This is a genomic window from Streptomyces sp. NPDC101776 (assembly GCF_044766845.1).
In the GTDB taxonomy this organism is placed as follows: domain Bacteria; phylum Actinomycetota; class Actinomycetes; order Streptomycetales; family Streptomycetaceae; genus Streptomyces.
Genome location: NZ_JBIWMV010000025.1, coordinates 1 through 57,671 on the forward strand (window position 1 = coordinate 1; position 57,671 = coordinate 57,671).

50 protein-coding genes (1 of these 50 running past the window's edge) are annotated in these 57,671 nt (G+C 71.5%); 21 read left to right on the plus strand and 29 right to left on the minus strand.

The annotated features are described in order from the left end of the window. Positions 1–243 precede the first annotated feature (243 nt). The 3 genes from ACIRRY_RS44615 to ACIRRY_RS44625 all read left to right on the plus strand — a co-directional run bounded on the left by ACIRRY_RS44615 (position 244) and on the right by ACIRRY_RS44625 (position 3,079). On the plus strand, positions 244–828 hold the full coding sequence (locus ACIRRY_RS44615) for a PDZ domain-containing protein (protein ID WP_403984848.1): 585 nt from the start codon (positions 244–246) through the stop codon (positions 826–828). A 135-nt stretch (positions 829–963) separates the two neighbouring features. Then, the gene (locus tag ACIRRY_RS44620) at positions 964–2,091 is read left to right on the plus strand and encodes a M24 family metallopeptidase (protein WP_403984850.1); all 1,128 of its coding nucleotides are present in this window, start codon (positions 964–966) and stop codon (positions 2,089–2,091) included. Positions 2,092–2,137: 46 nt separating this feature from the next. After that, positions 2,138–3,079: an aminoglycoside phosphotransferase family protein gene (locus ACIRRY_RS44625; RefSeq protein WP_403984852.1), complete on the plus strand. Its 942-nt coding sequence runs from the start codon at positions 2,138–2,140 to the stop codon at positions 3,077–3,079. 78 nt (positions 3,080–3,157) lie between these two features. Here the strand turns inward: ACIRRY_RS44625 and treZ are convergent, their stop codons facing one another. Further along, positions 3,158–4,906 (minus strand): malto-oligosyltrehalose trehalohydrolase, encoded by a 1,749-nt coding sequence (treZ, locus tag ACIRRY_RS44630; protein WP_403984854.1) that lies wholly within the window; start codon positions 4,904–4,906, stop codon positions 3,158–3,160. Positions 4,907–5,079: 173 nt separating this feature from the next. Here treZ and ACIRRY_RS44635 point away from each other — a divergent pair, with 173 nt between their 5' ends. The 3 genes from ACIRRY_RS44635 (at position 5,080) to ACIRRY_RS44645 (ending at position 7,692) form a co-directional block, all read left to right on the plus strand. Continuing rightward, the gene (locus ACIRRY_RS44635; RefSeq protein WP_403984856.1) at positions 5,080–5,631 is read left to right on the plus strand and encodes an FHA domain-containing protein; all 552 of its coding nucleotides are present in this window, start codon (positions 5,080–5,082) and stop codon (positions 5,629–5,631) included. 223 nt (positions 5,632–5,854) lie between these two features. Next, positions 5,855–7,255: a M14 family zinc carboxypeptidase gene (locus ACIRRY_RS44640; protein WP_403984858.1), complete on the plus strand. Its 1,401-nt coding sequence runs from the start codon at positions 5,855–5,857 to the stop codon at positions 7,253–7,255. Further along, positions 7,252–7,692 carry an SSI family serine proteinase inhibitor gene (locus tag ACIRRY_RS44645; RefSeq protein ID WP_403984860.1) on the plus strand — a complete coding sequence of 147 codons (441 nt, stop codon included), beginning with the start codon at positions 7,252–7,254 and terminating at the stop codon, positions 7,690–7,692. The genes ACIRRY_RS44640 and ACIRRY_RS44645 overlap by 4 nt, the downstream gene beginning before the upstream one ends. A gap of 21 nt (positions 7,693–7,713) precedes the next feature. Here the strand turns inward: ACIRRY_RS44645 and ACIRRY_RS44650 are convergent, their stop codons facing one another. Next, positions 7,714–9,009 (minus strand): M14 family zinc carboxypeptidase, encoded by a 1,296-nt coding sequence (locus ACIRRY_RS44650; protein WP_403984862.1) that lies wholly within the window; start codon positions 9,007–9,009, stop codon positions 7,714–7,716. A 513-nt stretch (positions 9,010–9,522) separates the two neighbouring features. Here ACIRRY_RS44650 and ACIRRY_RS44655 point away from each other — a divergent pair. Next, a complete protein-coding gene (locus ACIRRY_RS44655) occupies positions 9,523–10,629 on the plus strand; it encodes a cytochrome P450 (RefSeq protein WP_403984864.1) in 1,107 nt (368 codons plus the stop codon). Here ACIRRY_RS44655 and treY read toward each other — a convergent pair whose 3' ends face one another. Both treY and glgX read right to left on the minus strand, forming a co-directional pair. Next, positions 10,630–12,984: a malto-oligosyltrehalose synthase gene (gene treY, locus ACIRRY_RS44660; protein WP_403984866.1), complete on the minus strand. Its 2,355-nt coding sequence runs from the start codon at positions 12,982–12,984 to the stop codon at positions 10,630–10,632. Positions 12,985–13,067: 83 nt separating this feature from the next. Next, entirely contained in the window at positions 13,068–15,185 is a 2,118-nt protein-coding gene (glgX, locus tag ACIRRY_RS44665) for a glycogen debranching protein GlgX (RefSeq protein ID WP_403984868.1), read from the minus strand. Between the two features lie 196 nt (positions 15,186–15,381). Between glgX and ACIRRY_RS44670 the strand changes: the two genes are divergently transcribed. From ACIRRY_RS44670 to ACIRRY_RS44685, 4 genes are all read left to right on the plus strand, one after another. Next, positions 15,382–16,191, plus strand: coding sequence for a Tat pathway signal sequence domain protein (locus ACIRRY_RS44670; RefSeq protein ID WP_200681953.1), 810 nt, complete (start codon positions 15,382–15,384; stop codon positions 16,189–16,191). 76 nt (positions 16,192–16,267) lie between these two features. Beyond that, complete coding sequence (locus ACIRRY_RS44675; RefSeq protein ID WP_403984871.1) at positions 16,268–17,584, plus strand: copper amine oxidase; 1,317 nt, start codon at positions 16,268–16,270, stop codon at positions 17,582–17,584. Positions 17,585–17,688: 104 nt separating this feature from the next. Further along, positions 17,689–18,930, plus strand: a complete 1,242-nt coding sequence (locus tag ACIRRY_RS44680) for an SAV2148 family HEPN domain-containing protein (protein ID WP_403984873.1) — start codon at positions 17,689–17,691, stop codon at positions 18,928–18,930. Positions 18,931–19,054: 124 nt separating this feature from the next. Continuing rightward, on the plus strand, positions 19,055–19,777 hold the full coding sequence (locus tag ACIRRY_RS44685; protein ID WP_403984875.1) for a 3'-5' exonuclease: 723 nt from the start codon (positions 19,055–19,057) through the stop codon (positions 19,775–19,777). A gap of 121 nt (positions 19,778–19,898) precedes the next feature. Here the strand turns inward: ACIRRY_RS44685 and ACIRRY_RS44690 are convergent, their stop codons facing one another. After that, positions 19,899–20,762, minus strand: coding sequence for a phosphotransferase enzyme family protein (locus tag ACIRRY_RS44690; protein ID WP_403984877.1), 864 nt, complete (start codon positions 20,760–20,762; stop codon positions 19,899–19,901). Positions 20,763–20,933: 171 nt separating this feature from the next. On the opposite strand from ACIRRY_RS44690, the gene ACIRRY_RS44695 reads away from it, so the two are divergent. The 4 genes from ACIRRY_RS44695 (at position 20,934) to erm (ending at position 25,191) form a co-directional block, all read left to right on the plus strand. Then, a complete protein-coding gene (locus ACIRRY_RS44695; RefSeq protein ID WP_403984879.1) occupies positions 20,934–21,851 on the plus strand; it encodes a carbohydrate ABC transporter permease in 918 nt (305 codons plus the stop codon). A gap of 44 nt (positions 21,852–21,895) precedes the next feature. Further along, a complete protein-coding gene (locus ACIRRY_RS44700; protein WP_403984881.1) occupies positions 21,896–22,729 on the plus strand; it encodes a carbohydrate ABC transporter permease in 834 nt (277 codons plus the stop codon). Beyond that, positions 22,729–24,012 (plus strand): ABC transporter substrate-binding protein, encoded by a 1,284-nt coding sequence (locus tag ACIRRY_RS44705; protein WP_403984883.1) that lies wholly within the window; start codon positions 22,729–22,731, stop codon positions 24,010–24,012. Before ACIRRY_RS44700 ends, ACIRRY_RS44705 begins: the two co-directional genes overlap by 1 nt. 399 nt (positions 24,013–24,411) lie before the next feature. Then, a complete protein-coding gene (erm, locus tag ACIRRY_RS44710; RefSeq protein WP_403984885.1) occupies positions 24,412–25,191 on the plus strand; it encodes an ErmE/ErmH/ErmO/ErmR family 23S rRNA (adenine(2058)-N(6))-methyltransferase in 780 nt (259 codons plus the stop codon). A 60-nt stretch (positions 25,192–25,251) separates the two neighbouring features. Here the strand turns inward: erm and ACIRRY_RS44715 are convergent, their stop codons facing one another. Beyond that, positions 25,252–27,495, minus strand: coding sequence for an MMPL family transporter (locus ACIRRY_RS44715; RefSeq protein WP_403984887.1), 2,244 nt, complete (start codon positions 27,493–27,495; stop codon positions 25,252–25,254). Between the two features lie 413 nt (positions 27,496–27,908). Between ACIRRY_RS44715 and ACIRRY_RS44720 the strand changes: the two genes are divergently transcribed. The 6 genes from ACIRRY_RS44720 (at position 27,909) to ACIRRY_RS44745 (ending at position 32,744) form a co-directional block, all read left to right on the plus strand. After that, positions 27,909–28,454, plus strand: a complete 546-nt coding sequence (locus ACIRRY_RS44720) for a DUF1697 domain-containing protein (protein WP_403984889.1) — start codon at positions 27,909–27,911, stop codon at positions 28,452–28,454. A gap of 45 nt (positions 28,455–28,499) precedes the next feature. Next, entirely contained in the window at positions 28,500–29,522 is a 1,023-nt protein-coding gene (locus tag ACIRRY_RS44725) for a ketopantoate reductase family protein (RefSeq protein ID WP_403984891.1), read from the plus strand. A 25-nt stretch (positions 29,523–29,547) separates the two neighbouring features. Beyond that, positions 29,548–30,150 (plus strand): TIGR03086 family metal-binding protein, encoded by a 603-nt coding sequence (locus tag ACIRRY_RS44730; RefSeq protein ID WP_403984893.1) that lies wholly within the window; start codon positions 29,548–29,550, stop codon positions 30,148–30,150. A 55-nt stretch (positions 30,151–30,205) separates the two neighbouring features. Beyond that, positions 30,206–30,823, plus strand: a complete 618-nt coding sequence (locus tag ACIRRY_RS44735) for a DsbA family protein (protein ID WP_403984895.1) — start codon at positions 30,206–30,208, stop codon at positions 30,821–30,823. Positions 30,824–30,960: 137 nt separating this feature from the next. Next, entirely contained in the window at positions 30,961–32,400 is a 1,440-nt protein-coding gene (locus ACIRRY_RS44740) for a hypothetical protein (RefSeq protein WP_403984897.1), read from the plus strand. 20 nt (positions 32,401–32,420) lie between these two features. Next, complete coding sequence (locus ACIRRY_RS44745) at positions 32,421–32,744, plus strand: hypothetical protein (RefSeq protein ID WP_403984899.1); 324 nt, start codon at positions 32,421–32,423, stop codon at positions 32,742–32,744. Between the two features lie 41 nt (positions 32,745–32,785). On the opposite strand, the gene ACIRRY_RS44750 is transcribed toward ACIRRY_RS44745, so the two are convergent. The 23 genes from ACIRRY_RS44750 to ACIRRY_RS44860 all read right to left on the minus strand — a co-directional run. Continuing rightward, positions 32,786–34,123, minus strand: coding sequence for a protein kinase (locus tag ACIRRY_RS44750; protein ID WP_403984901.1), 1,338 nt, complete (start codon positions 34,121–34,123; stop codon positions 32,786–32,788). Continuing rightward, positions 34,124–35,047: a PP2C family serine/threonine-protein phosphatase gene (locus ACIRRY_RS44755; protein WP_403984903.1), complete on the minus strand. Its 924-nt coding sequence runs from the start codon at positions 35,045–35,047 to the stop codon at positions 34,124–34,126. After that, complete coding sequence (locus ACIRRY_RS44760) at positions 35,041–35,709, minus strand: tellurium resistance protein (RefSeq protein ID WP_403985071.1); 669 nt, start codon at positions 35,707–35,709, stop codon at positions 35,041–35,043. Before ACIRRY_RS44760 ends, ACIRRY_RS44755 begins: the two co-directional genes overlap by 7 nt. Positions 35,710–35,789: 80 nt before the next feature. After that, positions 35,790–35,915, minus strand: a complete 126-nt coding sequence (locus tag ACIRRY_RS44765; RefSeq protein WP_403984905.1) for a hypothetical protein — start codon at positions 35,913–35,915, stop codon at positions 35,790–35,792. Then, the gene (locus ACIRRY_RS44770) at positions 35,912–37,528 is read right to left on the minus strand and encodes a hypothetical protein (RefSeq protein ID WP_403984907.1); all 1,617 of its coding nucleotides are present in this window, start codon (positions 37,526–37,528) and stop codon (positions 35,912–35,914) included. The genes ACIRRY_RS44765 and ACIRRY_RS44770 overlap by 4 nt, the downstream gene beginning before the upstream one ends. After that, a complete protein-coding gene (locus tag ACIRRY_RS44775; protein ID WP_403984909.1) occupies positions 37,525–40,557 on the minus strand; it encodes a GTPase-associated protein 1-related protein in 3,033 nt (1,010 codons plus the stop codon). Before ACIRRY_RS44775 ends, ACIRRY_RS44770 begins: the two co-directional genes overlap by 4 nt. Further along, positions 40,554–41,807: a hypothetical protein gene (locus ACIRRY_RS44780; protein ID WP_403984911.1), complete on the minus strand. Its 1,254-nt coding sequence runs from the start codon at positions 41,805–41,807 to the stop codon at positions 40,554–40,556. Before ACIRRY_RS44780 ends, ACIRRY_RS44775 begins: the two co-directional genes overlap by 4 nt. A 3-nt stretch (positions 41,808–41,810) precedes the next feature. Continuing rightward, positions 41,811–43,976: a hypothetical protein gene (locus ACIRRY_RS44785; protein WP_403984913.1), complete on the minus strand. Its 2,166-nt coding sequence runs from the start codon at positions 43,974–43,976 to the stop codon at positions 41,811–41,813. Positions 43,977–44,080: 104 nt separating this feature from the next. Next, complete coding sequence (locus ACIRRY_RS44790) at positions 44,081–44,821, minus strand: sirohydrochlorin chelatase (protein ID WP_403984915.1); 741 nt, start codon at positions 44,819–44,821, stop codon at positions 44,081–44,083. 10 nt (positions 44,822–44,831) lie between these two features. Then, positions 44,832–45,743: an ABC transporter permease gene (locus ACIRRY_RS44795; protein WP_403984917.1), complete on the minus strand. Its 912-nt coding sequence runs from the start codon at positions 45,741–45,743 to the stop codon at positions 44,832–44,834. After that, positions 45,730–46,536, minus strand: coding sequence for an ABC transporter ATP-binding protein (locus ACIRRY_RS44800; RefSeq protein WP_403984919.1), 807 nt, complete (start codon positions 46,534–46,536; stop codon positions 45,730–45,732). The genes ACIRRY_RS44795 and ACIRRY_RS44800 overlap by 14 nt, the downstream gene beginning before the upstream one ends. A gap of 13 nt (positions 46,537–46,549) precedes the next feature. Beyond that, a complete protein-coding gene (locus ACIRRY_RS44805) occupies positions 46,550–47,662 on the minus strand; it encodes an aliphatic sulfonate ABC transporter substrate-binding protein (protein ID WP_403984921.1) in 1,113 nt (370 codons plus the stop codon). Between the two features lie 235 nt (positions 47,663–47,897). Beyond that, positions 47,898–49,226, minus strand: coding sequence for a sulfate adenylyltransferase subunit 1 (locus ACIRRY_RS44810; RefSeq protein WP_403984923.1), 1,329 nt, complete (start codon positions 49,224–49,226; stop codon positions 47,898–47,900). 2 nt (positions 49,227–49,228) lie between these two features. Next, positions 49,229–50,167, minus strand: a complete 939-nt coding sequence (gene cysD, locus ACIRRY_RS44815; protein ID WP_403984925.1) for a sulfate adenylyltransferase subunit CysD — start codon at positions 50,165–50,167, stop codon at positions 49,229–49,231. Continuing rightward, on the minus strand, positions 50,164–50,700 hold the full coding sequence (gene cysC, locus ACIRRY_RS44820; RefSeq protein ID WP_403647902.1) for an adenylyl-sulfate kinase: 537 nt from the start codon (positions 50,698–50,700) through the stop codon (positions 50,164–50,166). Before cysC ends, cysD begins: the two co-directional genes overlap by 4 nt. A 47-nt stretch (positions 50,701–50,747) precedes the next feature. Next, a complete protein-coding gene (locus ACIRRY_RS44825; protein WP_403984927.1) occupies positions 50,748–51,458 on the minus strand; it encodes a phosphoadenylyl-sulfate reductase in 711 nt (236 codons plus the stop codon). Then, complete coding sequence (locus tag ACIRRY_RS44830; protein WP_033281522.1) at positions 51,455–51,634, minus strand: hypothetical protein; 180 nt, start codon at positions 51,632–51,634, stop codon at positions 51,455–51,457. Before ACIRRY_RS44830 ends, ACIRRY_RS44825 begins: the two co-directional genes overlap by 4 nt. Further along, on the minus strand, positions 51,631–53,328 hold the full coding sequence (locus ACIRRY_RS44835) for a nitrite/sulfite reductase (protein ID WP_403984929.1): 1,698 nt from the start codon (positions 53,326–53,328) through the stop codon (positions 51,631–51,633). The genes ACIRRY_RS44830 and ACIRRY_RS44835 overlap by 4 nt, the downstream gene beginning before the upstream one ends. 129 nt (positions 53,329–53,457) lie before the next feature. Beyond that, positions 53,458–53,541 carry a putative leader peptide gene (locus tag ACIRRY_RS44840; RefSeq protein WP_309500612.1) on the minus strand — a complete coding sequence of 28 codons (84 nt, stop codon included), beginning with the start codon at positions 53,539–53,541 and terminating at the stop codon, positions 53,458–53,460. A 127-nt stretch (positions 53,542–53,668) separates the two neighbouring features. Next, on the minus strand, positions 53,669–54,241 hold the full coding sequence (locus ACIRRY_RS44845) for a GNAT family N-acetyltransferase (RefSeq protein ID WP_403984931.1): 573 nt from the start codon (positions 54,239–54,241) through the stop codon (positions 53,669–53,671). A gap of 58 nt (positions 54,242–54,299) precedes the next feature. Then, on the minus strand, positions 54,300–55,559 hold the full coding sequence (locus ACIRRY_RS44850; RefSeq protein ID WP_403984933.1) for a hypothetical protein: 1,260 nt from the start codon (positions 55,557–55,559) through the stop codon (positions 54,300–54,302). A gap of 200 nt (positions 55,560–55,759) precedes the next feature. Beyond that, a complete protein-coding gene (locus tag ACIRRY_RS44855; protein ID WP_403984935.1) occupies positions 55,760–57,049 on the minus strand; it encodes a GAF domain-containing protein in 1,290 nt (429 codons plus the stop codon). A 207-nt stretch (positions 57,050–57,256) separates the two neighbouring features. Further along, positions 57,257–57,671 carry the 3' end of an acyl-CoA dehydrogenase family protein gene (locus ACIRRY_RS44860; RefSeq protein WP_403984937.1) on the minus strand. 1,220 nt of this gene lie beyond the right edge of the window, so the window shows 415 of its 1,635 coding nt (coding positions 1,221–1,635); the start codon falls outside the window, past its right edge — the gene reads right to left on this strand; it ends in the stop codon at positions 57,257–57,259.

Genomic DNA, 57,671 nt, shown 5'->3' on the forward strand with positions numbered 1-57,671 from the left:
TCCACCCTCGAACGGGGGATCCGCCGAGACGACGACCTCACCCACGCCTACCGCGACTGGCTCCAAGCCGCTTGACAGGCAATAGGAGCATCAACACGACGGGCCGCTGCGGACACCCGGCACAGGCGAGCTCTCACCGACGTGCCGCCCCCGGCCTCCCGCTCCTGACCGTCGGTCAGTCTCACTCGTTCGTGGCACGTCGGGCGCCGGTGCGCCGGGTAGAGCATCTGCCGGAGGCGATCCATGGAACAGACTGCGTTGCGTCCCAAGCCGATGCCCGGTCAGGAACCCGGCGGCGGCACCAAGCCCGGCGCCACCCGGCGCCCGCATGCCGCGCGGCGGCGCGGCGGACGGCTCGTGACCCTGGTGTTCGGACTGTTCGTCGGGACCGTCCTGGTCCTGTCGGGGGTCGGACTCGGCACGGTCGGTGCCACGGTGATCGGCATGAGCAAACTCGCCGAGATGCAGCGCACGGCGGCCCGGCGGCCGACGCCGGCGGCCGTCCCGTCCGGTGGGCCCGCGGCCGACGCGAACCCGTCTCCGTCGCCGTCATCCACGTCCGCCGCCGCGACACTCGGGGTGGAGGCCGTGGACGCCGAGAAGGCGGGCGCCCTGATCGTCGGCGTCCACATGCCCGGCCCCGGGTACACGGCGGGCCTGATCCGCGGCGACGTCCTGCTCACGTTCGGCGGCACCCGTGTCGACTCGGCGGCCGACCTCGCGCGCGCGGTCGCGCGTGCCCACCCCGGGGACGAGGTCACCATCACGGTGCGCCACCACAGCGGCGGCTTCCAGCAGTTCACCGTGGTCCCCGGATTCGTCGTCTGACGCGCGCGCGAGCCGTGGAGCGGACGAGCCGGAAGCGCGTCGTTCCCGTCGATCGGCTCGCGTGGCCCTCCGGGTACGGGCAGGATGCTGACCGTAGACCCCTGCCGCCCGTCCCGCCCGTCCTCGGAGGCCTGAATGACCGGTAGCACGCCCGCGCCCTTCACCGCCGCCGACTACCGGGCCCGCATGGACCGCGCCGCGCGGGCCGCGGCCGACGCCGGTCTCGCGGGGCTCCTGGTGGCTCCCGGCCCGGACCTGGTGTGGCTCACCGGCTACGCGCCCACCGCGATCACCGAACGGCTCACCGTCCTCGTCCTGGCCCCCGGCCGCTCCCCGGTCCTCGTCGTGCCCACCCTGGAGGCCCCCGACGCGGCAAAGGCACCCGGCGCCGACGCCCTCACCCTCCGCGACTGGACCGACGGCAAGGACCCCTACGCCGCCACCGCCGCCCTCCTCGACGCGACGGGCCGCTTCGGCATCAGCGACAACGCCTGGTCCATGCATCTACTCGGACTCCAGAAGACGCTGCCCGACACCACCTATGACTCCCTCACCGTCGCCCTGCCGATGCTGCGCGCGGTGAAGGACGCGGCGGAACTGGACCTCATGGCGGCCGCCGGAGCGGCCGCCGACGCGGCGTACGAGGAGATCCGCAAGGTTCCCTTCGCCGGCCGCCGCGAGTCCGACGTCGGCACCGATCTCGCCGATCTCCTACGGCAGTTCGGGCACTCCCAGGTCGACTTCACGATCGTCGCCTCGGGCCCCAACGGAGCCAACCCGCACCATGAAGTAGGCGACCGTGTCATCCAGCAGGGCGACATGATCGTCCTCGACTTCGGCGGTCTCAAGAACGGCTACGGCTCCGACACCTCGCGCACGGTCCACGTCGGCGACCCCAGCGACGAGGAACAGCGCGTCCACGACCTCGTCCGCGAGGCCCAGGAGGCCGGTTTCCGCGCGGTGCGCCCCGGAGTCGCCTGCCAGGAGGTCGACCGCGCCGCCCGCGCGGTCATCGACGACGCCGGATACGGCCCCTACTTCATCCACCGCACCGGCCACGGCATCGGCGTCACCACGCACGAGCCGCCGTACATGATCGAGGGCGAGGAACAGCCCCTCGTGCCCGGGATGTGCTTCTCCGTGGAGCCCGGCGTCTATCTGCCCGGCCGCTTCGGGGTGCGCATCGAGGACATCGTCACGGTCACCCAGGACGGCGGGCGCCGGCTCAACAACACGGCCCGCGAGATGGCCCTGGTGGACTGACGACGACCAGGAGCCCCCGACACCCCGAACGGCGACGGCGCGACCCATGACCCAGGCACCGACACCCACCGCGGACACCGTCCGCCGACTGGTCCGTTCCCTGATCGAGGACGGCGGTACGGCCGGCGGTCCCGGACTCGAGATCCGGCCCGTCACCGAGGGCGGCGAGCACGCCACCTGGTGGGTCGGCTCCCGCCATGTGCTGCGCCTCGCCCCGGACCGTCCGGCCGCCCTGCGCCTGCGCCGCGAACTGCGCCTGCGCGACCTCGTACGGCCGTATCTCCCCGTCACGGTTCCGGCGAGTGTGGCGCACGGCGAGTGGGCGCCCGGGCTCGCCTACACGCTGGACACGAAGCTGCCCGGCCGTTCGGGCGAGGACCAGGATGTCTCCGCCGTCGGCGAGGCCGACCTGGCCGGGCTGCTCACCGGGCTGCGCGAGGTGCCCGCACGGCAGGCCGAGTCGCTCGGTGTCGCGCGCACCGCCCCGCGCTCCCTGGAGACGCTGCGCCGCACCGCCGAGCAGGCCGCCGAACGGCTCGCCGCCGCCGACGAGTTCGACGCCGGGCGCCTCCACCAGCTCACCCAGCCCGGCGCGATCCAGCTCGCCGCGCAGTCCGCCACCGCGGTCCTCGTCCACCACGACCTCAAGGGCGAACACCTCGTGGTCAGCGCCGACGGCCGGGTGCGCGGTGTCCTGGACTGGACCGACGCGACCCTCGGCGACCCCGCCGAGGACATCGCCGGGCTCGCCCTGGCCGTCGGTTCCCCCGCCGCCGTCCGCGCCGCCACCCTCGCCGGCTACGGCGCCCGCCCCTGTCTGCGCGGCCTCTGGCTCGCCCGCTGCGACTCGGTCGTCCGCCTCGCCGACCACCTCAAGGGCCGCGACACCGGCCCTCTCCCCCTCCTGAGAGCCCAACTCCGGCGCACCTGGGAGGCGATCCTGTTGGAACGGGTGACCGAACTGCGGGGCGGGGACGGGGAGTTGTAGCGCGCAAACGTTTACGTAAACGCTCGCGCAAGCGTTTACGCCCGAATCCGCGCCTCCCGCCGGCGCTCCCGAGCCGGTCTACGCCTGCGCCAGCACCACGCACGACTCCCCGGGCACCCGCAGCAACCCGTCCGCCCCCGGCACCTCCACCGGCTCCCACGCGGCCAGGATCTCCGCGGGGCGGGTGCCCAGGGGGATCGCGGCCGGTTCCTTGCCGAGGTTCACGGCGACGCGTACGTCTCCGCGCCGCAGCGCGAGCCAGCGGGCGTCCTCGTCGTAGGCCACCTTCGTGTCGGTGAGGTCGGGATCGGTGAGGTCGGGCTGTTCGTGACGCAGCCCGATGAGCCGGCGGTACCAGGCCAGCACGCGCGCGTGGGGCTCGCTCTCCGGTTCCGACCAGTCCAGGCAGGAGCGGTCGCGGGTCGCCGGGTCCTGGGGGTCGGGTACGTCCTCCTCGGCCCAGCCGTGCGACGTGAACTCCCGCCGCCTGCCCCGCCGTACGGCCTCCGCGAGGTCCGGGTCGGTGTGGTCGGTGAAGAACTGCCAGGGTGTGCCCGCCGCCCACTCCTCGCCCATGAACAGCATCGGGGTGAAGGGTCCGGTCAGCGTCAGCGCGGCGGCGCAGGCCAGCAGGCCGGGGGAGAGGGACGCCGAAAGGCGGTCCCCCTGGGCGCGGTTGCCGATCTGGTCGTGCGTCTGGCTGTAGCCGAGCAACCGGTGCGCGGCCACCCGCGTGCGGTCCAGTCGGCGGCCGTGGTGCCGGTCCCGGAAGCTCGAATAGGTGCCGTCGTGGAAGTAGCCCCCGGTCAGCGTCTTGGCGATCGCCGTGAGCGGGGCCCGCGCGAAGTCCGCGTAGTAGCCCTGCGATTCACCGGTCAGCGCGGTGTGCAGGGCGTGGTGGAAGTCGTCGTTCCACTGCGCGTGCAGCCCGAGACCGCCCTCCGCGCGGGGAGTCACCACGCGCGGGTCGTTCAGGTCGGACTCGGCGACCAGGAACAGCGGCCGGCCCGTCTCGGCGGCCAACGCGTCGACGGCTGCGGAGAGTTCCTCCAGGAAGTGGCACGCGCGTGTGTCCCACAGCGCGTGCACCGCGTCCAGCCGCAGTCCGTCGATCCGGTACTCGCGCAGCCACGCCAGCGCGCTGCCCAGGAGGAAGGCGCGCACCTCGTCCGAGCCGGGCGCGTCCAGGTTCACGGCGCTGCCCCAGGGGGTCTGGTGCGTGTCCGTGAAGTAGGGGCCGAACGCGGGCAGGTAGTTCCCGGACGGGCCCAGGTGGTTGTGCACCACGTCGAGCACGACGCCCAGGCCCAGTTCATGGGCCCGGTCCACGAACCGCTTGAGTCCCTCGGGGCCGCCGTAGGGCTCGTGCACGGCCCACAGGGAGACGCCCTCGTAGCCCCAGCCGTGCCGGCCGGGGAAGGGACACAGGGGCAGCAACTCGACGTGGGTGACGCCCAGTTCGGCGAGATGACCGAGCCGGTCGGCCGCCGCGTCCAGGGTGCCCTCGGGCGTGTACGTGCCGACGTGCAGCTCGTAGAGCACCGCGCCCGGCAGCGGGCGCCCCGGCCACGCGGCGGTGCGCCACGCGTATTGCTCGTGGTCGACGACCGCGCTCAGCCCGTCCGGGCCGTCCGGTTGTCGGCGCGAGCGCGGGTCGGGCCGGGGCGGACCGTCGTCCACCGCGAACCCGTACCGTGTGCCGTCGACCGCCTCCGCCTCGCCGCTCCACCATCCCGCGCGCTCGGGATCGCGCTCCAACGCGCGCGTGGTGCCCGCGCAATGGAGCGTCACTTGGTCTGCCTCTGGTGCCCACACCTCGAACTGCACGGACGGTTCCCCTTCGTCTGCTCACCGGGATGTAGCCCGTCCATCGTGCGTCAAACGAGATCAATCCGCTTTTGAATCCACCCCTTTGGCGCAGGTGTCGTCATCTTCGCGCGCGTGCGGGCCGTTTCCGCGTCTTCTGGACACCCGGGGTTCACTGCCCGACAATCACGAGCGTGACGTCGTCCTTCGAGTTCCACACGTACCCCGCGCGGTTGTCCGACGCGGAGCGCGACAAGGCGCTCAAGGTCCTCCATGACGGCGTCGCCATGGGGCGGCTGTCCCACGACACGTTCATCCGGCGCATGGAGCTGGCGCTCGCCGCCCGCCGGTCCGAGGACCTCGTGCCGCTCACCGCCGACCTGCCCACCGAGAGCCGCCTCTCGCGCGTCCTCTTCGGCACCGTGGAGGCCGTCTCCGGCTTCACGGTACGGCTGCGCAGGGCCTGGCAGGCCGAGCGGCTCCCGAAGCTGCTGCTGCCGCACCCGGGCAACGGACATCCGCTGCGCATCGGCCGCGACCCCGCCAACGGGCTGCGCCTGACCCACGAGACGGTGTCCCGGGTGCACGCCGAACTCATCCGCCAGGGCGGCATGTGGGTGTTGCGCGACCTCGGTTCGACCAACGGCACGACGGTCAACGGCCGCCGGGTGATCGGGGCGGCCGTCGTCCGCGAGGGCGATCAGATCGGCTTCGGACGGATGATGTTCCGGCTCGCCGTCACCTGAGCCCGAAGCAACCCGGACGCAGCCCCACCTCACCTCTGGCCTGGGCGTTACCCGATGTGGTGACTACGGAGTCACGCCAAATCCCTTTCCGTACGGCGGTGTTGACGTACCCCTCGTGTCGTGACTGACTGTGTGTACACCATGCACACCAGGTGAACCGACGGCACCACGATCGTGGAGGTGTGCCCTGCCGCCACTCCTCCGCTACCCGTCCGTCGACGAGTTGGGCGCCCAGGCCGCCGCGCTCGTCGCCCGCCGCCCCCAGGACGCCCGGCTGCGCCGCGTCGGGACCTCCCGCGCCGGTACACCCCTGTGGCTGCTCTCCGTGGGCCACGGCAGCCGCCAGGTCCTCGTGGTCGCCGGGCCGCACGCCAACGAACCCGTGGGCGGCGCGACGGTCCTGCGGCTGGCCGAACGGACCCTCGCCGACCCCCGGTTGACCGAGGACGCCGACGCCACCTGGAACCTGCTCCTGTGCCTCGACCCCGACGGCTCGCGCCGCAACGAGGGCTGGCTGCCCGGCCCGTACAGCCTCGGCCGGTACTTCCGGAACTTCTTCCGGCCCGGCTTCCTGGAACAGCCCGAGTGGCTGCCGGACGGCGCGGCCGGGGCCCGACTCCCGGAGACGCGCGCCCTGTTGGAGGTCCAGGACGAACTGAGGCCGTTCCTCCAGTGCTCCCTGCACGGGGTCGACGTGGGCGGTGGCTTCGTGGAACTGACCCGCGACCTCCCCGGCCTCGCCCGACGCGTCGCCCACACCGCGGCCCGCCTCGGCATCCCGCGCGAACTCGGGCCCTACGACACCCTGTACTGGCCGAGCCTCGGGCCCGCCGTCTACAGCATCCCACCCCCGCGCCCGGGCGACCTCGCCGCGGCGATCACCGAGGCCGCCGTCGAGTCGACCTGGTACCACCCGCACCGGCACGGCACGGTCACCGCCGTCGTGGAGGCGCCGATGTGGGGCGTGGCCGGCGTCGAGAACGGCCAACCACCCACTGACGCCGACGGGTTCCTCCGCACGGTGAGCCACACCCTGCGCCACGACACCCGTGTCCTGGAGCAACTCCTCGCGCGGCTACGGCCGTTCGTGCAAGGCGGGACCGAGACGGAGGCCGGTACGGGCCTCGGGCTGAGGGACGTCTGGCCATGGCCGACCGCCGATGTCCGCCCCCGGACTCCCGTCGTCTCCGAGGCGGCGCGGCTGCTCGCGCCGGTCGACGACTATTTACTGGTGTGTCCCGGGCTCGCCGACGCGTGGGACCCCGATGTCGACACCGCCGCCCGTCCGCTGCCGCCGCTCAACACCGCCCACCTGGCCGCCCTGCGCATCGCGGGGCGGCGGCTGGCGCTGCGGACGGCGGGGCTGCTGTACCAGCTCGTGATCGCCTCCGGGCGCGATCCGGCCGGTGTGCTCCCGGAGTTGGACCGGCTGATCGACGAGTGGTGCGCCGACTACCGCGACGGCTGCGGGGCACGCTGGATCTCGGTCGCGCGCCAGGTCGAGTACCAGTCGCGCGTGGTGCTCAGCGCGTTCGAACTGGCCCGGCGGCACGCGCCCGTGCGTTCCCGTTCGGGTGAGCCGGGCTGGGGTGCGGAGACCGTGGTGCCGATGCACCGGGAATGACGCACATCTCCAAGCCGTACACCCTGAAAGCAACCGCGATCCGAGGGGCCCTGCTCGCCGCGGTCGTGCTCCTCGCCGTTGGCCAAGCACCGGCCCAGGCTGCCGCCGTGCCCACGCCCGGCATCCAGGGCGACTGGCTCTACCTCACCGTCACCCGCGGGGACAGCCGGTCCAGTGACACGCGCGGGACCCTGCTCCTGTGCGACCCGCCCCAGGGGCACGCGCACGCGGCCGAGGCCTGTGCCCAACTGGGCGCGGCGGGCGGGGACATCGACGCCGTCCCGGCCGAGGGCATGATCTGCCCGATGATCTACGCCCCGGTGACCGCCCGCGCGCACGGGGAGTGGAAGGGCCGCCCGGTCGAGTACGCGAAGACGTTCTCGAACGCGTGCGCCCTGGCTGCCCGCACCGGGGCGGTCTTCGCGCTGGACACCTGAGGCGCGGGCCCAGCGGCGGCGTCAGGCCGAACGTCGGGCACGCGCGCGTAGGTCGGCGTCGCCGATCCGGCCCGCCTGCTCGCGCGCGTACAGCGCCGCCGCCACGACCGTGCGGGACTGGTGCTCGACCTGGTGCTCCAGGGGCACCCAGCGGGCCCGGAAGCGCTCCGCGAAGGCGTCGCTCCAGGATGCCACCAGGTGTTCGAGCAGGGGCGCCGCACGGTCGTCGGTCTCCCGCAGGACCCGCAGCAGCATCGCCGCGGCCCGCAACGGCAACCGGCGCCCGAACGCGTCCACACTGCCGACGTACGCCATCGTCGTGTCGGCGGGCGCGGTGTGCGTCCAGTCCGCGGCCAGCCCGGGCACCAGCTCCAGCGCCCACTTCGCGGCCCGCAGCAGCGGCCCGTCGACGCCCTGGAGGCGTGGCAGCGCCTCGGCGAGCACCCGTTCCACCTCCCGGGTGTCCCGCAGCAGCCGGCGCGCCAGCCGCCGTATCGCCGCCGCAGGGGCGGGATGCGGTGCCGGGTCGTCCACCAGGTCGCTGGCCCACATCGGGACCTCCACGACCGCCGTCAGACCGCCGTAGCGGTGCGCGTGGTACCAGGTGCTGTGCCGGGCGTCGTCCGGCATGCTCGGGTACGCCGCGTCCGAACCGGGTGCCGGCATCACATGCACCCCGGGCCCCGAGGCGGGCCAGCCCGCCGCGTCCGAGGCACCCGTCTCCACCGGGATGTGCAGCTCGGCCGCCGACTTGGCGAACGGCTCGGCCAGCCCCGGTATGTCCTTCGTCAACTGCACCCAGCTGCCGCCCAGATCGGTCCCGTGCAGGGTCACCTGGAGGTAGGGCCGCACCTCGTCGATCACCCGGAGCAAGGCGCGGGTCTCCGGGGGCAGTTGATCAGGCGGCAGCACGGAGGGCGACCACTCCGGCTGCTCGGGCCCGGCCGGCCGGTAGAAGCCCAGGTGGTAGTCGAACAGACTGCGCGGCGCCGGCGTGACATGCAGACTCGCCCCGTCCGGATCCGCGCAGAGCAGGAAGTGCCAGGAGGTGTCCCACCTCAACTCCCGCTGCCCTACGACCCGTTCGGCGAGGGAGAGGATCGTGGAGCCGCCGGTCGGCTCGTTCGCGTGGGCGCCCGCGACCACCAGTACCGCGCGCTGGGCGTGCCCCACGGACAGCAGATGAAGCGGTCTGCCCGCGCGGGAGACACCCACCTGCCTCAGGCCGCACAGGGTCGGCCTGTGCGCGGCCAACGCCCTTGCGGACGAGACCAGTTCGGTCACACTGGGGTATCGCAACTCCGGCAGGAGACTCACCCCCGACTAGTCAGCCCCGGCTTCGCATCCGCAGTACCCCACGGCCTCTGTGAACTGTCAAGACGACCATGGGGGAGGCTACCGGGGGCGCCCAGGCGCGTTTACCGGCAGCCGGTAAGGGAGTTGCTGCCAGCAGGGGGCCAGGGTTTTCCAGGAGGTTTCGCGGGCGTCGGCGCTCACTGCCGGTGACTCCCCGTCGTGCCACGCGCGCGTACCCCCGCATCGGGAACACCGACACGGCATCGCGTCACCGCACGCCCGCCGTCCGGCACGCACCCCGGGCCCGTACGCGGGTACGAGCCGGTGGCCGGGACGGCCCCACGGCGTGCGACGGGACCGCGTACGCCGTAGGACCACGGACTGATCGCTTCACCCGTACGGCCGTACGAGGGCTGCGGCCCGCGCGGTGCGGTGGTCGGCTGGGGGCAGCCGCGTGTGCGCATGGCGCGGACGACCGGCCGCACGCCCCTTCCACGGCGTGCGGCGGAGCGACGACCACGGGAGCGGACGGCGGTGCTGTGTCTCACGGACGTGCTCGTCACGCGGACCGCGGGCACCCCGGCCCGCCCACCGGGGCCACCGAGCCTGCTCACGGCCGTACCGGACCCGTATCCGCTCTACCGCGTCCTGCGCACGCACCACCCCCTCGTGTACGACGAGCCCTTCGGCGCCTGGCTCGTCAGCCGCTACGACGACGTCCGCGCCGCGCTCGCCGATCCCCGGCTCGTCCCCCTGCCCGGCGACGGGCCCCGGGTCGCCCCCGAGGCCGACCGGTTCCTCGGCCGGGCGCTGCGCGGGCCCGCGCTGACTGCCCTGACCGCCGCCGTCGAGCGCGGCGCCTATGTCCTCGCCAACCGGCTGGCCGCGCGTGAAGAGGCGGACCTGGTGGCCGAGTTCTGCGACTGGCTGCCCACCGCCACGGCCGTGGCCGCGCTCGGGCTGCCCTATGAGGAGACCGCGCGCGTGCACCGCTGGTGCCGTACGGGACTCGGCCGCTCCGGGGGCGGGCGGCCCGAACTGGGCGCCTTCCTGGGCCCGTTGATGGCCCGGCGCCGCGCCCACCCGGGCGGTGACCTGCTGTCCGTCCTGTGCGCCGCGCGGACCGACGACGGTCCGTTGCCTGACGAGACCGTCACCGAGCTGGTGGGCACGCTGCTCGGCGCGGCGGGCGGGACCACCGCGCGGGCGCTCGCCTCGTTCCTCGCCAACCTCCTCGACCATCCGGGCCAGTTGTCGGCCCTCCGGGCCCGCCCCGAGCTCACGGCGGGCGCCTGGGCCGAATCCCTGCGCCGCGATCCGCCGCTGCACATCGTGCTGCGCCGGGCCGTCGAACCCGTCGGCGCGATCCCCGCCGGAGACACCGTCGCCTGTCTCCTCGGCGCGGCCGGCCGTGACCCGGAACGCTTCACCGACCCCGACCGCTACGACGCGTTCCGCCCCGACCCCGACCCGCTCGCCCCCGAGGCCGAAGCCGAGGCCCTGGTCGCCCGTCTCACGGCCGAACACGGTCTGCGAGCACTCCTGACCGCTCTGCCGGGCCTGCGCCGCGCACAGGGCGCCCGGCGCATGCCCGAGGACCTGGTCCACCGCTCGCCCCGGACCCTCGCGGTGCGTACCTAGTCAGCCCTGGTCCGCGCGGTCCAGCAGCACGACCGGCAGGCTCCCGAAAAGATCCTCCACGCGTGCGTGCCCCGTGAACTCCCGCTCCGGAGCCAGCACATCGACCCAACGGCCCGGCGGCAGCGGCAGCAGCGTGTCGCGCCAGCCGCCCGCCTCCGCGAGCCGCGCCGACAGCCGGGTCACCGCGGTGACCACGCTCCCCGAGCGCGCGAACGCCACACAGTGAGCCGCCGCCGGACCCTGTGCCGTCAGCGGGGTGTACGTCGCCGCGTCGCCGAAGACCTCGGGGCGCCGGGCGCGCAGCCGCAGTGCGGCGGCCGTCAGCGCGCCCTTGTCGCCCGGATGCGGCGGCGGGAACGGCACGGGGCGGCGGTTGTCGGGGTCCACCAGGGCCAGGTACTCGGTCTCCGTGCCCTGGTAGAGGTCCGGTACGCCCGGCATCGTCAGCTGGACCAGGGCCGCGCCCAGCATGTTCGCCCGGATGTGCGGCTCCAGTGCCGTGCGCAACGCGGCCACGTGCTCGCCCGGCGCCCCGCACGGGCCCGCCGCGACGAACGCCGCCACCGCCTCCTCGTACGGCGGCTCCTGCTCCGTCCAGCTCGTGTACAGGCCCGCCTCGCGCACATGCTTCAGCAGTGCCTCCTGGACCCGTTCCGCGTCCGCCGGGCCGAGCCCGAACACCGTCTGCCAGGCCGCCCACGCCAGTTGCGCGTCCGGGACCCCCTCACCGGTGCGGGTCACCTCGGCCAGCACGTCCGCCCAGCGCTCCGGCACCTCGGTGAGCACCGCCAGCGCGGCCCGTACGTCGGCACTGCGCTTGGTGTCGTGGGTCGACAGGACGGTGCCCATGGCGGGCCAGTCGCGCTGCACGCGCGCGCAGTACGCGTGGAAGTCCTCCGGGGACACGGCCGGATCGCCCGGGTTCCCGCCCACCTCGGTCGCCGACAGCAGCGGCACATAGCGGTAGAAGGCCGTGTCCTCCACGGACTTGGCACGCAGCGCGGACGCCGTCTGCGCGAACCGGGTCCGGAACTCGACCTGCTCGGGCCCGTCCCCGTAGCGCCCCAGCAGCAGCTCGCGTACGACGTCCACGGCCCCCGCCTCCTCCGGGACGACGAACGCCTGCCGGGCCTCGGCCGCCGCCTCCTCGGTGACGACGGCTGCGGTGTCCCCCGAGGTGTACGGCCGGTACACCTCCAGGCGGACCAGGAGCTCCAGCAGCGCGGTCCGCAGCGCCCAGGGGGCCCGGTCACGCAGCGCGGGCTCCGGGGACGTGGCACACACGCGTGCCGCCACCCGGGTCAACCGGTCCGTCTCGGCGACCAGTTCGTGCGTGAGCACCTTGTACGCGGCCCGCCGTACCGTCGCCTCCCAGTGCCCGCCCCGGTCCGTCTGCGGGGCCGCGAACCTCCGGTACTGGCCCAGGAGTTCACCGGCGCCCGCCGGGTCCGTGAACAGCCCGTCGACCTGCCTCAGGGCGTCGTAGCCGGTGGTGCCCGCGACCGGCCAGGACGCCGGCAGGTGCTCCCCGTCCGCGAGGATCTTCTCCACGACCGTCCAGCGGCCCCCGGTCGCCTCGTGCAGCCGCCCGAGGTAGTCGTCGGGGTCGGCGAGACCGTCGGGGTGGTCGACACGCAGCCCGTCGACGACACCCTCGTCCAGCAGTTGCAGCATCTTCGCGTGCGTGGCGTCGAAGACCTCCGGGTCCTCGACCCGCACCCCGATCAGCTCCGAGATGCTGAAGAAACGCCGGTAGTTGAGCTCGGTACGCGCCAGCCGCCACCACACGGGCCGGTACCACTGCGCGTCCAGGAGCTGGGGAAACGGCAGCTCCCCGGTGCCCTCGCGCAACGGGAACACATGGTCGTAGTAGCGCAGGACGTCACCGTCGACCTCCAGCGCGCCGATCTCCGAACCGACCGGACCGCCCAGCACCGGCAGCAGCACCTGCCCGCCCTGCGCCTCCCAGTCGATGTCGAACCAGCGCGCGTACGGCGACTTGGGGCCCTCCCTGAGGACCTCCCACAGGGCGTGGTTGTGGCGCGGGGCCATGGCCATGTGGTTGGGCACGATGTCCACCACCAGCCCGAGACCGTGCTCCCGCGCGGTGCGCGCGAGGGCCCGCAGACCGTCCTCGCCGCCGAGTTCGCCCCGTACGCGCGCGTGGTCGACGACGTCGTAGCCGTGTGTCGAACCCGGCACCGACTCCAGGACCGGCGACAGATGCAGATGCGAGACGCCGAGCGACGCCAGGTACGGCACGGCCGACGCCGCCGCCGCGAACGGGAACTCGGGCTGCAGCTGAAGCCGGTAGGTGGCCGTGGGCACTGCCGGGTCGGGTCGCTCAGGTGTCATGCAGACCTACGTACCCGCCCGGCCGTCTTTCGTGTCATCGACCCCCGCATCCGGTCCACCGACCGGCCGACGGGGGCGTCCGCCTACGTGGGCCGTTGCAGCACCGTCATGCTGCGGTCCACCAGGGTCAGCCGGTCCCCGGCCTTCACCTTCGCGCCCGTGCCCGACGGCACCCCCTCGGCGCGGCCTGTGTCGACGATCACCTCCCACTGGCGGCCGTGATTGACCGGCACCACGAACTCCAGCGTCTGGGGGGAGGCGTTGAACATCAGCAGGAAGGAGTCGTCGCCGATCCGCTCCCCGCGCTGACCGGGCTCCGAGATGGCGTTGCCGTTGAGGAACACCGACAGCGCGGACGCCTGCGCCGAGTCCCAGTCCCGCTGGGTCATCTCCTTGCCCTCCGGGGTGAACCAGGCGATGTCCGACAGCTCGTCGTGGGTGCCCTCCACGGGCCGCCCGTGGAAGAAGCGCCGGCGCCGGAACACCGGGTGCTCCTTGCGCAGCCACACCAACGCGCGCGTGAAGGCCAGCAACTCGGACGACTCGGCGCCCTCCTCGGGCCACTTCACCCAGGCCAGCTCGCTGTCCTGGCAGTACGCGTTGTTGTTGCCGCTCTGGGTGCGCGCGAACTCATCCCCGTGGCTGACCATCGGCACACCCTGGGACAGCATCAGCGTGGCGACGAAGTTGCGCATCTGGCGGGCGCGCAGCTCCAGGACGGCCGGGTCGTCGGTGTCGCCCTCGGCACCGCAGTTCCAGGACCGGTTGTGGCTCTCGCCGTCCCGGTTGTCCTCGCCGTTGGCGTCGTTGTACTTGTCGTTGTACGACACCAGGTCGTTCAGCGTGAACCCGTCGTGGCAGGTGACGAAGTTGATGGAGGCCAGGGGGCGACGGCCGTCGTCCTGGTAGAGGTCGGAGGAGCCGGTCAGCCGGGACGCGAACTCCGCGAGCGCGCGGCCCTCGCCCCGCCACATGTCCCGCACGGTGTCGCGGTACTTGCCGTTCCACTCGGTCCACAGCGGCGGGAAGTTGCCCACCTGGTAGCCGCCCTCGCCGACGTCCCAGGGCTCCGCGATCAGCTTCACCTGGGAGACCACCGGGTCCTGCTGCACGAGGTCGAAGAACGACGACAGCCGGTCCACCTCGTGGAACTGCCGGGCCAGGGTGGCCGCGAGGTCGAAACGGAAGCCGTCGACATGCATCTCGGTGACCCAGTAGCGCAACGAGTCCATGATCAGCTGGAGCACGTGCGGGGACCGCATGAGGAGCGAGTTGCCCGTCCCCGTGGTGTCCATGTAGTAGCGGGGATCGTCCGCCAGCCGGTAGTAGGACGGGTTGTCGAGGCCCCTGAAGGACAGCGTCGGCCCCAGGTGGTTGCCTTCGGCGGTGTGGTTGTAGACGACGTCCAGGATGACCTCGATACCGGCCTCGTGCAGTGCCCGTACCGCCGACTTGAACTCCAGGACCTGCTGGCCGCGGTCGCCCCAGGAGGCGTACGCGTTGTGCGGGGCGAAGAAACCGATCGTGTTGTAGCCCCAGTAGTTGTTCAGCCCCATGTCGACCAGCCGGTGGTCGTTCACGAACTGATGCACCGGCATCAGCTCCAGGGCGGTCACCCCCAGCCCCACCAGGTGCTCGATGACGGCCGGGTGCGCGAGCGCCGCGTACGTGCCGCGCAGTTCGTCCGGCAGCCCAGGGTGCAGCATCGTCAGACCCTTGACGTGGGCCTCGTAGAGCACCGTCTCGTGGTAGCCGTGCCGGGGCAGCCGGTCGTCGCCCCAGTCGAAGTACGGGTTGACCACGACCGACGACATCGTGTGCGGGGCCGAGTCCAGGTCGTTGCGCTTGTCGGGGGCGTCGAAGTGGTAGCCGTACACCTCCTCGCCCCAGGCGATCGAACCGCTGACCGCCTTCGCGTACGGGTCGAGCAGCAGCTTCGCGGAGTTGCACCGCTGGCCCCGCTCGGGGGCGTACGGGCCGTGCGCGCGGAAGCCGTAGCGCTGTCCGGGCATGATGCCGGGCACGTACGCGTGCCGCACGAACGCGTCGCTCTCGCGCAGCTCCACCGCCGTCTCCGAGCCGTCGTCGTGCAGCAGACACAGCTCTACTCGGTCCGCGGCCTCCGTGAAGACCGCGAAGTTGGTGCCGGCGCCGTCGTACGTGGCACCGAGTGGATACGCCTCTCCAGGCCAGACCTGCATGGTCACGACTCTTTCAGCCGGGCCCCGCCACCGGGGCGCCTTGGCCATGAGTCTCCCCGAAAGTGAGGGAACCACCTATGACTTACATCCCTCTTACCAAATGACCGGTGCGTACGACGTATGCCGTACGCCGAACCGAGTGGGACAGACACCGCTCCCGTGGTCCGGGGAGGACCCAGGGGGAGTAGGGGGAAATGTGCGAAGGACAGTGCACCGCCACCTGGGCAAAGTGGTGGCGGGTACGGCCATAGCGGTGGCCGGGACCGCCGTGATGGTCGCCGTCACCCTGCCGGGCACGGCGGGGGCGGACGAGTCGGGGGGCACCGGGAAGGCCGCCGGGTCCACACAGCAGCAGGCCGCGGACGGGCTGGGCGCGGCCCCCGGAGTGGTGCAACAGGCCCCCGCCGAGGGCGAGAAGGGCAAGGGCCGGGACCCGCTCACCGACGACGAGACCAAGCGCGTCGAGCAGCTCGCGGTGAACCAGCAGTTCCTCAACTCCAGTGAGAACGTGGACGGGAAGCGCGGACCGCAGCGCCTCGACGTCCAACTCGCCGACCCGAACCCCGACGAGCTGGACAACCCGAACGCGCCGCGCCGCGCGGACGTGACGTTCTACGACTACAAGGACGACACGGTCGTCACCAAGACCGTCAACCTCGACACCGGCAAGGTCGAACAGACCGGCACCCAGCACGGCGTGCAGCCGCCGGCGAGCCACGCCGAGGACGTCGAGGCGGCCGAGCTGCTCCTCGCGGACCCGCTGGGCGCGGGCCTGAAGGCGGACTACAAGGACGCCACCGGCAACGAACTCACCTCGCCGGACCAGCTGTTGCTGACCGCCATGATCTACAAGGCCACTCCTGGACGGCAGTCCGGCGTCCTCGACCAGTGCGGCGAGCACCGCTGCGTACGGCTGTTCCCGAAGGTCAAGAACGGGCCGTGGATCGACGCCCGTGACTTCGTCATCGACCTGAGCGCCCGCAAGGTCGGCAAGCTCACCGGCTGAGCCGACCGCGCCGACCTGCGCTCAGTCCTTCGTCCACTGTCCCAACTTGCTTCTCCTGTAAGGGAGTCACTTCTTCATGCGCGTCAACAGAATCAGCCGTGCCCGCAGGCGGGGGGCCGTCGGGCTCGCTCTCGCCACCCTGGCCGCCGGTGCCACGGCGGGCGCGGGCCCGGCCGTCGCCCAGCCGAAGGCCGCCCCGGCCGCCGCCGCACCCGGCTGCAGCGCCGCCTACACCATCGAGCAGAAGCTCTCCACCGGCACCACCTGGCGGATGTGCTGGCACTACGAGCGCGAGGCCGGCCTCGTCCTGGAGAACATCTCCTACCAGCCGCCCGGCCAGGCCACCCCCATCAAGGTGCTCGCCGACGCGAAGCTCGCCCAGATCCACGTCCCGTACGACGACGGGAAGAACGAGTACAGCGACCTCACCCAGTACGGCTTCGGCACGGGCCTGATGAACATGGCGCCCGGCGAGTGCCCCGGGGGCACCATCAAGACCGTCAAGGTCCCCGACGCCCAGGATCCGGCCCACCCGAACGTCAAGGGCCTCTGTACGACGACCCGTTCACGCGGTCACGCCTTCCGCATGCAGGGCGACACCGCCAACAAGGTCTACCAGACCCAGGGCAAGGACTTCCTCGTCTACACGGTCAACCAGGTCGGGTGGTACGAGTACATCACCGAGTGGCGCTTCCAGGACGACGGCACCATCAACATGAACGTCGGCGCCACCGGAAGCCTTTCGCCCTACGACTACGACGCGGGCGACGGCCGCGGCTGGCCGCTCGGCAAGAACGCCACGGCGTACGCGACGAGCCACCAGCACGACGTCTTCTGGAAGTTGGACTTCGCCCTCGACGGCTCCTCCAAGGGCCGCATCGAGCAGTACGACTCCGCGGTCACCACGCACGGCGCCAACACCCCCACCAACAAGACCACGTTGACCAAGGTCACCAAGGAACTCGCGGGCGACGCCAAGAACATGCGCTGGTGGCGCGTCGTCAGCGCGACCGGCAAGAACAAGGACAACCACGCCCGGTCCTACGAGATAGTCCCCGGCCCCACCACCAAGTACCCGGGCCGCAGCTTCACCCAGCACGACGTGTACTTCACCCAGTACAACAAGTGCGAGCAGTTCGCCAGCGACAACCTGCCCAACTGCGGTGCGGGGCACCCGAAGCAGGTCGACAAGTGGGTCAACGGCCAGACCCTCACCCAGCCCGTGGTCTGGGTGAACGTCGGCTTCCACCACATCGCCCGCGACGAGGACCAGCAGCCGATGCCGGTCCACTGGCAGGGATTCTCGATCGCCCCGCGCGACGTCACCGCCATGAATCCGCTCACTCCGGCCGCGCTCGCCAACCAGAACGGCAATGTGCTCGGCGGAAGTTGAGAAACGACCCTGTCCATCCGGCTGCACCGCCGACCGGTCCCGGAGTACCCTTCCTTGATCGTTGAGACTGGGGAGAGCTCGGGGGAGCGGAAGGCGGTGCACGGGTGGGCTCGGGAGGGCTGGAGTTGCCCCCTGGTGACGAGGGTCACGAGGGGAACTCCGCAGAAGTCCCGCCCGGCGCGGTGTCCCTGGCACGTCCGATGGACGCGGCTGGTTCCATCGGTCCGGAGCTGGACTGGGACGCCGACGCCTGGCGCGAGGTGCGTACGCGCGCCCAGCGAGCCGGCCGCGCCTACATCTGGCTGAACCTGGTCGAGCAGCGGCTGCGCGCCGTCGTGGCGGCCGTCCTGCGTCCCATCTACGAACCCGTCCACGGAGACGAGTGGGTGGTCGCCGCGGCCGGTCCGGCCGGCCAGGAGTGGGTGCAGCGCGCGGTCGCCGTACGCGAAGTCAGCCGCCGCAAGGGCTACTTGCTCGACCCGGCCGACGACAACGTCATCAGCTTCCTGACCCTGCCGCAGTTGCGCGAGCTGATGGTGCAGCACTGGCCGTGCTTCGAGCCGTACATCGACGAGCGCCGCGACGTCGAACTCGCCCTGGACGAGCTGGAGGTGACCCGCAACGTCGTCTCCCGCAACCGCGCCCTGTCCGAGGCCGTCCTCAACCAGGCCGAGCGGGCCTCCGCGAAACTCCTGGAGACCCTCGGCTCCGGCAGCGACGTGCCCTCGGCGCGCCGGCTGCCCGTCGACGCGGTCGAGGAGCTGATCGGCGACCGGTTCGCGGACGTGGTCGCCGTGCACCCCGACCGGGTGCGGCTGATGCGGCAGTTCCCGGCCGAGGACATCTTCGGCGGGGCCCGCCGGGTCGACGCCATCGGTATCGGCCTCAACCTGCTCGTGCAGAACTTCTCCGGCCGCCGGCTGGTCCGCCTCGCCGAGTCGGGCTGCCGGGCGCGCCTGCTGTTCCTCAACCCCGCCTCCAGCGCGGTGAAGCGCCGCGAGCGCGAACTCGGCATCAAGCGGGGCGAGTTGAGCCGCGCCGTCGAGATGAACATCCTGCACATGCGCCGGGTGCGGTCCCGGCTGCGCGACCCGGGAGCCTTCGAGATCCAGGTCTTCGACGAGACGCCCCGCTTCACGGCGTACCTCGTCGACGGCGACGGCACGGACGGCATAGCCGTCGTGCAGTCCTATCTGCGCCGCAGCCGCGGCATGGAGGCACCGGTGCTGGTGCTGCGGAACGGGAGCCGGCTGGTCAAGTCGGACGAAATGGATGACAGCGCACTTTTCCCCATCTACCGCGATGAGTTCGAGCAGATGTGGGCGGATTCGAGACCGGTGTCCTGACCTGTCCCAGGGGCGGGACCAGGGGCCGCTCCGGCAGTAAGCGGAACGCGGTCATCGGATTGTCAGTGGCTCATGCGATCGTGGAGACAACTGGGGGAAAGCACCACCGAGAAGGGGGGCCGTCATGGCCTGGCACCAGGAGCTGCTCATCGGCTTCGACCTGGAGACTACGGGGACGGAGCCGCGCGAGGCGCGCATCGTCACGGGCGCGGTCATCGAGGTCAGGGGCGGACGGCCGATAGGCCGCCGGGAGTGGCTGGCCGATCCGGGCGTGGAGATCCCGGCGGACGCCGTCGCGGTGCACGGCATCACGAACGAACGGGCGATGACCGAGGGCCGCCCGGCCGACCAGGTCGCCGAGTCGATCGCCGACGTCCTCACCACGTACTGGAAGACGGGCGTCCCGGTCGTCGCCTACAACGCGGCCTTCGACCTCACCCTGCTCTCCGCCGAGCTGCGCCGGCACGGACTCCCGTCCCTGCGCGACCGCCTGGGGGGCACCGACCCCGCCCCGGTCATCGACCCGTACACGATCGACCGCTCCGTGGACCGCTACCGCCGTGGCAAGCGCAACCTCGAAGCGGTCTGCCAGGAGTACGGCGTCGTCCTCGACACCGCGCACGACGCCTCGGCCGACGCCCTCGCCGCCGCCCGACTGGCCGGCGCTATAGCCGACCGCCACCCCAAGGTCGCGGCCCTCGGCCCGGCCGAACTGCACCGCCGCCAGATCGAGTGGTACGCCGAATGGGCCGCCGACTTCCAGAGCTTCCTCCGCCGCAAGGGCGACCAGGACGCGGTGATCGACGGCACATGGCCACTGCGCGAGCTGGAGGACGAGCCGGTGTAATCCCGGGGCGGCCCCGTAGGGGCGCGGGGCTGTATCGATATGCGGCTCCGCCGCGTGGGCGCGCCCAGCCACAACGGACCCGCAGTCGCCCGAATACCCCTCGCCCCCGATCAATAGGCGCTCAGAACGGAAACCACCGCACCGTCTCGTCCCCGTCCCGCAACGACCCCACCCGCCGCTCGAACTCGACCAACGCCTCAGGGTTGCTCGGCGCATGCTGAGCAACCCACGCACAACTGGCCGTCTCCCGAGCACCACGCAGCACCGAACAACCGTCCCACTCCCGCACATCCCACCCGTACGCCTCCGTGAACGAGTCATACGCCCGCGCCGGAAAGGCATAGCGGTCACGGGACAGAGCCATCACCACCAGATCGTGCTCACGCAGATCCACGGAGAAGGTCTCCAGATCGACAAGGACCGGCCCGTCCGGACCGACGTGCACATTGCGCGGCAGCGCGTCCCCGTGGATCGGCCCCGGCGCCAGACGAGGCGTGAGCGCGGGCGCGGCAGCCACGAAACCATCCCGCCGCTCCCGCAGATACGCCGCGTCCGCCGGGGCGATCGCGTCGCCCGCGAGCCGCAGCCAGCGCTCCACCCCGCCCAGCAGCTCGCGGGGCGGGAGTTGGAAGGAGGGGGAGGAAAGGGCGTGGACGAGGCGTAGCAGTTCGGCCAGATCCCGGGGTTCGGCGGGACGTACGGAATCGGCCAGCCGGTGCCACACCGTCACCGGATGTCCCTCGACCAGCCGTGCCTTCGGGTCCGCGGCCCGCACCGCCGGCACGCCCGCCTCGGCCAGCCACACCGCTACGTCCAGCTCGCGCCGGGCGCGGTCGAGGAGTTCGGCGTCGCGGCCCACCTTGACGACCAGGTCACCGGCGGCGAACACCGCGTTCTCGCCGAGGGCGAGGAGCCGCGCGTCCCGCGCCGTGCCGGGCAGTACGTCCGCCGCGGCCAGTACGTCCCGCGCCCGTGCCTCGTCCATCGTCCGCCTCCGAGTGGTACCTGTGCGTGTGCGTACGGCGTCGGGTTCCCGCCATCCGACGGCCAGTGTCGCATTCGCACAGGTGGGACGGCATGCGAGGTGCCTTGACGAGGCACACGGCGTTCACGACCATGACGGGGCCCGACCGGGCCGTGCAAAGGGGCTGATTCCATGACATCGGTGACGGGGGTATCGGCGACGGAGGTACGGAGGCCGCCGAGCCGCGACCACGCGGCCTGGTTCCTGGTGTTACCCGCGCTGATCCCGATCCTCGTCCTGAGCGTCGGCCCCCTCCTCTACGGCGTCCTGCTCGCCTTCACCGACTCCCAGTCGGGCCGCACCGCGCCCACGCAGTGGATCGGCGGCCTGAACTTCCGCGACCTGCTGCACGACACCCTGTTCTGGGAGTCGTTCCGGATCGGGCTGGTGTGGGCGGTCGGGGTCACGGTCCCCCAGTTCCTGCTCGCCCTCGGTCTCGCCCTGCTCCTCAACCAGGACCTGCGGCTGAGATGGCTCGCCCGGGCGCTCGCGATCGTCCCGTGGGCGATGCCCGAGGTCGTCGTCGGCATCATGTGGCGGATCGTCTACAACCCGGACGCGGGCATCCTCAACGAGACCCTCCGCGACCTCGGCCTCGGCGACGGCCGCGACTGGCTCAGCAGTCTGGGCACCGCACTGCCCGCCGTGATCGTCGTAGGAATCTGGGCGGGCATGCCCCAGACGACGGTCGCCCTGCTCGCCGGGCTCCAGAACACCCCGCGCGAACTCCACGAGGCGGCGGCCGTCGACGGCGCCGGAGCCTGGCGCCGCTTCCGCACGGTCACCTGGCCCGCCCTCAGACCGGTGGCGCTGGCGATCACGGCGCTCAACCTGATCTGGAACTTCAACTCGTTCGCCCTGGTCTACGTCCTGACCAGCGGCGGCCCCGGCGGCCGCACCCGGCTGCCGATGCTCTTCGCCTACGAAGAGGCCTTCCGCTACGGCCAGTTCGGGTACGCGGCGGCGATGGGATGCGTGATGGTCGCGGTGATCTCGGTGCTCCTCGCCGTCTTCCTCGTGGGCCGACTTCGGGAAGGGGACGACGTATGAGGACCAGCGGCACCACACGAACGAGAACCAGCGGAACAACGGGCATGAGGACGAGCACCGGTGCCCGCGCCGGACAGTACGTCGCCCTGCTCGCGTATCTGGTCTTCCTCGCCTTCCCCTTCCTCTGGCTGATCTCTACGGCCTTCAAGTCCCCACGTGAGCTGGGCAGTCTGCACCCCACCTGGATCCCCCGGCACCCCACCCTCGCCAACTTCCGCCAGGCCTTCGACGAACAGCCTTTGCTGCACGCCGCGTCGAACTCCCTGCTCGCCGCGCTCGGGGCCGCGCTGATCGCCGTGGTGATCGCGACCCCGATGGCGTGGGTCATGGCCCGGCGCCGGACCCTGCTCGTGCGGGCCGCGACGGGGTGGGTGGTGATCAGCCAGGCGTTCCCGTTCGTGCTGGTGATCATCCCGCTGTTCCTGGTGCTGAAGAACCTGCGGCTGATCGACTCCCTGGCCGGCCTGGTGCTGGTCTACGTGGTGTGGTCGCTGCCGTTCGCGCTGTGGATGCTCGTCGGCTATGTACGGGCGGTACCGGCCGAGTTGGAGGAGGCGGCGGCGGTCGACGGGGCCGGGAAGCTCCGCACCCTCGTGTCGGTGACGGCACCGCTGCTCGCGCCCGGCATCGTGGCGACGGCGCTGTTCGCGTTCGTCACCGCGTGGAACGAGTTCTTCTTCGCGCTGGTCCTGCTCAAGACCCCGGAGAAACAGACCCTCCCGGTCGTCCTCACCCACTTCATCGGCGCGGAGGGCGTCGCCGACCTCGGCCCCCTGGCCGCCGCCGCGTTCCTCGCGACCCTGCCCTCCCTGCTCGTCTTCGCCCTGATCCAGCGCCGGATCACCGGCGGCATGCTCACCGGGGCGGTGAAGAGCTGATGCGCCCCCGATGGATCCTCGCCCTCGCCCTGACCCTGCTCCTCGCCGGCTGCACGGGCGGCGGCGGAAACAGCTCGGCGAACGGCCGTATCACCCTCCGCTTCCAGTCCCTGGCCTGGCAGGACGAGTCCGTCACCGCCAACAAGGAACTGGTGAAGGAGTGGAACGCGACCCACCCGAACATCAAGGTCGAGTACGTACAGGGCAGTTGGGACAGCGTCCACGACCAACTGCTCACCTCCTTCGAGGGCGGTGAGGCGCCGGACATCATCCACGACGCCTCCGACGACCTCGCGGACTTCGCCTACGGCGGCTACCTCGCCGACCTCCGGGAGCTGCTGCCCGCCCGGCTCAAGTCGGAGATCCCGCAACGCAGTTGGGACACGACGACCTTCGGGGACGGGGTCTACGGCGTGCCGTTCCTCCAGGAGCCGAGGGTGATCATCGCCAACGCGACCTGGCTGAAGAAGGCCGGCGTACGCATCCCGACCCCCGAACACCCCTGGAGCTGGCCGGAGTTCGGGGACATCACCCGACGGCTCAGCGGCGACGGCAAGTACGGCGTGGCCTGGCCCCTCAAGGAACCGGTGTCCGCCACGCTCAACCTGTCGCTGTCGACGGGCGGCGAACTGTTCCACCGGGGCACCGACGGCAAGGTGACCGTCCGCTTCGACGCGGCCGACCAGGTCGTGCCACGCACGATCCACGACCAGGCGGACGTGGACCACAGTGCCTCGCCCACGACCCTGGGCAGCGGCGGCTCGGACACCCTGCCCGGTTTCTTCGGCGGGAAGTACGCGATGGTCCCGCTCGGCTTCTCCTACCGCCAGCAGATCGCGCAGCAGGCGCCGAAGGGCTTCGGCTGGCAGGTGCTGCCCGCCCCGGCCGGCGCCGACGGCCTCACCCAGGGCGTCAGCCCGCAGACCCTGTCCATCGCCGAGGACAGCCCGCACAAGAAGCAGGCCGCCGAGTTCATCGACTTCCTCCTCCAGCCCAAGAACATGGTCCGCCTGGCCCTGGGCGACTGGATGCTCCCCACCGGCACCCAGGCCCTCAAGGACCCCGCCCTCCACACGACCAAGGACGACTGGGCGACCGGCACCGCACTGGCCGACCACCTCGTCTCCGCCCCCGCCCAGTCCGTACGGGGCTACCCGGAGTGGAAGGACAAGGTGGCCACCCCGGCCTTCCAGGAGTACTACAGCGGCGCGATCACCCTGACCGAACTACGCCAACGCCTGGAGAAGGACGGCAACTTGGTACTGGCGAGATACCAACGCTGACGTGTCGGGCGCCCACAGAAGCGCGCCCCATAGGGGCGCGGGGAACTGCGCGACCAGCCACGACGCACCCGCACCCGCCAACCAACCGCACCCACCTCTCGGGAAGGCGCGACAGAGCCACAACCCCACCCCACAAGAAAACCCCGTTGCCCCACTCCACCCGCCCCACCTAGCGTGAGCGCATGGCCTGCAACGCGATCACGAACTCCGGTCTCGGCCGGAGCTGCACGTATGCGATCCGCATCCGCCGCGGCCCCGGTGCCCTGACCGGCCCGGGCGCGCACGCCCGCTGACACTCCCGCCGGCCCGACCCACGTTCGGTCCGCGGTTCTCCCTGCTCTTCCGGTCGGGGCCTTCGTCTGCCCGTATGCCCTTCACGGACGACAAGGACCGCAGGCCATGGCCCGCCCCACCCACGTTTCCCGCGCGCTCTCGCAGAACTTCCTCGCCGACCGCGCCACCGCCGAGTACGTCGCCCAACTCGCCGTCACGCACCGACGGCAGATCTCCCTCCTCCTCGAAGTGGGCGCCGGAAAGGGCGCGTTGACCGCACGCCTCGCACCCCACTGCCGCGAACTCCACGCCCACGAGATCGACCCCCGACTCGTACCGGGACTCCGCACCCGCTTCTCGGAAACACCCCAAGTGCACGTCATCGCCGGTGACTTCATGGGCACCCGCCCTCCACGCACTCCGTTCGCCGTCGCCGGAAACGTACCCTTCTCCCGCACCGCCGACATCGTCGACTGGTGTCTGCGCGCCCCCGCCATCACCGACGCCACCCTGCTCACCCAACTCGAGTACGCCCGCAAACGCACCGGGGACTACGGGAGTTGGACCCTGCTGACGGTCCGCAGCTGGCCCCGGTACGAGTGGCGGCTGGTCGGGCGGGTCGACCGGCGCCGGTTCAGTCCCGTGCCACGCGTCGACGCCGGGATCCTACGGATCGAACGGCGCCGGACGCCGCTGCTCGAACCGCCCGCGCTGGCCGGTTGGCGGCACCTCGTCGAGCTCGGCTTCTCGGGGGTGGGCGGCTCGCTGCACGCCTCCCTGCGCCGGGCCCACCCGAGGCGACGCGTGGACGCCGCGTTCCGTGCGGCACGCCTCGACCCGCACGTCCTCGTCGGCGAGGTGTCTCCGGACCGCTGGCTACGGTTGCACAGGGAGCTGATGCCGTAGGACAGCGGTGAGGGCCTGTTGGTTCCCCCGGGATACCAACAGGCCCTCAGTCAGAAGGAGTTACACCCGCACCGGCTCCTCCTCACCCGTCACCGTGGACGCGACCTCCTCCGGTGACTCGTCGTGGGTGAGGTCGGGCAGACGGTGGAGCCACTTCGGGAAGTACCAGTTGCGCTCGCCGAGCAGGGCCATCACCGCGGGGAGCAGGACACCCCGGATGACCGTCGCGTCGATGAGGACCGCCGCCGCGAGGCCGACGCCCATCTGTTTCATCGACTGCATGGACAGGGTGCCGAAGATCGCGAAGACGGCGACCATGATGACGGCGGCACTGGTGACGACCCCTGCCGTGGTGACCACGCCGTGCTGGATCGCCTCCTGTGTCGTACGGCCGCGCAGCCGGGCCTCGCGGATACGGGAGACGACGAACACGTGGTAGTCCATCGACAGCCCGAACAGGATCACGAAGAGGAACAGCGGCAGCCAGGTGACGATCGCGCCGACGCCCTCCGCGCCCACCAGCGAGGCACCCCAGCCGTGTTGGAACACGGCGACGAGGATGCCGTAAGCGGCGCCCACCGAAAGGAGGTTGAGGGCGATCGAGGTGATCGCGACCGTCAGTGAGCGGAACGACAGCAGCATCAGCAGGAAGGCGAAGACCACGACGAACGCGAAGACCGGTACGACCGACCCGAGGAGTTGGTCGTTGAAGTCGTGCGACCCGGCGACGTTTCCGGTGATCGGTGCCTGGACGCCATCGATCTTGCCGAGGGTCGCGGGCCGTACCTCGTCGCGCAGTTTCTCCAGGCTCTTGGCGGCCTTGTCCTGGTCGGAGCCGCCGACGAGCGGGACGTAGACGAAGGCGACGTTCTGCGCGTCGTGCAGCTTGATGTCGACCGGGCCGCGCGAGGCGCCCGAACTGACGGCCTGCGCCTTGAAGTTCGCGAGCGCGCTCTTCACTTCGGGCGCGTTGATGTCCTTCGCCTTGACGACCACCTCGGCCGGATCGGAGCCGCCCGGGAAGGCGTCGTTGACCCGGTTGTAAGTCCCCACGATCGGGAGGGAGTTGCCGAACTCCTGGTCCAGGGTGAGGTTCTCGGTCTTCATGCCGACGGCCGGTGCGGCGATCGCGAGCAGCGCGCCGGCCGCGACGAGCACGGAGACCAGCGGCTTGGCGAGCACGCCCTTCAGGACGGCGGTCCAGAACCGGCTCTCCCCGTTGCCACGGCGGTTGCGCCGGCGCAGGAACGGTATGCGGCCCTTCTCGACCCGCTCGCCCAACAGCGAGAGCAGCGCGGGCAGTACGGTCACGGAGCCGACCATGGCGACCGCGACGACCATCAGCGAGGCCAGGCCCATCGCCTCGAACTCGGCGAGCCCGGTGAACAGCATGCCCGCCATCGCCACGCACACCGTGACACCGGAGACGATGATGGCGCGGCCACTGGTCGCGGCGGCGATCCGCAGCGCGGCCCCGGCATCCCGGCCGGCCTCGCGCTCCTCGCGTTCGCGGCGCAGATAGAACAGGCAGTAGTCGACGCCGACGGCCAACCCCACCAGCAGCATGACGGAGTTGGCGGTGTCACTCATCGGCTGGACGTGGCTGACGATGCCCATCAGGCCCATCGTCGCGATGATCGCGGTGACGGCCAGAGCGACTGGCAGCAGCGCCGCGACCAGCGCGCCGAAGGCGATGAGGAGGATACCGAGAGCCACCGGCACGGCGGAGTACTCCGCCTTCTTGAAGTCGTTGCCGTACGCGTCCTTGTACTGCTTCGCCATGCTCGCGCCGCCGATCTCCTCGATCCGCAGCGAGCCGTGGTCCTTCTGCACCCCGGCGACGGCCTCCAGTACCGGCTCCACCCGGTCGCCGGCGGTGTCCGCGTCGCCGCGCATGTCGAACTGGACCAGCGCGCTCCGCCCGTCCTTCGAGATCGTCCTCGTGTCGTACGGCGAGGTGACGTCCGTGACCCGGCCGGTCCCCTCGACGGCCTTGACGAGGGCGGTCACCGCGGTGCGGAACTCGCTGTCGGTGGAGGTGACCGACGCGTCCTTCGACTGGATCAGGACGGTCTCACCGGCCGGCTCCTTGATCCCGGCGTCGTCGATGATCGTGGCGGCGGTGTGCGTCTCGCCCTTGAGCTGGTCGCTCTCGTCGACGTCCACTCGGCCCGCCGCCGAACCGATCCCCATCGCCAGCACCACGAACAGCACCCAGATGCCGACCGCGGCCCACCGGTGCCGGGCGCTCCAGCCGCCGGCCCGGGCGGCGATGCCCCGCACCCGTGAATCTCCGTTCCCCATGACGGGCTTGCCCCCTTGTGCGCGGTGACAGCCGCCTGCCGCCACCTCATGGTTCGAAGGTATGCGCGGAATAAGAACGTCCCCTCGTGCTGACCGGTGAGGTCTCGGCCGAGCGGCTCCTCCGCACGGACCCCGGGCCCTCACCACTGGGGAGGACGGCGGCCCCCTACATCTATCCGGGCGGCTCGGGGGTGGTGATCAGGGTGACCGGGTGCGCGGGGTGTCCGATGCGTCGGCCGGGGCCCGCTTTGTCATTACGAAACCTTGTTGAACAAGTCACAGGTGCCGGTGGGTGTGCCCGAAGGTGTTGATCCGGACCCACCTCGTCCGACAGAGTTTCCGCGCACCCGCACACCACGAGCGGCCGTCGTGCCCACCCCCACGGGGCACGAAGGCCGCTCTATGGTGGCCGGATGACGACATACGCGGCGCTGTTGCGCGGAATCAACGTGGGCGGCAACAAGAAGCTCCCGATGGCCGAGCTGCGCACGCTCCTCGAAGGCCTCGGGCACGACGCCGTCCGCACTTACCTCCAGAGCGGCCAGGCCGTGTTCGCGAGTGGCCACGGTGACGAGGAGTCCCTCGCGGCGGAGCTCGCGCAGGCGATCGAGAAGCGGTTCGGCTTCACGGTCGACGTCATCGTCCGCGACCACGCCTACCTGAGCGCGATCGCCGACAACTGCCCTTTCCCGGCGGCCGAGTTGGAGGCCAAGCAGCTCCACGTCACGTACTACTCGGTGCCGGTCGCGGAGGACCGCTTCGCGGAACTGGACCAAGCCGCCTATCTCCCCGAGGAGTTCCGCCTCGGCGACCGCGCCCTGTACCTCCACGCCCCCGACGGCCTCGGCCGCTCCAAGCTCGCCGTGGAACTGTCCCGGCCGCGACTCAACAAGGGCCTGGTCGCCACCACGCGCAACTGGAACACCGTGGTCAAACTGGTGGAGCTGACCGGCAGTTGAGATCCCTCCTGGAGGGAGAGATCCACACTGTGCGAGGCTCGTCCCATGCGCTACATCATCATCGGAGCAGGGGCGGTCGGCGGGGCCATCGGTGGCCGGCTGGCCGGGGCGGGGTGCGAGGTCGTGCTGGTCGCGCGGGGTGCGCAGCGGGCGGCGCTGGCCGAGCGCGGGTTGCGGCTCAAGGTGCCGGACGGCGAGTCGACGTATCGGCTGCCGGTTGTCGAAGGGCCCGCGGAACTGGGCGAGTTGAGGGCCGACGACGTCCTCGTGCTGGCCGTCAAGACACAGGACAGCGAGGCCGCGCTGGCGGTCTGGGGCCCGGCGCCGGTCGCCGGTGGCGGCACGGCGGCCGAGCGGCTGCCGGTCGTCTGCGCGCAGAACGGGGTGGAGGGCGGACGGCTCGCGCTGCGCCGCTTCCGACGGGTCTACGGTGTCTGCGTCTGGCTGCCCGCGACCTTCGTCGAACCGGGCGTCGTCGCCGCCGAGGGCACCCCGCTCACCGGCATCCTGCACCTCGGCCGCTATCCGCACGGCACGGACGAGACCGCCCGGCTGATCGCCGCCGACCTGGAGAAGGCGCGGTTCGAGGCGCCGGCCGTGCCGGACGTGACGCGCTGGCAGTACGCCAAGCTGCTCAGCAACCTGGTCAACGCCGTCGAGGCGGTCGCCGGGCCGCTCGGCAGTGAGGAGAGCCTCGCGATCTACGGGCGGGTACGGGCCGAGGGCGTGGCCGTGCTCGACGCGGCCGGGATCGCCTACGCCAGCGCCGAGGAGGAGAAGGAGGCACGCGGCGACAAGATCCAGCTCGTGGAGATCGACGGCATCCCGCGCGGCGGCGGCTCCTCCTGGCAGTCCCTGAACCGGGGCACCGGCACCATCGAGGCCGACTACCTCAACGGCGAGATCGCGCTGCTGGGGCGGCTGCACGGTGTCCCGACCCCGCTCAACGACCTGCTGCAACGGCTCGCGAACACCTTCGCGCGCGAACGCAGGGCGCCCGGTTCGCTGCCGTTCGACGAGCTGCTCCGGCTCGCCGACGAGGCTGTCGCGTTTGTTCAAGAGTCCTGACCGCGCGCTCCCTAGCGTGGGACGCATGAGCAACCACGACCTGCACCCGTACATGATCGAATGCGCCGCCGAGGCGGCCCGTGTCGCGCGCGGTGTCAGCGCGGCCCAGCTCGACGACCCCACGCACTGTCCCGACTGGGACGTGCGCACGATGGTCAACCACTGGGTCCTCTACACCTCGCACGGCCTGGAGCACCGGGCCCTGCGCGAGCAGCTCTCCGAGGAGCTGACCGCGCGCGACTTCACCGCCGATCCGGACTGGGCGGAGGCCTACGCCGCCCAACTGGACCGGGCCGTCGCCGCCTGGGCCGACCCGGCGGTCTGGGAGGGCGAGGTCGACCTCGGCATGGCGAAGATGCCGGCCGGCGAAATCGCTCCGATGATCATCAAGGAGCTGGCCGTCCACGGCTGGGACGTCGCCACGGCCACCGGTCAGCGGTACGTCGTCTCGGACGGCGCCGCCCGTCTCGTCCTCGACGTGGTCGAGAAGCACGGCGCCCTCTACCGCCAGTACGACGGCTTCGCCGACCCGGTACCCGTACCGGACGGCACCCCCGTCTTCGAACGCGCCCTCGCGTCCAGCGGGCGGGACCCGCGACAGACGGCCGTGAGCGAAGTGGACCACTGAGAAATCAGCTGATTGGGCCGAGTTTCCAGCCCAATCGGCGACTAGCGTTCTCGGTATGAGTGACGACACCCCGGTCCGCGTCGACTTCTACTTCGACCCCGCCTGCCCCTTCGCCTGGATCACCTCCCGCTGGCTGCTGGAGGTCGAGCGCGAGCGCCCGCTCGACCTCCGCTTCCACGCGATGAGCCTCTACCTCCACAACATCGGCAACGAACTCCCCGACTGGTACCGGGAGTTGGTCGACAAGTCCATCGGCCCGGTGCGCGTCGCCGTGGCCGCCGCAGAACAGCGGGGCGACGAGATCCTGCGGGACCTGTACACGGCCTTCGGTGTCCGCGTCCACGAGCGGGCCTACGACGACTTCGACGCGGTGATCACCGAGTCCCTCGCGGACCTCGGACTCCCCGCCGAACTGGCCGCCGCCGCCCACGATCCGTCGTACGACGACGCCGTGCGCCGCAGTCATGAGGCGGGCGTCGAGAAGGAGTCGGGCGGCTATGTGGGGACGCCGACCCTGCACGTCGACGGAACGGTGTGGTTCGGCCCCGTGCTGCGGGCGATTCCGCGCGGCGCGAAGGCGGCCGAACTCTTCGACAGTTTCCGGGTGTTGGCCACCCACCCCGACCTCTTCGAACTGAAGCGGACCCGTACCGGCGGGCTGTCCTTCGACTGAAAGCCCGCGCACTCGCCGAACTCCGGGACAAAACAGGCTTGTTGTCCCTAGGGTTGAGTGCGCTGGTTCGGACGGAAGGGCAGGTCACAGTGGCGGGCAGAGTCCTACCGTCGTTGCCGCAGTACCGCAAGGACGGGGTGACCCGACGACTGTGCGCGTCGGTCCATCTCGACGAGGGGTTCGCCCGCGAGGTCGACGAGGAACTCACCGGGGACCGCTTCAACGCCCTCGGCCTCACACTCGGCATCAACCTGGTCGCGCTCGCCCGGCACGCCCGCGCCGCCCTGCTGCGCCGCGCGGCCCTGGACCGCCAACTCGCCTGGCTCAGTGCCGCGTTCGGCGCCTCGCTGCTGGTGGCGCTCTGGGGACTCGCGAACGGCCTCGGCTCGGTCGCCCTGGTGGGCGTCTACGGTCCGGTCATCGTCGTCGGTGCCTCGTGGTGGCTGGTCCACCGCACGGAGGCCCAGGCCCGCGAGGCGGCACAGGAGGTGTTCCGCAACCCCGACAAGGTGGAGAAGCTGGCCCCACCGGTGGAAGCGGCGGCGGAGGCCTGGCTCCAGGAGCACTCGAACAAGCGGGCAAACGTGCTGCCGTACGCCGACGCGGCGGCCCTCACCAACCCGTTCGTCGGCAGCGGCAGAAAGATCAAGGAAGTCGTCTGGCAGCCGATCGACGTCAGCAAGCCGGCCGACGCGCCGCAGGGCGGCAAGCTCACCATCCGCCAGTTCGACGCGGTCAAGCTCCACACCTATGTGGCCAAGGAGATGGAGGCCCTCTCCGGGCTGGACGGACTGCGGACCAAGAACCGGCTCTACGTCCTCGGCAGCAACGCCTACATGCTTCCGGAACTGCTGCCCGACCGCACCGCGCGCCCCCTCCCGAAGATCCCCAGCCAACTGGTGCAGGCGGGCGTGCAGACTCCGGGCGCGGGCATGCGGACGCATCTGTGCCTGGAGCGGGTCGGTGACGGCGGGCGGATCATCGTCTCCATGTATCTGCGGGCGATCCTCAGCGGGCCCAGCCTCACCTGGGAGGTCGCCGCCTACGCGATCCCACCGCTGGGCGGACGCTTCCACCTGGTGGACCGGCTGCCCGTGACCCCTTCCAAGCGCTGGTGGAGCCTGGTCCGGTACGCCAACGCGCGTACCTGGCCCGAACTCCGGGGAGCCGTCGGGCGGTTGCGGGCGCTGCGCAGAGCGCGGCGGCACCGCGAGAAGTTCATGGCGGAGCGGCGGCGGGAGATCCTGGACCACCACATCGTCCTCGACGTCGGCGCCACCGACAGCCTGCGCGAGCGGATCGGGGACTGGGGCGAGGCGGGCTACGCCGAACGCATCGACTCGCAGGACTTCCTCTTCAGGCTCCAGGGCGGCGTCCTCGTCGCCACCGAGAAGTTCCTCAAGGACCACAACGTCGACACGAGTTCCTTCGACAAGGCGCAGGCCAACATCAGCACGCAGACCTACAACATCTCCGGGGACGTCCACAACAGCGCCGTGGGCAACCAGGGCCACGTCACCAACAACGGGCCGCAAGGCCACGGGCCTTCGGGCCAGAGCGGGGCACCACAGCCCTGAACACCAACGGGGAGCGGGACATGAGCACATTCAACTTCAACGGCGGCGGCAACATCCACAACAGCCACATCGGCGACCACGGTCACGTCGTGAACAACGGAACGGACTCCGCGACCGTCCTGGCCCTCGCCGACCAGCTCGTCGACCGGATGCGCGGCGAGAACCCGACACTGCTCCCTCAAGCGCAGGTCATCCAGGGCGAGTTGGTGCAGGCGGGCGAGGAGGGCCGGGCCGTCAACCGGGGCCGGGTCCGGACCGCGCTGGAGACCATCACCATCGGCGTCGGGGCCGGCACCGGCGGGCTCGCGCTCATCGAGCAGCTGAAGCACGCGCTCGGCCTGTGAAGCGGTAGGGGCGCCCCGTCCCAACAGGGCGCCCCCACACCTCACTTCGCCTTGACCACCGCCCGGGCCCCGCCGCCCAGGTCCAGTTCGAGACCCGACCGCAGCGGCACTGTCTGACCGGGACCGATCTGCTGCGAGGTGCCGTCGGAGCGCGTCCCCGTCCACGTCTGCCGCGAGCGGTTGGCGATGCCGAACCGGCCCGGTTTCGCGGGGTGTTCGACCAGTTCGGCGACCAGACTCGCGTCCGAGCAGTCGTGCCGGGTCGGCTCCGCCTGGAGATGGTGGGCCTGCACCCGGGCCGCCCGGCCCAGCCGGATGTGGTGCTCGGTGCGCGGCGGGGGAGTGGTCACCACCAGCCGGGGCGGCAGCACGAGCCGGGTGCCGCAGCCCCAACAGGCGCGGGACGGCGGGTTCTCACCCGGTTCCGTCATGTTCTGCCGGCCGCACGAGGCGCACTCCACGACCGAGTCCAGTACGGCCCGCAGCGCGTCCCGCCACTCCGTCTCGCGGACCCGGGCCGCCGGATCGCGCAGCCCGACCGTGAACTGGGTCCGGAACAGGTCCTGGAGCTTCCCCGCCGCCGCACTCCAGGTGGCCAGTACGGTCGCGTGCTCCACCGGGTCGGGCGCGTTCGAGTCGTCGGCCGGGTCGAAGACGAACAGCGGACTCTTGCCGTACAGCTTGCGCTCCGCCGCCTCGTCGAGGCAGTGGATGCCCAACTCCCGCTTTCCCTTCAGCGGATGATGGTTCATCAGGAACATGAACAGCAGGACGGCGAGCGAGTGCAGGTCGGACTGGGTGCCGGGGCGGGCGCCCGGCTCCGCGCGGACCAGTTCCGGGGCCATGAACTCCATCGTCCCCGAGATACCGCTGACGTCCCCCTCCACCACCGCGTTGTCGTTGTCGCAGACCAGCACGTCACCGGTGTCCGGGTCGAAGAAGATGTTGCCCCAGGAGATGTCCCGGTAGGCGATGCCCCGTGAGTGCAGCGCCTGGTACGCCTCCACCGTGTACAGGCACGCCGTCAGCAACGCGCGCGGTGTGGTGCGCAGTTGACGCCGGAACAGCGCGGGCAGCCCCTTGAAGTGGTCCGGGCGCAGCCCCATGAGATACCCGAACGACCCCTTGTACGCGGGCACATACGCCTCGGGCCACAGGAACCGGTCGTCGTCGAAGTCCCGCTCCACCAACTCCCGTACGATCGCGTCCTGTTCCGTGGTCGCGCAGGTCGGGTAGTACCACTTGAGGGCCCTGTCGCCGACCGGGGTCTTGGCCCGGTACACCTCGCCCTGGCCGCCCGCGCCCAGCATGTCGACGATCTGGATCTCTTCGCCGTTCTGCGCGGTCAGCCGTGTACCGCTGTCGAGCATGCCGCTCATCTATGTCTCCGTCTTCCGTTCCGTATCCATGGGCGAGTCCTCCGGAGGGGCCTCCTGGGCGGGGTCCGGCGGACCGCCCGTCACCGTCGGCACATGCCGCAGCGCCGCCGCCAGGGTCGTGTCGTCGCCCGAGTACTTCGAGGCCTGCTCCAGCCACTGGGGGAGCACCTCGCGCACCCCCTCGTGGCCGTCCGCCGCCAGCCGACCGTCCAGGCCCGCCACGAACTGCCGGTAGCCGTCGGCCGAGGCGAAGCTCTTCGACAGGCCGTCCGTCGACAGGACGACCAGACGCGGTGTGCGGGACTGGTCGAACACCGGTGCCCAGTGCATCCGCACCGCGCTCCACGCCTCCTTGCCGCACAGCGACTCCGTCTCGTCGCCGAGATCCTCCTCGGCGGGGGCCAGCGGCCGGCTCAGCGTGCCGTCGTGCTCGACCACCGCGAGATCGCCGTCGCCGATCTGCCAGGCCACGAACAGCCACGGCGTCAGCACGGCGCCGATCAACGTCGTGCCGTAGAGCAGGAGTTTCTCGCTCTGGCGTGGTTCCGGTGTGCCCGCGTCGGCGACCGGGCGGTGGCGGTCCCAGTGGCCGAGGGCCTCCTCGCGCCAGTCGTGTACCAGGGCGCGCGGGAAGTCGTCGCGGGCATAGGTCATCAGGCGGGCGAGGCGGCCCGGTTCATGGCAGTCGCGGGCCGCCCGGGCGAACAGCTCGGCCCGGCCCACGAAGCGGTCCACGGCGAAACGCGCGCCGATCTCGCTGCGGGTGTAGCGGGCCGAGCCGTGCCCGTCGGCCACCGCCAGCAGCAGCGGGTCCTCGCCGGACCCGGAGCCCTGGCACGTGAACCAGTCCTGGTTGCGCTTCTTCCCGACGCCCTGCACGCTCCCGGTCAGCGTCTCCCACCGTCGCGCTCCGAGCGTCACCACACGTCGTCATCGTCGTCGTCGATGACCGGCGGCGCGTACGGTTGCTTGGTGAGGGTCGGGCCGGACGACGAGTCGCCCGCGACCGGCTGCGAGGCCGCCTTCACCGCCGCCGTCGACGCCCAACGGATCGCCGCCGCGAGCTGTTTGGGGCTGTTGGCGTCCAGTGGCTGCAACTCGGGGTTGCCCAGGAACTCCTGGAGCACACCGCGGTCCGCGTCGGCGCCGATCGCGATCGCGACCCGTACCGCCTTACGGCCCCACGGTGTCGCGTCGATCGCCTTCAGGCCCGCCCGCCAGTCGTCCGTGGGCACCCCGTCCGACACCAGCGCCAGCACCGGCTTCAGCGCGCGCTGCGGCATCGGCGGACTCTGCAGCTCGCGCGAGACCAGGTGCAGGGCCTCACCGAGGTTGGTCATGCCGTCCACCTCGATGTCCTGCCAGGTGAAGTCGTCGACAGGGACGGGGGTCTGATGAAGCCACCGGGCCGTGGTGGAGAACGTGACGGTCCGCAGCAGCAGTTGGGCCGCCGGGTTGTCGTGGGCCACCGACCGCATCTCCGGGATCGCTTCTCTGATCCCGTAGTTGAGCTGGCCGATCTTCTCGCCCTGCATCGAGTACGAGCAGTCGAGCAGCCAGATGAAGTGGACCGGCCGGTTCGCCATGGGCCCGCCGGGAATGTCGCTCACTCCGTGTCCTTTCCATGAGTTGAGGGGCTGTGGGTCGGGGATCTGTGAGGTGGGTTCTATGTGCCGGGGAGGAACAGACAGGCCACGTAGGCCAGGGTGGCCGCCGTGAGCACCAGCGAGGCGACGAACAGGCCCGCCAGCAGCCGCCGTCCGTGTCCGACCGGTGGGGTCACCTTCGTCATGCCGGGGTGTACCTCTTCCTCTTCTCCGGTGCCGTGCCCGGTGTGCCGGTGACCGCGGCGGTCTTCAGCCCCGAGACCGCGAGCAGCCACAACACCGGTTCCGCGGCCCGGCGTTGCTCGCTCTCCAGCGGTCCGGCGCCGGTGGCGGCACGGGCGCTCACCGCCCAGTAACGGGCCTCCTTGAAGTCGTGTCCGAGCGCCCGGACGAGTCCGCCGAGGCCGATCTCCGTCAGCCAGGAATCGACCTGCGCCCCCGGTCTCGGCAGGGTGACCAACCGGTCCAGGACATCCCGCTTGGTGACGACCGTCGCCACGGACAGCCGCCCGCGCCGCCGGCCGGTCAGCGCGTTCAGCTCACCGGTGAGCCGCTGGTACGTCTCCCACGGGCCCTGCGTCGACGGGCGGGCCGCTCCGACCCGTTCGGCGTCCTCGGTGCCGAGCAGCCGTCCGCGCACCTTGAGGTCGGCCAGCACGTCGGCGACCAGGACGACACCGTCCGTGTGCTCCAAGTACTTCTGGGCGCGCACCCGTTCGGCCTCGCTCACCGACTCGCCCATCGGGTCGTAGAGATAGAGCAGCCGCCGCCGTCGGCCCCGGGTCACCGTCAGCATCAGGGCGCGCGGCTGGCCGCCGGTCGTGGCGTGGGCCCAACCGGTGCTGTTCAGCTCCTGGTTGAGGTCGTTGAACCTATGGCGGTCGTCGGCGGAGGCGTAGTCGACGCGCAGGTCGCCGTGCCGGTCCCAGGCGTGCAGGCCCTCGACCATGGCCGCCATCAGCATCGTCTTGCCGGAGGACGTGCCGCCCACCAGCGGGGCGTGCACGACGCGGGTGGTGCCGACGATCTCGGGCAGCACCCGGTCGCAGTACGGGCACAGCGCGGTGAGCTTGCCGCGCCCCGCGAGCCGGGTCGTGGGCAGCCGCTGCCCGCACACACAGCCGTGCCCCAGCACGCCGTACCGTCCGGGCCGCAGCGACCTGTGCGGCTTCGCGCAGCCGGCGCAGCGGTGCACGGCCAGCGGGACCGGGCGATAGCAGCCCGGATAGGGGCACTTGACGCGGATGCCGCGGGTCAGCGCCCAGCCGCGCTCCACTCCGCGCAGCATCGGGACCGCCGTCGCGCAGCCCAGCCACACCAGCCCGACCAGCAGCCCGAGGAACAGCAGCGACACACCGAGCAGGGCGGTGGCGAGCGCCACGCCGAGCAGCGCGCCCACGAAGGTGCCCGGCGCCACGAAAACGATGTACCCGAAGCGGTTGATCGGCGCCCGGCCGCGACGGCCCGACGGGTGCCGGCCCAGGAACAGGTTCCGTACGGTCCGCCGCAGCCACACATCGCGGAACGCGATCCACACGACCCGCATCCCGTAGGCGCCGGCCGTCCACGCGTCCACCCACAACTGCCGCCAGTAGTAGCCCAAATGGGCGGGTTCGGCACCCGTGGCGACGAGTGGGACGCGCTGGTCGGGGCGGCCCGGCCGCCAAGGTCCCAGGCCTTGCCACACGGCCCGGGTGCCGATCCACAGGAACACCCACAGCACCCGGCCCAGGCCCAGCCCGACCGCGATGAGCCCGGTCCAGACGGCCAGGAGCAGCACCGGTGACGCGGTGGTCATCGGCGGCCTCCCTCGGTCGGTGGTTGCACGTCCCCGGGCCACACCTCGGCCTGGTCCGGGCGCCGTCCGCGTCCGGACAGCCGCCCCGCGAGACGCCCCAGCGCGCCGGGGCGGTTCCAGGCCCGATACGCGTCGAGCTTGCCCCGGCCCGCGCGCCCGAGCACCGCCTCGACCTCGGTCTGGTCCTCGGCGGGCAGCGCCCGTACGACCGGCCGCAGCACCTTGCCGAGCAGGGCGTTCCGGGTCTCGTCCCAGTTCGGATGGGTTCCCGGGAACGCGCTCCAGTCGCAGAACCGGGCGGCGACATACGTCGGCGAGGTCCGCAGCCGGTCGCCCACGCGGTCGGAACGGCCCGCCTTCTCGTACGTCTCCAGCAGCCGTGTTTCACCCGAACGAGCCAGCGCGTAGAGCTCGTTGGTCGGCACCTGCCCTTCGAGGAGCCGCCACGCGAGAACCTGGAAGGCACGGTCGACGACCGGGTCCGGCACCGGCTCGGCGGCACCGTTCTTCAGATTCAGCACCCGGCTGACCCACTCGTCGCTCTCCCCCTCGGTGCCCAACAGTCCGGCCAGCTCCAGGAGAAGCAGGGCCGCGCGCTGCCCCGGCCGCAGCTCCGTGCTGAAGCAGCGCAGCAGGTCCTCCGCGAGCGCGGGTACGTCACGGTCGTCCGCCGACGCGGTGAGGGCGGCCTCGATCAACAGGTCCCGCGTACCGGCCGTACGGTGGGTGTCGGACCCCAGCTCGTTCAGCAGCAGGCCGGCCTCCAGGCCCGTCGGCAGCTCGCCGGGCCAGGTGAGACTCAACGCGGTACGCAGTACGGCGGGGTCGGCCAGCGGCGAGACACCCGCCGTCCGCAGCACCTCACGGAACCGCGCGAGCCGGTCCCGCGCCCCGACGGGCGTCACACACATCCGCAGATGCGGGAAACCGGGTTGGAGGCTCAGGGGCAGCCCGGACCCCGTCAACGCCCGTGCCACAGCCACCGGTTCGGCTGCGGCGAGCGCGTTGAGCGACCCGAACAGCGCCACCCGCAGCCCGGGATGAGCATGCACCGCGTCGAGCAGCGCGGGCGGGCAGCCCACGACGGGACGGGCATCGCCCTCCGGGGGCTCGGCGGGCGTTGCCTGTCCGGGTGCTTGCGGACCGCGCGCGGGTGAGGTGGGTCGGGTGCCGCCCTGCCAAGGATCGGCGGACCTGGGCTGTCCGGGCGTGCGCGGGCTGGGCGTTGGTGGGGCGGGCCGGGTGTCGGCCTGCCAAGGATCGGTGGGTCCTGGCTGCCCCGGTGTGCGCGGGGCGTGTGCCGGTGGGGCGTTGCCCTGGCGGGGCCGCTGGCCCGGGCTCGGCTGTCCCGGTGCCCGGAGGCTGTGGGACCGGCTCCGGTCGCCGTCCGGATCGGGCGCGGTTGTCGGATCGCTCACCAACTCCATCGCCAACCTGCCTGCCAGCGCGGGGAGTTGGTCCTGGCAGTCGATGCCGAGCAGATCGGCGACCCGCAGCAGCGCGAGCGGCCGTCCGGCGGGCGGTTCGGCCGGGTCGGCGAGCCCGGCCCGCAGGGCGGGTGCGAGATCGCGGGCCAGCTCGTCATGGGCGCGCGGGGTCAGCGACCCGGCTCGCAGCGCGGGCACCGGACCCTTGCCGAGCACCGCCGACGCCAGCACCCGAGCGGCCAACGGCGCCGACACAACGGCCGGCACCTGTCCGTCCAACCGGGCCAACAGGGCCGCCAGCGCGGCCTGTTCGTCGTCCACCGAGCCAGGAGCTGCCGGTGCCGCCGGTCCGTGGTCCGCCAGGCCCCGAGCGTCTGCCCCCGGCTGTCGGTGGCCCGCCGAGCCAGGGGTGGCCAGCCCCGCCTGCCCGTGGCCTGCCGAGTCGAGGGTGCCCGCCCCCGGCTGTCCGTGGCCCGCCGAGCCGTGGGAACCCGCCCCCGCCTGCGCGTCGTTCGCCGACCTCCGGGTGCCCGGCGCAGTCCGTGTCTCCTGAGCCGAATCCCTGGCGCTCGACAAGTACCGCCCGCCATCAGCCCACCGCGAACCCGCCAGGGGCCCCTCGGACAGCCCCGCGACCAGTGCCATGAGTGTCGCGTCCGGCAGTGCGCCCGCGTGCTCGGTCGCCCAACGGGCCGCCGCCGTACGGGCGTCCGGGCGCAGGGCGATGCCCGCGATCAGTGCGGTGGCGGCCAACTGGCCCAGATCTTCAGAGGTGTTGTGGAACAGGTCGGGGCGGCCCGCGCACCAGACCCGGGCGCACAGCTCGGCCCAGAGGTCGGCGACCGGGCCGGACGGCTGCTGCCCGGTGCAGTCGTGGACGCGGTAGCGGTGGTCGTGGGCGACGGACTCCGAGGACGGCAGCGCGCCGACGAGCTGCTGACGCGCCTGTTGGGGGCGGCGGGTGTACGTCGTGAAGGTGAGCCGGTGCGCCTGCTCGCGGGGCAGGACCGCGCAGGCGAGCGCGATCCACTGGGCCACATCGGCGCTGTCGTGCTCCACGACCACGATCTGCCCGGCACCCGGATCCGCGGCGACCGCTCGCAGATCGGCGAAGAACGGCGCGAGCCACCCGGCCCGGGACACCGCGAACGCGACCAGCGCGTCCTTGCGGAGCAGCCCGGACGGCTCGATACGGTCGACCGGCCGCGGCCTGCCGTCCGGGGGAGTCGCGTCCGCCCAACGCGGCGACTCCCAGGCGGTGATGGGCAGCGCGCCGTCCGGCAGCCGGGTCCCGGCCGGCAGATGCACGGCGTGCGCGTGGAAGTTGCCCCAGCGCCCGCTGTAGTCGGCGCCGATGTACACCGAGCGGCTCAACAGCCGCCCGCCGTCGGACAGTTCACTGAAGCTGAAGGCCTTCGGGAACCCCTTGAGCTGTTCGGCGTCCGGCCGGGCCGGGCAGTCGCGCGGCGGCTCGTACCCGATGAGCTGCTCGGCCTCCCGCAACAGCCCCTGCGGAACCCCCGCGCTGACCGCGGTGAAGCGGAAGCCGGAGCCGTCGGGGCCGGGCGGCGCCGAGGTGTAGTGCAGCTGGGCCAGGGTCACTTGGCTCGTCCCTTCCCGGCGGTACGGACCGGCAGCACTCCACGCAACGCCAGCAGCCACAGCAGCGGATCCTCCACCCGCACCGGCTGCGGCCCGGACTTCGGTACGTCCGCGGGCGCGTCGGCGGGCGGCGGCGCACCCAGCGCCGAGAGCCCGAACAGCGACAACCGGTCGAAGTCCAGCTCCAGTTGCCGCAACAGCGCCCCCGAGTCCCAGTCCGCCATCAGCGAGCGCATCTCCTCGTGCACGGTGAGCCGGTCGTCCTCGTCATAAGTGCCCTCCGGATGCGGCGCGTTGCGCAGCACCGGCGAATGCGCGTCCAGCAGCGGCTTCAGCATGTCCGTCTTCGTCACCGCCACCGCGATCGGCGTGCTCACCCGCCCCCGTGAACCGCCCTTGCCGTGGGCGCGCAACTGGGCGGCCAGATCGGCGGCGATCTGCTGCGGCGGGGTCTCCACCATGGGCAGCGGCGGACCGTCCTGGAGCGGCAACCGGTCGCGCACGGAGCCCAGTTGCAGGGGGTCGACCAGCAGGACGATGCCGTCGGCCGCGCTGAGATAGCGCGTGTACCGGTCCATCGCCTCGGCGCCCGCGAGATCCTCGCCCGCCGCGTCGAAGAAGACCAATGTGGTGTGCCGGGTGCCGTTGCCGAGTCTCCCGCGGCGGGGCACGCTCAGCCGGTACAGCAGCGGATCGTTGAAGCCGAGCGCCGCGGGGCGGGTCGCGTCCGGCAGCCGCAGCCGCTCGTACAGATCCTCCGCCATCTCCCGGTCCCGCTGCTGCGTGGCCTGCCCCATCGCCGCCAGCGAGGCGTGATAGGCCTGCCCGACCCGCTGGTTCAACTCGTTGACCAGCACGGACACATAGGTGCTCTTGCCGGAGGCCTTCGCACCGACCAGCGCGATGATCCGGCTGTCCTGGTCGCAGTAGTCGCTGGGCAGGTCGCTGTGGCAGGACGCGCAGACGCGGACGGTCGTGGTCACCCCGCAGTCCGGGCAGGGCACGCTGCTCCCGGAGCCGGAGCGCAGCCCGGACGCCAGCGCGGCCATCCCGCGCGCCGGGGCGAACACCGGACCCCGCAGCAGGGCCGCCGGATTCACGCCGGGACCCACGAACCCGGCCCAGACATCGTCCCGTTGGGGCCCGCAGGGTGTGCCTCCGCGCACCCCGCTGGGGGTCATCAGGCACCGGTAGGGCAGTTTGGCCGCCGAGGTTCGGGCGAAGCAGTAGGGGCAGATGACGGTCGTCATGGCTCAGCGCACCACCAGGGTCGCGGGGGACGGTTCTTCGAGTCGTACGGAGGCCGCGTGCTCGCCCAGCAGAAAGCCGCGCAGGGTGTACGGCGCCGGGCAGGGCGCGGCCGGCAACTCCTGTTCCACCGTGCCGAGCCGGAGGAGATCGGTGCCGGGGATGCGCAGCAGGGTCGTGCCGTCGGCCGCGCTGCGCGGCCGGAGTGTGCCACTGCGCGCCACGCACACGAACTCGGGGGCGTCGTCCTGCTCCCCGCCCTCGGGCGCGGACAGGGTGACCCGCAGCAGGGGGCGCCCCCGGCCGAGCAACCGGCGTGGGGCGCGCACCAGTTGATACCCGATGGCCGTGTCGGGCGGCAGCAGCACCTCGGCTGCGTCCGGTACGACGACGACGGCGCCGGGTACTTGAGGAGCGGCGGCGACCCGGACCCGTACGGCCCGCGGCCCCACCGCCAGCCGCAGTCCGCCCCGCCGGTAGGCGTGCGCGGTGACACTGCGCTCACCCGAGTCCCAACTCACCCTGAGATGAGGGGTGTCACCGGGCCAGTCCAGCGAGACCTCCGCCTCCCCGCCCGGCAGCCGCCGCGCGGCGAGCCCGGTCACCGGCCGGAGCACCTCGACATCGACCGCGGGACCGGCCAGCGCCCGCTCGCCGAGGACGGCGACGGCGGCGACCCGGACACTCAGACCGGGCGGCGGACGCAGCGCCCCGTCCCGCTCGGGCCAGCCGAGCCCGGCCGGCAGGTCCCGCGTGCGCAGTTCGGCGCCGGGGGCCGGTACCTCACCGGGCCACTCCACCAGTCGTACGTCCCCTTCCTCGGCGCCGGTCCAGGCGAACCGGACGGCGTCGCCCTCGGGCCGGGCGGTGAGGGTACGGACGGGGGAGGGCCAGGGGTGGACGGTGCGGGTGGCGCGTACGCCGGGGGAGGCGACGGGCTGTCCGCCGGGGGTGCGGTAGTGGCAGACGACGCGGACGGTGTGGCGGCCGGGCGGGAGATCTGTGGCGGTGAACCCCTCTGAGCGGAGGGTGAGTCGACCGTCCGTGGCGTCCGGTCCGGTGCGTTCGACCGTCACGTCCGTGGCACCCGGCGGACGCTTCCAGGCGCCCTCGATGCGCTCCGGCCCGTCCGTCAGGGTGAGCGACTCCACCTCCGGGGCGAGGAGCAACCGGTGCGATACGAGGGGCGGACCGTCCACGAGTCCCTCACGCAGGGGGAGGGCGGCATAGCGGACGGTGCTCCCGAGGACCAACGCCTCGTCCCGCGCGGCCACTTCCCGCACGGCGGGCGCACCCCGCTCGTCGCGGTGCAGACACAGCAGCCGCCAGCCATCGTCCGAGCCCGTCTCGTCCCACGTCAACCGCACATGGTCCAGGCCTAGTTCGGCATCCAGTGCGGCCGGCTCACCGGTCCGCGGCCGATGCGCCCGCACCAGTCCGCGCAACGCCCGCCGGTCGTCGGCGACTTCACGCAGCGCGCGCAGATACTCCGCGCCGACGGTCTCCGTGTCCCGGTCCCGCTCGGCCCGCCGCGCCGCGAGCAGCGCCCCGTCGACCACCGCGAACCGCAGGGCCAACCCGTTCCGCAGCGACCGTAGCGCCGGGTCGTCGGTGCCGTGGGGGAGCCGTTCCAGCAGGGTGCGGACCCGGTGCAGCCGGTGCTGCTCCCAGGCCCCGGCGAGGGACTCGGCGGCCTGTCGTTCGCCCCGGTCGAGGTGGGGCCGCAGGCGGGCCGCCGCCACGAGCCCGCCGATTTCGTCGGCGTGCACGCCCAACTGGGCGGCCGTGTGCGGGCGTTCCTTCGCCGGCCGGTCCTGGAGCAGCCCGATCAGCTGATAGAGCACGACCCTGCGTACCGCCTGCGGATCTTGCCGCTGTTCCTCGGCCAGCAGGCGGGCCAGTCCGGCGGTCGGGGTCGGGGCGCGGGCGAGATCCTCCAGGAACGCGACGTCCACGCGCCGGCGCCCGCGCCCGCCGGACGGCACGTACACGCCGTCGAGGACGCTCAGCCCGCCGGTGCCGGGCGGCAGCAGCGCCTCGCCCAAGTGTCGTAAGCCGAGCGCGTGTTGGGCGGCGACGAGCTCGCCGTAGGACGCCACGAGAGGGCTCAGCGGCAGCCCGGACAGTGCCCGGGGCAGCCCCAGGTGATGCCCGAAGTCCCGACCCTTCACGTGTGCTGCTCCCCCGCTTGCTCCGCGAAGGAACCATCCCAGCAGATCCGCGGCCCCAGGGGGACCCTTTTTCGCGAATCCGGGCAGGTCGGACCTGTGACGCGCTATGCGCCCACGGCGGCGAGCAGCGGGGCCAGGGCCGCGTCGTAGCGCTCCAGGAGGAGGCGTGCCACCTCCGGTGCCGGGCCCAGGACGTCGGCGAGGACGTCCGCCTCCGTCGCGCCCCGCGCGATACGGTCGGGGAGGAAGCCGGGGGCCAGGACGTACGGTGCGACCGCGACGCGTTCGCAGCCCAGGGCGCGCAGTTCACGGACCGCGTCCTCGGTGCGGGGCAGGGCCGCCGAGGCGAACGCGGGGCGCACGGCCCGCCAGCCGGTGTGCCACCAGTCCCGCGCGACGCCGTCGATCACCGCGATCGCCTCCGGGTCGGTGGACCCCGCCGAGGCCAGGACGACCCCGGTCGAGGACTTGTCGGCAGGCGTCAACCCGGCCTCGTGGAGCCGCCGTTCGAGCGCGCGCAGCAACAGCGGCGACGGACCCAGCACCTCCGCCTGTCTGATCCGCAGCCGTGGCGGCGCGTCCCGCAGGACCGCCGGGATGTCCGCCTTCGCGTGGAACGCGCGGGTCAGGAGCAGGGGGAGGGCCACGACGTCCTGCACGCCCTCCGCCGCGAGCGACTCCAACACCCCGTGCACGGAGGGGATGTTGAAGTCCAGGAAGCCGATCTCCACGCGCAGCCCGGGCCGCCGCGACCGTATCCGCCGGACGAGGGCGTGGACGGTCGCGGCGTGCCGCGGATCGCGGCTGCCGTGGGCGATGACGAGGAGAACCGGCCTCTGGTGCATACGGATCAGCTCAGCTCTTCACCAGCAGACCGCGGCTGCGCAGCACCCACCGCTCCAGCGGGCTGAACAGCAGCAGATCGATGGCGATACCGACGAACAGGATCAGGAAGATGGCCTCGAACACCATCGCCATGTCACTGGCGGTCCGGCCGTTCTCCAGCAGCTGGCCGAGGCCCACGCCCAGGTCCGGGAACTGCGCGATGATCTCGGCCGCCATCAGCGAGCGCCACGAGAACGCCCAGCCCTGCTTCAGGCCCGCCACATAGCCGGGGAGCGCCGCCGGCAGCGTGACGTACCAGATGCCCTTGACCCCGGTCGCGCCCATCGTGCGGCCCGCCCGCAGGAACAGCGGCGGCACCTGGTCGACGCCGGACACCAGCCCGTTGGCGATCGAGGGGACCGCGCCGAGCAGGATGACCGCGTACATCATCGAGTTGTTCAGGCCCAGCCAGATCACGGCCGGCGGCACCCACGCCACCGACGGCAGCGACTGGAGGCCGGACAGGATCGGGCCGATCGCCGCGCGCACGAACTTCACCCGCGCCACCAGCAGACCCAGCGGGGTGCCGATGAGCAGCGCGAAGAAGAAGCCGAGCAGACCGCGCGAGACGCTGGTCCAGATGTAGCCGAGCAGATCGCCCGCGAGCCAGGCGTCCTTGAACTCCGTGCCCACGGCGCCCGGTGAGGGCAGCTTGCTCGGGTCGTCGACGACCGGGGTCAGGATCAACCAGACGACCATCACCACCGCGATGGCGACGATCGGCGGGAAGATCTTGTTGACGAAGGTCTGCCGGAAGGTCGGACGGCTGGTGACGACGAGGTCCAGGGCGTCGAGACCGGCCTCCACGGAGACGTTTTGTCCGAGGTTGCCCGTCGCAGACTCTCCGGTCGAGTCCGTCGTCCTCGTGTCACTGCTGGCCATGACGGCGGATCTCCCCACGCAGAACTTCGGTGATCTCAACGGACAGTTCGGCCACGGGCGCGTCCTCGATACGGCGCGGCTGCGGAATGTCGACCGTCCACTCGCGGGCGATCCGGCCGGGCCGGGAGGACAGCAGCACCACCCGCTGCGCGAGCCGTACCGCCTCGCGCACGTTGTGCGTGACGAACAGGACGGAGAGCCCCGTCTCGCCCCAGATACGGGTCAGTTCGTCGTGCAGGACGTCCCGCGTGATGGCGTCCAGCGCCGCGAACGGCTCGTCCATCAGCAGGATGCGGCTCTCCTGGGCGAGCGCGCGGGCCATGGCGACCCGCTGGCGCATACCGCCCGACAGTTCGTGCACCCGCTTGCCGTACGAGCCCTGCAACCGGACCAGTTCGAGCAGTTCCTCGGTCCGGCCGCGCCGCTCGTTCTTCGGAACTCCCGCGAGTTTCAGGGCGAGTTCGATGTTCTTGCCCGCCGTGAGCCAGGGGAACAGGGCGTGCTCCTGGAACATCAGCGTGGGGCGGCCGTCCGTCGTGATGGACCCGGTGGTGGGCTTGTCGAGGCCCGCCACCAGGTTCAGCAGGGTGGACTTGCCGCAGCCCGAGGCCCCCAGGAGGGTGACGAACTCGCCGGGCGCGACATCGATGCTGATGTCGTCCAGGACGAGCTGCTGCCCACCCGGTGTCGCGAAGGACTTCGAGACATGGTCGAGGCGTGCCGCGTGCTCTACCGACTCGGTGGTCTCCTTGGCGAAGGTCGTGGCCACGGTCGTCACCTCCTGGGAAGTCATCGGGTTCCCTCGATCAGCTCGTGCCGAGACCGGCGGCGTCGACCGTGCTCTCACCGTCGGCCTTGAGGACCTTGTTGAGGAGCGTCAGGTCGTAGATGCCGCTCAGGTCGGGCTTCTCCAGGAGACCGGCCTTCACCGCGTGCTCCGCCTCGGTGTTGAGGGTGGCGGCCAGCGGGTCGTTGGTGAACTGGATCGAACTCCACGCCGGGTCCAGGACGCCTGCGGGCAGCGCCTTGCCGGAGTCGGCCTCCAGCTGCTTGTTCGCCGCGGCCTTCGCCTCGGTCGGGTTGGCGTTGATCCACTTGTTGGCCGCGACCGAGCCCTTCAGCACGGCCTCGACGACCTTCGGGTGCGCCTTCAGGAACTTCTGCGACACGATGATGTTCGTGATCACGAACTTCTTGTCGGGCCACAGCGTCGACTCGTCCAGCAGCACCTTGGCGCCCTCGGCGACCAGCTTGGAGGCGGTCGGCTCCGGCACCCAGGCGCCGTCGATCGAACCGGCCTTGTAGGCGTCCGGGGTGATCTTGTTGTCGGTGCGGACGACGGTCACATCGCCCTTGCCGCTCTGCGCGTCGACCTTCCAGCCCTGGTCCGCGATCCAGTTGAGGAACGCCACGTCCTGCGTGTTGCCCAGCTGAGGCGTCGCGATCTTCTTGCCCTTGACGTCCGCCAGGGACTTGATCTTCTTCGGGTTGACGACCAACTTCACCCCGCCGGACGCCGAACCGCCGATGATCTTCAGGCTCTTGCCGTCGGACTTGGTGTAGCCGTTGACCGCCGGGGAGGGGCCGATGTAACCGATGTCGATGGAGCCCGAGTTGAGCGCCTCGATCTCGGACGGGCCGGCGTTGAAGGTCGCGTAGGACGCCTTGGTGGCGCCCAACTCCTTCTGGAAGAGGCCCTGTTCACGGGCGACCAGCGCGGTCCCGTGGGTCAGGTTGCCGAAGTAGCCGATCTTCACGGCGGCGAGACCGTCGATCTTCGAGGCTCCGGCGGCGACCTTCTCCTTGGAGTTGGTGCTCTTGGAGTCCGACCCGTAACCGCAGGCGGCGAGGGTGAGCAGGGGGAGCGCGGCGACCACGGCTATGCCGCGGCGCAGGAATGTCGAGCGGTTGGCAGGCACGGGAGGTGTTCCTCTCGTTGGCCCGGCGGTCACGGTCTCAGGTCGTGGCCGGGAGGTCGGCAGGTCTTCGTCTTCGTCGTGTCCGGGACGGCGGGTGGGGGGACTGGGCGCGCAAGCGGTGCGCGTACGTCAGCCCGCACATCGCGCCACTCCGCCCTGCCCGCTGCCGAGGGCGCCGCTGCCGACGCGGCCGCCCTCCTTCGCGAACGTGGAGTAGAAGTCCTTCGACGTCATGTCAGAAGTCCCAACCGTCGTCGTCCGTACCGTCCTTGACCGGCTCGGGCGCCGCGAACGACTCGCCGACCATGCCGGCGGTGAGCGTGGTGCCGTCGGCCGGGTCGATCAGGATGAACGAGCCCGTGCGCCGTGAGTCCGCGTACGAGTCCACCGGCAGCGGCTCCGCGGTGCGGATCTTCACGCGGCCGATGTCGTTGGCGACGAGCTGTCCCGGATGCGGGTGCAGGGACAGGTCGTCGAGTGTGAGGCGGGACGGGATGTCCTTGACGATCGCCTTGACCGTACGGGTGCCGTGCTTGAGGAGCACGCGGTGGCCCACGGTCAGCGGCTGGTCGGCGACATGGCAGACGGTCGCCTCGATGTCCTGCGTGGTCGCCGGGGCGTCCTTGCTGGGCACGATGAGGTCGCCGCGCGAGATGTCGATGTCGTCCTCGAGCAGGAGGGTCACCGACTGCGTGGTCCAGGCGGTCCTGACCGGCTTGCCGAGCAGGTCGATGGCGGAGATCCGCGTGGCCCGCCCGGACGGCAGCACCGTCACCGCCTCGCCGACGCGGAACGTACCGGCCGCGATCTGGCCCGCGTACCCCCGGTAGTCCGGGTGCTCGGCGCTCTGCGGCCGGATCACGTACTGCACGGGCAGCCGCGCGTGGCAGTGGCTCAGGTCGTGGGCGACCGGCACCGACTCCAGGTGCTCCAGGAAGGTCGGCCCGCCGTACCAGTCCATGTGCGCGGACGGGTCCACCACGTTGTCCCCGGCCAGCGCCGAGATCGGGATCGCGGTGATCTCCGGGACGCCCAGCTCGCTCGCGTACGCCGTGAACTCCTCGGCGATCGCCGCGAACACGGACTCCTTGTACTCGACGAGGTCCATCTTGTTGACGGCGAGCACCACGTGCGGCACCCGCAGCAGCGCGGCGATCGCCGCGTGCCGCCGGGTCTGCTCGACGACACCGTTGCGGGCGTCGACGAGGATCACCGTCAGCTCGGCCGTGGAGGCACCCGTCACCATGTTGCGGGTGTACTGCACGTGACCGGGCGTGTCGGCGAGGATGAACCGCCTGCGGGGCGTGGCGAAGTAGCGGTACGCCACGTCGATGGTGATGCCCTGCTCGCGCTCGGCGCGCAGGCCGTCGGTGAGCAGTGCGAGGTCGGGGGCGTCCTGGCCGCGGTCGGCCGACACCCGCTGTACCGCCTCCAGTTGGTCGGTCAGCACCGACTTGGAGTCGTGCAACAGCCGTCCCACGAGCGTGGACTTGCCGTCGTCGACCGAACCGGCCGTCGCGAACCGCAGGAGGGTCGTCTCGGGGAGTTCCGTGATGGTGCTCATGGTTAGAAGTACCCCTCGCGCTTGCGGTCTTCCATCGCGGCCTCGGACATCTTGTCGTCGGCGCGCGTGGCGCCCCGCTCGGTCAGCCGGGAGGCGGCGATCTCGGTGATGACCTGCTCCAGCGTCACCGCGTCCGAGTCCACGGCACCCGTGCAGGACATGTCGCCCACGGTCCGGTACCGCACGAGCCGCTTCTCGACGGTCTCGTCCGCCTTCGGGCCGCCCCACTCACCGGCGGTCAGCCACATGCCGTCCCGCGCGAACACCTCACGCTCGTGCGCGAAGTAGATCTGCGGGAGGTCGATGCCCTCGCGGTCGATGTACTGCCAGACGTCCAGCTCGGTCCAGTTGGACAGCGGGAACACGCGCACGTGCTCACCTGCCGCGTGCCGCCCGTTGTACAGGTTCCACAGCTCGGGCCGCTGCCTGCGCGGGTCCCACTGCGAGAACTCGTCCCGAAGGCTGAACACCCGCTCCTTCGCCCGGGCCTTCTCCTCGTCCCTGCGACCGCCACCGAAGACCGCGTCGAACTTCTCGCTCTGGATCTTCTCGGTGAGCGGCAGGGTCTGGAGCGGGTTGCGGGTCCCGTCCGGACGTTCGCGCAGCACACCGCGGTCGATGTAGTCCTGTACGGAGGCCACATGAAGCCGCAGCCCGTGCTCTTCGACCGTGTGGTCCCGGTACTCAAGCACCTCGGGGAAGTTGTGTCCCGTGTCCACATGCAGCAGCGAGAACGGCACCGGCGCGGGCGCGAACGCCTTCAGCGCCAGGTGCAGCATGACGATCGAGTCCTTGCCGCCGGAGAAGAGAATCACCGGCCGCTCGAACTCACCCGCCACCTCACGGAAGATGTGCACCGCCTCGGACTCCAGAGCGTCCAGGTGCGAGAGGGCGTACGGCGTGTCCGTGCCGTCCTCGGCCTTGGCGACGGTCGCGGTCATGCCAGTCCCCTCTCGGTGAGCAGCGCGTGAAGTGCCGCCGCCGACTCCTGCACGGTCTGGTGCTGCGACTCGATCCGCAGGTCCGGCGACTCGGGCTCCTCGTACGGGTCGTCGACCCCGGTGAGCCCGGTCAGTTCACCGGCGGCCTGCTTGGCGTAGAGACCCTTCACATCGCGTACGGAGCACACGTCGACCGGGGTCGCCACATGCACCTCGATATAGGCGGTGCCGCTCTCCTGGTGCCGCTTGCGGACGGCCTCGCGGCTGTCGGTGTACGGCGCGATGACCGGGACGAGCGCCTTGACGCCGTTGCGGGCGAGCAGTTCGGCGAGGAAGCCGATGCGCTGCACGTTGGTGTGCCGGTCCTCGCGGCTGAAACCGAGGCCCGCCGAGATGAACTCGCGGATCTCGTCGCCGTCGAGCACCTCGACGAGGTGGCCCTCCTCGCGCAGCCGGCCGGCCAGCTCGTACGCGATGGTGGTCTTGCCGGCACTCGGCAGACCCGTGAGCCAGACGGTGGCTCCGGTCGTCACGTGGATCTCCAACTCTTCGGTGGGGGTGGGCTGTTCCGTGGGGGCGGTCATTCGTGCAGTCCGCACTCGGTCTTCCCGCGCCCCGCCCAGCGGCCGGCGCGCGCGTCCTCGCCCTCAAGAACCCGGCGGGTGCAGGGCGCGCAGCCGACGGAGGCGTAGCCGTCCATCAGCAACGGGTTGGTGAGGACGCCGTGTTCGGCGACATAGGCGTCCACGTCGTCCTGGGTCCAGCGGGCGATGGGGGAGACCTTCACCTTCCGGCGCTTCTCGTCCCAGCCGACGACCGGGGTGTTCGCCCGGGTCGGGGACTCGTCGCGGCGCAGCCCGGTCGCCCAGGCCGCGTACTGGGTGAGGCCCTGCTCCAGCGGCTGGACCTTGCGCAGCTTGCAGCACAGGTCCGGGTCGCGGTCGTGCAGTCGGGGACCGTACTCGGCGTCCTGCTCGGCGACCGACTGGCGCGGGGTGAGCGTGATGACGTTGACGTCCATCACGGCCTCGACCGCGTCACGGGTGCCGATGGTCTCCGGGAAGTGGTAGCCGGTGTCGAGGAACACCACGTCGACACCGGGCATCGCGCGGGAGGCGAGGTGGGCCACCACCGCGTCCTCCATCGAGGAGGTCACACAGAACTGCTTGCCGAAGGTCCGCACCGCCCACTGGAGGATCTCCAGCGCGGAGGCGTCCTCCAGGTCACGGCCCGCCTGCTCGGCGAGGGCTTTCAAGTCGTCGGTGGGGCGCGCTTTCTGAGTCGTCGTCATATCTCGTCTCCCCCTGCGTCGGTCTGCCGGAGCCCTCGGGCGAGCAGCCCGAGGAACTTCAGCTGAAAGGCCCGATTGCACGCCGCGCATTCCCACGCGCCGTGGCCCTGCTCGCTCGGACGCAGGTCCTCGTCGCCGCAGTAGGGGCAGTAGAAGGGGGCGGCCCGCTCGCTCATGTCAGGGCCTCCTCGCCGGCGCGCGTGGCCCAGGCGGCGAACCGCTCACCGTCCTCGCGCTCCTGCTGGAACCGGGTGAGGACCCGCTCGACGTAGTCGGGCAGTTCCTCCGAAGTGACCTTCAGGCCACGGACCTTGCGGCCGAAACCGGCCTCAAGACCGAGGGCGCCGCCGAGGTGCACCTGGAAGCCCTCGACCTGCTCGCCCTGGTCGTTGAGGACCAACTGGCCCTTGAGACCGATGTCCGCGACCTGGATACGGGCGCAGGCGTTCGGGCAGCCGTTGATGTTGATGGTGATCGGCTCGTCGAACTCCGGGATGCGGCGCTCCAGTTCGTCGATGAGCGTGATGCCGCGCTGCTTGGTCTCGACGATCGCGAGCTTGCAGTACTCGATGCCGGTGCAGGCCATGGTGCCGCGCCGGAAGGGCGAGGGCTTCGCGGTGAGACCGAGGGCTTCGAGGCCCTCGACCAGCGAGTCGATTTGGTCCTCCGCCACATCGAGCACGATCATCTTCTGCTCGACCGTCGTGCGCAGCCGGCCCGAGCCGTGCGCCTGGGCCAGCTCGGCGATCTTCGTGAGCGTGGTGCCGTCGACGCGGCCGACGCGCGGCGCGAAACCGACGTAGAAGAGGCCGTCCTGCTGGCGGTGGACGCCGACGTGGTCGCGCCAGCGCTGGACGGGCTGCGCGGGGGCGGGGCCGTCGACGAGCCTGCGCTTGAGGTACTCGTCCTCCAGGACCTGGCGGAACTTCTCCTGGCCCCAGTCGGCGACGAGGAACTTCAGGCGGGCGCGGGTACGGAGGCGCCGGTAGCCGTAGTCGCGGAAGATGCCGATCACGCCGGCCCAGACGTCCGGGACCTCGTCCAGTGGGACCCAGGCGCCGAGCCGGACGCCGATCTTCGGGTTGGTGGACAGCCCGCCGCCGACCCACAGGTCGAAACCGGGGCCGTGCTCGGGGTGGTTCACGCCGACGAACGCGATGTCGTTGATCTCGTGGGCGACGTCCAGGAGCGGCGAGCCGGAGATCGCCGTCTTGAACTTGCGCGGGAGGTTGGAGAATTCCTTGGTGCCGATGTAGAGGCGGTGGATCTCGTCGATGGCCGAGCTGCCGTCGATGATCTCGTCCTCGGCGATGCCCGCGACGGGCGAGCCGAGGATGGTGCGGGGCGTGTCACCGCAGGCCTCGGTGGTGGAGAGACCGACCGCCTCCAGGCGGTTCCAGATCTCGGGCACGTCCTCGATGCGGATCCAGTGGTACTGCACGTTCTGCCGGTCCGTCAGGTCGGCCGTGCCGCGCGCGAACTCCTGTGAGATCTCGCCGATCACTCGCAGCTGGTCCGTGGTCAGCCGGCCGCCGTCGATCCGGACGCGCAGCATGAAGTACTTGTCGTCCAGCTCCTCCGGCTCCAGGATCGCCGTCTTGCCGCCGTCGATCCCGGGCTTGCGCTGGGTGTACAGCCCCCACCAGCGCATACGGCCGCGCAGGTCGTTCGGGTCGATGGAGTCGAAGCCGCGCTTGGAGTAGATCGTCTCAATGCGTGTCCGCACATTGAGACCGTCGTCGTCCTTCTTGAACTGCTCGTTGCCGTTGAGCGGCGTGAAGTGTCCGGCTGCCCACTGACCCTCACCGCGGTGACGGCTCACCTTGCGGCGGGGCGCTGCGGCTGCAGGGTTCTCGGGGGTGGCGGCCATGGTTCTACGTCCTCCGGGACAGGCGGGTGATCGGCTCTGACCTGCGTGTACGGGCGCATGCGGGCATACGCGCGCGTCTTTGCGCAGTATGAGGCGGATACGGGAAAAACCGGCGGTACTGCGGCTCGACTAGCCCGCCGGACAGATGGCGCTGGACATGCGGCCGAGGTCGACGTGTCGCCGACTCACCAAGGCAATTCCAGTTCCGGACATGACGGAAGCGTGTCACGGCGTTCTGGACACAGTCCAGCTTCGTCCGTCATGCGGACACCCTGGTCCCACTATGCGAGACAAGGGTGTCATCGGTCACAAGCCGCGCACGCCGTCTTGTCGGCGCAGGTCAGACGCGGTAGGCGCCCGGCCAGGGGCCCGGTGTGGCCGCCTGCGTCACCTCCTCGACCTGGGTGTCGAAGAGCTTGAAGCCCCGGCGCTGGTAGTTGTCCATCGCGTGCACCCCGTCCAGGCTGCACGTATGCAGCCAGACCCGCTTGGTGGACACCCGTCCCGGCCAGCGGTCGGCGAGGTCCCAGGCGCGGGCGGCGGCGTAGGAGAGGAGGTGGCCGCCGAAGCGGCGGCCGCGGAAGGCGGGGATCAGGCCGAAGTAGACGATCTCGACGACGCCGTCGTCCTGCGGCTCCAGTTCCACGTACCCGGCGGGCGTGCCCCGGTCGTACACGACCCAGGTCTCCACGCCCGGCCGGTCCAGGTGCTCCTGCCACTGCGCGAACGTCCAGTGCAGCCGGTCGATCCAGAGGATGTCCCCGCCGACGGACGCGTACAGATAGCGGCTGAACTCGGGGGAGGGCACCTCGGAGCGGGCGATCCGCACGTCCCCGTCCGGCGTGATGGCCGGAAGGAGGTCGCTCGGATCGGTCTGCTCCAGGGACCAGGTGGTCACGGGGATGTTCGTCATGCCCGTCAGGGAATCATCCGGCCGACGGATCTGTCGATCAGCGGATCAGATCAGTGGATCAACCGAGCGAGCTGTCGATCGAGTCCAGTGGCAGTGCGAACAGCATCCGCCCCGACACCGACCAGACCTCGCCCGTCTCCTGCCAGTAGGAGAGGGAGTCGGTCTGCGCGCTCCAGCACTGGTGCGTCTCGTCGGCCCCGCACTCGGTGGCCTTCGCGTCCTTGGCGTCCTGCCGCCATATCGAGCCGTGCCCGCTCTGCTCCCCGGCCGCGCCGCCCAGGTACCAGGAGGTGCCGCTCGCGAGCACGCCCCCGACGCCGGCGACCTTCGTCCGGTACGCCTCCTCGGGCGTCGCGCGCCCCGCCGAGTCCGTGGCGAGCAGCCCCGTCCGCGCGGGATCGCGGCTGAACGGATAGCGCCACAGCCGCTTCGCCCCGCTCGCGACCAGACTGTCCGGAACCGAACTGCGGTCCAGGGAGAGGCCCACCGGTCGTACGGCGGACTTGTCGCCGCTCAGCCGGTACGACCCGACCGCGGGCAGGACGTACCGGTACCCGGCCGCCGACCAGCCCTCACGCACCCGGCCGACCGCGGAGGCCGTCACCGTGGTGCGCTGGATGCGGTTCATGTCGTACACGTACAGCGCGTCGCGGGTCCCGCCCGTGGTGGTGACCAGGAGCTTGTCCTGGTACCAGACCATGCCGGAGATCTTGGAGACGAGCCCGCGGTAGTCGCGCCCGCCGTCGGTCGGTACGGCGAGGAGGGCCCAGGTGTAGGTGAGACGGGTGGGATCCGCCGCGTTCACGAAGGCGACCCTGGCCAGGCCGCTGCTGTTCGCGCTCCAGCCGGAGAGGATCACACGGTTCGAGCCCCACCAGCCGTCCTCGTCGGCGTCACCGGAGGTGGTCACCGAGCGGGGCGTCCACGCCGGGTCGGCCGCGTCGCCGCTGTCCCAGCAGTACGCGCGGGTGGCCGCCGGTTCGACGGGCAGCACCGACTTCTCGTCGGTCGTGCAGTCCGCCGCGTCGCGCAGGGTGTGGTCGGCGCTCTTCAGCACGGCGTCGACGCCCACCGGACGCCCCATCGCCGAGGCGAGCCGGTCCAGGGACTGCTGAGGCTCCAGCGTCTCCCGCAACCGCAACTGCCCCAGATCGGAAGACGAGGTGAGCGGCTTCAGCCCCCCGGGATCGGAACCGACGGTCGCCTGCGAGGCGCTGATCATCGTCGCGGCCGCGGTGAGGCCGAGCGCGGCCCCGGTCAGCACGGCGCGCAGCGCCCTGCCCCGCTTGCGCCGGCGGTGTCGCCCACGTGCACTCATAGTGTCCTCCCGAGGCGAGCCAACTGCGCCTGGTGATCCGTGCGTTGACCAGGGAGCAGGTGGGGTGGCCCGTAGAGGGATGCTACGGCAGTCATGGCCGCTCCATGGGTAAGACCCTGCAAATATGCGGAAGATGCTGCCGGACGTGACTTTTGCGCCACCTGTCCGCTACGACACCCCGGCCCGCTCCGCCGCCTCCGCTACGGCACTTGGGCCGAGGTCCGACCCCTGGCCACGCCCGGTGCCGTCGAGTGCGGCAGCAACTCGCGCGGGTCCTGCGGCAGCACCACCTCGACCTCGGCGTCCTCGCGGAATCGGTAGGGCCGGTGTTCCAGAAGCGCCCCGAGATAGCGCCGTACCCGCGACATCTCCGCACGCACCGTCACCGTGCGGCCGGGGTCGCCGAACATGTCCTCCGCCAGGGCCGCGGCGCTGCGGCCGGTGGGGTGCAGGGCCAGGAGGTAGAGCAACTCGGCGTGCCGCGGACTCAGTTCATGTGTCCAGGAGCACGCTCCGCCGTAGACCGTCACCGACCAGCGGCGGGCTGAGGCGAGGTCGAGGACGATGCGGGGCGCGGCGCCGGGCACCGGCTCGTCGGCGACGCGGATCAACCAGCCCCCGGCCAGCGGCTCCAGCGCGCACAGCCCGAGCGACGGCACCCAACGGCGGCCCCCGGAGGGCGACTTGGGCAGCGCGATCCGCTTCATGTACGGCATTCCGGTGACCGCGGCGGTCCAGCCGTCCCGGTCGACCACCAGGGCCCGGCCGCCCAGCCGGGGCAGGATCGGCGCCGCCACCGCGCGCAGCCGCTCCAGCGAGGTCAGGTGCAGTTCGCGCAGCCGGGCCTCGGCGAGTTTGGCCACCGAGTCGACCCAGGCGAGGGTGGCCGGATGCATGGTCTCCAGCGGACCGCTGACATCGACGACGCCGATCAGCCGGCCGTCCCTGGGGTCGGTGATCGGGGCGCCCGCGCAGGTGAACGAGGCCAGCGCGCGGGAGAGATGCTCGCCGGCGAAGACCTGCACGGGCCGCCGTACGACCGCCGGGGTGCCCACGCCGTTGGTGCCGATGACGTCCTCGCGCCAGTCCGTGCCGACCTCGATGCCGGCCTCGTCGGCCTTGCGCAGCACCGCGGCGCTGCCCTCCCGCCACAGCGCGCGGCCCTCGTCGTCGGCGACCAGCACGATGTGGTGGGCGGCGTCCGCGACCGACACCAGCCCCTCCCGCAGCACCGGCAGGACATGCCGCAACGGGCTTGCGCCGCGCCGCCGTTCGACTTCCTCACGGGACAGCACCCCGGTCCGCAGATCGTGGTCGGGGTGCGTCCCGCCGCGTAACGCGCGCTCCCAGGACTCCTCGATCACCGGGCGTGGAGCGGTGCGGGCGCGCTGCCCGAAGGGCGTGGCGTGCCGGGCGTCGCTCAACATCCGGGCCGTCCGCGCCGCGTCGACGGTGGTACGCCGCGGCAGTCCGGCCGGCGGGTTCGCCATGGGTCCTTCTCTCCGGTCCCGTATCGACTGTTGGTCTCATAGTGCCGCTCCGTGGTGACGGAGGGAGACAGTCCGACCACAGTGACCGTCAAGTTGCAACCCTCTGCAACCCTGGTGAACAGCCCTGTGGTGTCTGAAACTTGTCCCACGCTGCGAGGGTGGTGCCGTGTCGGCGCAGCACCACCCTCGCGATGTGCCGTCGGGCGATCAGGCCGCCGGCCGGGCGCGCTCCACGATCGAGGCCAGGTCGAGCGTCGGCGGCAGGGTCCCGAAGGTGGTGCCCCAGTCGCCGCCCAGCCGGGACGCGCAGAACGCGTCGGCGACCTCCGGCGGCGCGTGCCGGACGAGCAACGCCCCTTGCAGCACCAGCGCCATCCGCTCGACCACGCGCCGGGCGCGGCCCTCGATGCCGTCCAGGTCGGCGAACTCGGTGAGCAGGTTCTTCATCGCCCCGTCGAGGCGGTGATCGGCGCCGCGCACCCGGCCGACCTCGACCAGAAAGGCGTTCAGCGCCCGCGGTTCGCGCCGCAACGCCCGCAGCACGTCGAGGGCTTGAATGTTCCCGGCGCCCTCCCAGACCGAGTTGAGCGGCGACTCCCTTACCAGGCGCGGCAGTCCGGAC

Coding starts and splice junctions, on each gene's coding strand:
- ACIRRY_RS44685 (WP_403984875.1), top strand. CDS start 19,055: ATGGCCTGGCACCAGGAGCTGCTCATCGGCTTCGACCTGGAGACTACG.
- ACIRRY_RS44615 (WP_403984848.1), top strand. CDS start 244: ATGGAACAGACTGCGTTGCGTCCCAAGCCGATGCCCGGTCAGGAACCC.
- ACIRRY_RS44645 (WP_403984860.1), top strand. CDS start 7,252: ATGACGCACATCTCCAAGCCGTACACCCTGAAAGCAACCGCGATCCGA.
- ACIRRY_RS44700 (WP_403984881.1), top strand. CDS start 21,896: ATGAGGACGAGCACCGGTGCCCGCGCCGGACAGTACGTCGCCCTGCTC.
- ACIRRY_RS44790 (WP_403984915.1), bottom strand. CDS start 44,821: ATGCACCAGAGGCCGGTTCTCCTCGTCATCGCCCACGGCAGCCGCGAT.
- ACIRRY_RS44810 (WP_403984923.1), bottom strand. CDS start 49,226: ATGAGCACCATCACGGAACTCCCCGAGACGACCCTCCTGCGGTTCGCG.
- ACIRRY_RS44735 (WP_403984895.1), top strand. CDS start 30,206: ATGAGTGACGACACCCCGGTCCGCGTCGACTTCTACTTCGACCCCGCC.
- ACIRRY_RS44840 (WP_309500612.1), bottom strand. CDS start 53,541: ATGTCCGGAACTGGAATTGCCTTGGTGAGTCGGCGACACGTCGACCTC.
- ACIRRY_RS44830 (WP_033281522.1), bottom strand. CDS start 51,634: ATGAGCGAGCGGGCCGCCCCCTTCTACTGCCCCTACTGCGGCGACGAG.
- erm (WP_403984885.1), top strand. CDS start 24,412: ATGGCCCGCCCCACCCACGTTTCCCGCGCGCTCTCGCAGAACTTCCTC.
- ACIRRY_RS44845 (WP_403984931.1), bottom strand. CDS start 54,241: ATGACGAACATCCCCGTGACCACCTGGTCCCTGGAGCAGACCGATCCG.
- ACIRRY_RS44760 (WP_403985071.1), bottom strand. CDS start 35,709: ATGGCGAACCGGCCGGTCCACTTCATCTGGCTGCTCGACTGCTCGTAC.
- ACIRRY_RS44780 (WP_403984911.1), bottom strand. CDS start 41,807: ATGACGACCGTCATCTGCCCCTACTGCTTCGCCCGAACCTCGGCGGCC.
- ACIRRY_RS44715 (WP_403984887.1), bottom strand. CDS start 27,495: ATGGGGAACGGAGATTCACGGGTGCGGGGCATCGCCGCCCGGGCCGGC.
- treY (WP_403984866.1), bottom strand. CDS start 12,984: ATGACACCTGAGCGACCCGACCCGGCAGTGCCCACGGCCACCTACCGG.
- ACIRRY_RS44770 (WP_403984907.1), bottom strand. CDS start 37,528: ATGACCACCGCGTCACCGGTGCTGCTCCTGGCCGTCTGGACCGGGCTC.
- ACIRRY_RS44765 (WP_403984905.1), bottom strand. CDS start 35,915: ATGACGAAGGTGACCCCACCGGTCGGACACGGACGGCGGCTGCTGGCG.
- ACIRRY_RS44855 (WP_403984935.1), bottom strand. CDS start 57,049: ATGGCGAACCCGCCGGCCGGACTGCCGCGGCGTACCACCGTCGACGCG.
- ACIRRY_RS44705 (WP_403984883.1), top strand. CDS start 22,729: ATGCGCCCCCGATGGATCCTCGCCCTCGCCCTGACCCTGCTCCTCGCC.
- ACIRRY_RS44795 (WP_403984917.1), bottom strand. CDS start 45,743: ATGGCCAGCAGTGACACGAGGACGACGGACTCGACCGGAGAGTCTGCG.
- ACIRRY_RS44745 (WP_403984899.1), top strand. CDS start 32,421: ATGAGCACATTCAACTTCAACGGCGGCGGCAACATCCACAACAGCCAC.
- ACIRRY_RS44750 (WP_403984901.1), bottom strand. CDS start 34,123: ATGAGCGGCATGCTCGACAGCGGTACACGGCTGACCGCGCAGAACGGC.
- cysD (WP_403984925.1), bottom strand. CDS start 50,167: ATGACCGCGACCGTCGCCAAGGCCGAGGACGGCACGGACACGCCGTAC.
- ACIRRY_RS44835 (WP_403984929.1), bottom strand. CDS start 53,328: ATGGCCGCCACCCCCGAGAACCCTGCAGCCGCAGCGCCCCGCCGCAAG.
- ACIRRY_RS44720 (WP_403984889.1), top strand. CDS start 27,909: ATGACGACATACGCGGCGCTGTTGCGCGGAATCAACGTGGGCGGCAAC.
- ACIRRY_RS44850 (WP_403984933.1), bottom strand. CDS start 55,559: ATGAGTGCACGTGGGCGACACCGCCGGCGCAAGCGGGGCAGGGCGCTG.
- glgX (WP_403984868.1), bottom strand. CDS start 15,185: ATGCAGGTCTGGCCTGGAGAGGCGTATCCACTCGGTGCCACGTACGAC.
- ACIRRY_RS44730 (WP_403984893.1), top strand. CDS start 29,548: ATGAGCAACCACGACCTGCACCCGTACATGATCGAATGCGCCGCCGAG.
- ACIRRY_RS44690 (WP_403984877.1), bottom strand. CDS start 20,762: ATGGACGAGGCACGGGCGCGGGACGTACTGGCCGCGGCGGACGTACTG.
- ACIRRY_RS44625 (WP_403984852.1), top strand. CDS start 2,138: ATGACCCAGGCACCGACACCCACCGCGGACACCGTCCGCCGACTGGTC.
- ACIRRY_RS44800 (WP_403984919.1), bottom strand. CDS start 46,536: ATGACTTCCCAGGAGGTGACGACCGTGGCCACGACCTTCGCCAAGGAG.
- ACIRRY_RS44695 (WP_403984879.1), top strand. CDS start 20,934: ATGACATCGGTGACGGGGGTATCGGCGACGGAGGTACGGAGGCCGCCG.
- ACIRRY_RS44675 (WP_403984871.1), top strand. CDS start 16,268: ATGCGCGTCAACAGAATCAGCCGTGCCCGCAGGCGGGGGGCCGTCGGG.
- ACIRRY_RS44620 (WP_403984850.1), top strand. CDS start 964: ATGACCGGTAGCACGCCCGCGCCCTTCACCGCCGCCGACTACCGGGCC.
- ACIRRY_RS44725 (WP_403984891.1), top strand. CDS start 28,500: ATGCGCTACATCATCATCGGAGCAGGGGCGGTCGGCGGGGCCATCGGT.
- ACIRRY_RS44825 (WP_403984927.1), bottom strand. CDS start 51,458: ATGACGACGACTCAGAAAGCGCGCCCCACCGACGACTTGAAAGCCCTC.